This is a genomic window from uncultured Slackia sp., assembly GCF_934630525.1.
Taxonomy (GTDB): domain Bacteria; phylum Actinomycetota; class Coriobacteriia; order Coriobacteriales; family Eggerthellaceae; genus Slackia.
In genome coordinates this window covers 57672-115342 of sequence record NZ_CAKTVX010000003.1, presented here as the reverse complement: position 1 = coordinate 115342, position 57671 = coordinate 57672, and the positions used below count along the sequence as shown (strand labels likewise).

48 protein-coding genes (1 of these 48 only partly in view) are annotated in these 57671 nt (G+C 59.9%); 38 read left to right on the top strand and 10 right to left on the bottom strand.

Annotation, left to right across the window (positions count from 1 at the left end; genetic code table 11):
• The 8 genes from ccsA to Q0D41_RS03795 all read left to right on the top strand — a co-directional run.
• Positions 1 to 539: the 3' portion of a cytochrome c biogenesis protein gene (gene ccsA, locus Q0D41_RS03830; protein ID WP_294375446.1), read on the top strand. The gene continues 226 nt to the left of window position 1, outside the view; 539 of the gene's 765 nt are visible here — the last part of the coding sequence; its start codon lies off the left edge, out of view; its stop codon occupies positions 537 to 539.
• On the top strand, positions 540 to 731 hold the full coding sequence (locus tag Q0D41_RS03825; protein ID WP_281668170.1) for a heme exporter protein CcmD: 192 nt from the start codon (positions 540 to 542) through the stop codon (positions 729 to 731). It begins immediately after the preceding gene.
• A gap of 534 nt (positions 732 to 1265) precedes the next feature.
• Positions 1266 to 2084: a UTP--glucose-1-phosphate uridylyltransferase gene (locus Q0D41_RS03820; protein WP_294375442.1), complete on the top strand. Its 819-nt coding sequence runs from the start codon at positions 1266 to 1268 to the stop codon at positions 2082 to 2084.
• Between the two features lie 182 nt (positions 2085 to 2266).
• On the top strand, positions 2267 to 3190 hold the full coding sequence (gene rhuM, locus Q0D41_RS03815; protein ID WP_294375440.1) for a virulence protein RhuM/Fic/DOC family protein: 924 nt from the start codon (positions 2267 to 2269) through the stop codon (positions 3188 to 3190).
• Between the two features lie 172 nt (positions 3191 to 3362).
• Entirely contained in the window at positions 3363 to 3707 is a 345-nt protein-coding gene (locus Q0D41_RS03810) for an HIRAN domain-containing protein (protein WP_294375437.1), read from the top strand.
• 149 nt (positions 3708 to 3856) lie between these two features.
• The gene (gene alr / locus Q0D41_RS03805; RefSeq protein WP_294375434.1) at positions 3857 to 5155 is read left to right on the top strand and encodes an alanine racemase; all 1299 of its coding nucleotides are present in this window, start codon (positions 3857 to 3859) and stop codon (positions 5153 to 5155) included.
• A gap of 16 nt (positions 5156 to 5171) precedes the next feature.
• Positions 5172 to 5777 (top strand): uracil-DNA glycosylase, encoded by a 606-nt coding sequence (locus tag Q0D41_RS03800; RefSeq protein WP_294375431.1) that lies wholly within the window; start codon positions 5172 to 5174, stop codon positions 5775 to 5777.
• Positions 5778 to 5974: 197 nt separating this feature from the next.
• Positions 5975 to 7282, top strand: coding sequence for a folylpolyglutamate synthase/dihydrofolate synthase family protein (locus Q0D41_RS03795; RefSeq protein WP_294375428.1), 1308 nt, complete (start codon positions 5975 to 5977; stop codon positions 7280 to 7282).
• Positions 7283 to 7463: 181 nt separating this feature from the next.
• Here the strand turns inward: Q0D41_RS03795 and Q0D41_RS03790 are convergent, their stop codons facing one another.
• The 4 genes from Q0D41_RS03790 to Q0D41_RS03775 all read right to left on the bottom strand — a co-directional run bounded on the left by Q0D41_RS03790 (position 7464) and on the right by Q0D41_RS03775 (position 12296).
• Positions 7464 to 9002, bottom strand: coding sequence for a hypothetical protein (locus tag Q0D41_RS03790; RefSeq protein WP_294375426.1), 1539 nt, complete (start codon positions 9000 to 9002; stop codon positions 7464 to 7466).
• A gap of 159 nt (positions 9003 to 9161) precedes the next feature.
• Positions 9162 to 9845, bottom strand: coding sequence for a molecular chaperone (locus tag Q0D41_RS03785; RefSeq protein ID WP_294375424.1), 684 nt, complete (start codon positions 9843 to 9845; stop codon positions 9162 to 9164).
• Between the two features lie 2 nt (positions 9846 to 9847).
• Positions 9848 to 10681, bottom strand: coding sequence for a hypothetical protein (locus Q0D41_RS03780; RefSeq protein ID WP_294375421.1), 834 nt, complete (start codon positions 10679 to 10681; stop codon positions 9848 to 9850).
• Positions 10682 to 10844: 163 nt separating this feature from the next.
• A complete protein-coding gene (locus Q0D41_RS03775) occupies positions 10845 to 12296 on the bottom strand; it encodes a helix-turn-helix transcriptional regulator (RefSeq protein ID WP_294375419.1) in 1452 nt (483 codons plus the stop codon).
• A 299-nt stretch (positions 12297 to 12595) separates the two neighbouring features.
• On the opposite strand from Q0D41_RS03775, the gene Q0D41_RS03770 reads away from it, so the two are divergent.
• The 5 genes from Q0D41_RS03770 to Q0D41_RS03750 all read left to right on the top strand — a co-directional run bounded on the left by Q0D41_RS03770 (position 12596) and on the right by Q0D41_RS03750 (position 18904).
• Entirely contained in the window at positions 12596 to 15538 is a 2943-nt protein-coding gene (locus tag Q0D41_RS03770; protein ID WP_294375416.1) for a molybdopterin dinucleotide binding domain-containing protein, read from the top strand.
• On the top strand, positions 15535 to 16158 hold the full coding sequence (locus tag Q0D41_RS03765; RefSeq protein ID WP_294375413.1) for a 4Fe-4S dicluster domain-containing protein: 624 nt from the start codon (positions 15535 to 15537) through the stop codon (positions 16156 to 16158). Before Q0D41_RS03770 ends, Q0D41_RS03765 begins: the two co-directional genes overlap by 4 nt.
• Positions 16159 to 16161: 3 nt before the next feature.
• Positions 16162 to 17031, top strand: coding sequence for a DmsC/YnfH family molybdoenzyme membrane anchor subunit (locus Q0D41_RS03760; RefSeq protein ID WP_294375410.1), 870 nt, complete (start codon positions 16162 to 16164; stop codon positions 17029 to 17031).
• Positions 17032 to 17241: 210 nt separating this feature from the next.
• The gene (locus Q0D41_RS03755; protein WP_294375404.1) at positions 17242 to 17955 is read left to right on the top strand and encodes a 4Fe-4S dicluster domain-containing protein; all 714 of its coding nucleotides are present in this window, start codon (positions 17242 to 17244) and stop codon (positions 17953 to 17955) included.
• A 4-nt stretch (positions 17956 to 17959) separates the two neighbouring features.
• Positions 17960 to 18904 carry a 4Fe-4S binding protein gene (locus Q0D41_RS03750; RefSeq protein ID WP_294375401.1) on the top strand — a complete coding sequence of 315 codons (945 nt, stop codon included), beginning with the start codon at positions 17960 to 17962 and terminating at the stop codon, positions 18902 to 18904.
• A gap of 380 nt (positions 18905 to 19284) precedes the next feature.
• Here Q0D41_RS03750 and Q0D41_RS03745 read toward each other — a convergent pair whose 3' ends face one another.
• Entirely contained in the window at positions 19285 to 21432 is a 2148-nt protein-coding gene (locus tag Q0D41_RS03745; protein ID WP_294375399.1) for a Tex family protein, read from the bottom strand.
• Positions 21433 to 21957: 525 nt separating this feature from the next.
• On the opposite strand from Q0D41_RS03745, the gene Q0D41_RS03740 reads away from it, so the two are divergent.
• From Q0D41_RS03740 to accD, 9 genes are all read left to right on the top strand, one after another.
• A complete protein-coding gene (locus Q0D41_RS03740) occupies positions 21958 to 22821 on the top strand; it encodes a DegV family protein (protein ID WP_294375395.1) in 864 nt (287 codons plus the stop codon).
• Between the two features lie 11 nt (positions 22822 to 22832).
• Entirely contained in the window at positions 22833 to 23288 is a 456-nt protein-coding gene (locus tag Q0D41_RS03735) for a MarR family winged helix-turn-helix transcriptional regulator (protein WP_294375392.1), read from the top strand.
• Between the two features lie 109 nt (positions 23289 to 23397).
• Positions 23398 to 23619 (top strand): acyl carrier protein, encoded by a 222-nt coding sequence (locus Q0D41_RS03730; RefSeq protein ID WP_123219903.1) that lies wholly within the window; start codon positions 23398 to 23400, stop codon positions 23617 to 23619.
• A gap of 187 nt (positions 23620 to 23806) precedes the next feature.
• A complete protein-coding gene (locus Q0D41_RS03725; protein ID WP_294375385.1) occupies positions 23807 to 24805 on the top strand; it encodes a nitronate monooxygenase in 999 nt (332 codons plus the stop codon).
• 3 nt (positions 24806 to 24808) lie between these two features.
• Positions 24809 to 25753 carry an ACP S-malonyltransferase gene (locus Q0D41_RS03720; protein ID WP_294375382.1) on the top strand — a complete coding sequence of 315 codons (945 nt, stop codon included), beginning with the start codon at positions 24809 to 24811 and terminating at the stop codon, positions 25751 to 25753.
• 12 nt (positions 25754 to 25765) lie between these two features.
• On the top strand, positions 25766 to 26542 hold the full coding sequence (fabG, locus tag Q0D41_RS03715; RefSeq protein WP_294375378.1) for a 3-oxoacyl-[acyl-carrier-protein] reductase: 777 nt from the start codon (positions 25766 to 25768) through the stop codon (positions 26540 to 26542).
• On the top strand, positions 26539 to 27822 hold the full coding sequence (fabF, locus tag Q0D41_RS03710) for a beta-ketoacyl-ACP synthase II (RefSeq protein ID WP_294375376.1): 1284 nt from the start codon (positions 26539 to 26541) through the stop codon (positions 27820 to 27822). Before fabG ends, fabF begins: the two co-directional genes overlap by 4 nt.
• A gap of 79 nt (positions 27823 to 27901) precedes the next feature.
• Positions 27902 to 28339, top strand: coding sequence for a 3-hydroxyacyl-ACP dehydratase FabZ (gene fabZ, locus Q0D41_RS03705; protein WP_294375372.1), 438 nt, complete (start codon positions 27902 to 27904; stop codon positions 28337 to 28339).
• Between the two features lie 89 nt (positions 28340 to 28428).
• The gene (gene accD / locus Q0D41_RS03700) at positions 28429 to 30834 is read left to right on the top strand and encodes an acetyl-CoA carboxylase, carboxyltransferase subunit beta (RefSeq protein WP_294375370.1); all 2406 of its coding nucleotides are present in this window, start codon (positions 28429 to 28431) and stop codon (positions 30832 to 30834) included.
• 257 nt (positions 30835 to 31091) lie between these two features.
• Here the strand turns inward: accD and Q0D41_RS03695 are convergent, their stop codons facing one another.
• Positions 31092 to 31574, bottom strand: a complete 483-nt coding sequence (locus Q0D41_RS03695) for an HsmA family protein (protein WP_294375367.1) — start codon at positions 31572 to 31574, stop codon at positions 31092 to 31094.
• A gap of 333 nt (positions 31575 to 31907) precedes the next feature.
• On the opposite strand from Q0D41_RS03695, the gene Q0D41_RS10045 reads away from it, so the two are divergent.
• Positions 31908 to 32159 carry a helix-turn-helix domain-containing protein gene (locus tag Q0D41_RS10045; protein WP_367113806.1) on the top strand — a complete coding sequence of 84 codons (252 nt, stop codon included), beginning with the start codon at positions 31908 to 31910 and terminating at the stop codon, positions 32157 to 32159.
• Between the two features lies 1 nt (position 32160).
• A complete protein-coding gene (locus Q0D41_RS03690; RefSeq protein WP_294375364.1) occupies positions 32161 to 33450 on the top strand; it encodes a HipA domain-containing protein in 1290 nt (429 codons plus the stop codon).
• Between the two features lie 63 nt (positions 33451 to 33513).
• Here Q0D41_RS03690 and Q0D41_RS03685 read toward each other — a convergent pair whose 3' ends face one another.
• On the bottom strand, positions 33514 to 34080 hold the full coding sequence (locus Q0D41_RS03685) for a TetR/AcrR family transcriptional regulator (protein ID WP_294375361.1): 567 nt from the start codon (positions 34078 to 34080) through the stop codon (positions 33514 to 33516).
• A 947-nt stretch (positions 34081 to 35027) separates the two neighbouring features.
• Here Q0D41_RS03685 and Q0D41_RS03680 point away from each other — a divergent pair.
• Both Q0D41_RS03680 and Q0D41_RS03675 read left to right on the top strand, forming a co-directional pair.
• The gene (locus Q0D41_RS03680) at positions 35028 to 35606 is read left to right on the top strand and encodes a GNAT family N-acetyltransferase (RefSeq protein ID WP_294375358.1); all 579 of its coding nucleotides are present in this window, start codon (positions 35028 to 35030) and stop codon (positions 35604 to 35606) included.
• 352 nt (positions 35607 to 35958) lie between these two features.
• Positions 35959 to 38913: a BspA family leucine-rich repeat surface protein gene (locus Q0D41_RS03675; RefSeq protein ID WP_294375355.1), complete on the top strand. Its 2955-nt coding sequence runs from the start codon at positions 35959 to 35961 to the stop codon at positions 38911 to 38913.
• Positions 38914 to 39081: 168 nt separating this feature from the next.
• Here the strand turns inward: Q0D41_RS03675 and Q0D41_RS03670 are convergent, their stop codons facing one another.
• Entirely contained in the window at positions 39082 to 39885 is an 804-nt protein-coding gene (locus Q0D41_RS03670) for a hypothetical protein (RefSeq protein WP_294375351.1), read from the bottom strand.
• A gap of 457 nt (positions 39886 to 40342) precedes the next feature.
• Here Q0D41_RS03670 and Q0D41_RS03665 point away from each other — a divergent pair, with 457 nt between their 5' ends.
• From Q0D41_RS03665 to Q0D41_RS03650, 4 genes are all read left to right on the top strand, one after another.
• Positions 40343 to 41302: a phosphate ABC transporter substrate-binding protein gene (locus Q0D41_RS03665; RefSeq protein ID WP_294375349.1), complete on the top strand. Its 960-nt coding sequence runs from the start codon at positions 40343 to 40345 to the stop codon at positions 41300 to 41302.
• Positions 41303 to 41349: 47 nt separating this feature from the next.
• Positions 41350 to 43083 (top strand): ABC transporter permease subunit, encoded by a 1734-nt coding sequence (locus Q0D41_RS03660; RefSeq protein ID WP_294375348.1) that lies wholly within the window; start codon positions 41350 to 41352, stop codon positions 43081 to 43083.
• Positions 43068 to 43847 carry a phosphate ABC transporter ATP-binding protein gene (locus Q0D41_RS03655; RefSeq protein ID WP_294375345.1) on the top strand — a complete coding sequence of 260 codons (780 nt, stop codon included), beginning with the start codon at positions 43068 to 43070 and terminating at the stop codon, positions 43845 to 43847. Before Q0D41_RS03660 ends, Q0D41_RS03655 begins: the two co-directional genes overlap by 16 nt.
• A gap of 132 nt (positions 43848 to 43979) precedes the next feature.
• Complete coding sequence (locus Q0D41_RS03650) at positions 43980 to 44558, top strand: GNAT family N-acetyltransferase (RefSeq protein WP_294375343.1); 579 nt, start codon at positions 43980 to 43982, stop codon at positions 44556 to 44558.
• 22 nt (positions 44559 to 44580) lie between these two features.
• Here Q0D41_RS03650 and Q0D41_RS03645 read toward each other — a convergent pair whose 3' ends face one another.
• Complete coding sequence (locus tag Q0D41_RS03645) at positions 44581 to 45447, bottom strand: LuxR C-terminal-related transcriptional regulator (RefSeq protein WP_294375341.1); 867 nt, start codon at positions 45445 to 45447, stop codon at positions 44581 to 44583.
• Between the two features lie 432 nt (positions 45448 to 45879).
• On the opposite strand from Q0D41_RS03645, the gene ptcA reads away from it, so the two are divergent.
• The 7 genes from ptcA (at position 45880) to Q0D41_RS03610 (ending at position 53624) form a co-directional block, all read left to right on the top strand.
• Positions 45880 to 46917: a putrescine carbamoyltransferase gene (gene ptcA, locus Q0D41_RS03640; protein WP_294375338.1), complete on the top strand. Its 1038-nt coding sequence runs from the start codon at positions 45880 to 45882 to the stop codon at positions 46915 to 46917.
• 67 nt (positions 46918 to 46984) lie between these two features.
• Positions 46985 to 48418: a Na+/H+ antiporter NhaC family protein gene (locus tag Q0D41_RS03635; RefSeq protein ID WP_294375334.1), complete on the top strand. Its 1434-nt coding sequence runs from the start codon at positions 46985 to 46987 to the stop codon at positions 48416 to 48418.
• A gap of 210 nt (positions 48419 to 48628) precedes the next feature.
• Entirely contained in the window at positions 48629 to 49588 is a 960-nt protein-coding gene (gene arcC / locus Q0D41_RS03630; RefSeq protein WP_294375329.1) for a carbamate kinase, read from the top strand.
• A 100-nt stretch (positions 49589 to 49688) separates the two neighbouring features.
• Positions 49689 to 50945 carry a nitrate/nitrite transporter gene (locus Q0D41_RS03625; RefSeq protein WP_294375328.1) on the top strand — a complete coding sequence of 419 codons (1257 nt, stop codon included), beginning with the start codon at positions 49689 to 49691 and terminating at the stop codon, positions 50943 to 50945.
• A gap of 511 nt (positions 50946 to 51456) precedes the next feature.
• Positions 51457 to 52230 carry an ADP-ribosylglycohydrolase family protein gene (locus Q0D41_RS03620; protein ID WP_294375327.1) on the top strand — a complete coding sequence of 258 codons (774 nt, stop codon included), beginning with the start codon at positions 51457 to 51459 and terminating at the stop codon, positions 52228 to 52230.
• A 171-nt stretch (positions 52231 to 52401) separates the two neighbouring features.
• Complete coding sequence (locus Q0D41_RS03615) at positions 52402 to 52626, top strand: hypothetical protein (protein ID WP_294375325.1); 225 nt, start codon at positions 52402 to 52404, stop codon at positions 52624 to 52626.
• 578 nt (positions 52627 to 53204) lie between these two features.
• Positions 53205 to 53624: a helix-turn-helix transcriptional regulator gene (locus Q0D41_RS03610; RefSeq protein ID WP_294375323.1), complete on the top strand. Its 420-nt coding sequence runs from the start codon at positions 53205 to 53207 to the stop codon at positions 53622 to 53624.
• Between the two features lie 470 nt (positions 53625 to 54094).
• Here Q0D41_RS03610 and Q0D41_RS03605 read toward each other — a convergent pair whose 3' ends face one another.
• Positions 54095 to 54394 carry a hypothetical protein gene (locus Q0D41_RS03605; protein ID WP_294375321.1) on the bottom strand — a complete coding sequence of 100 codons (300 nt, stop codon included), beginning with the start codon at positions 54392 to 54394 and terminating at the stop codon, positions 54095 to 54097.
• A 268-nt stretch (positions 54395 to 54662) separates the two neighbouring features.
• Here Q0D41_RS03605 and Q0D41_RS03600 point away from each other — a divergent pair, with 268 nt between their 5' ends.
• The gene (locus Q0D41_RS03600) at positions 54663 to 57653 is read left to right on the top strand and encodes an insulinase family protein (RefSeq protein ID WP_294375317.1); all 2991 of its coding nucleotides are present in this window, start codon (positions 54663 to 54665) and stop codon (positions 57651 to 57653) included.
• Positions 57654 to 57671 lie beyond the last annotated feature (18 nt).

Genomic DNA, 57671 nt, shown 5'->3' with positions numbered 1-57671 from the left:
CGGTGGCCATTTCGAGCTTCGCCGCTGTGATGTTCTCCGCGTTCTACGGCGTTCGCTTCCTTATGACCAAGCGCGCTTGCTATGACGTGCGCGCGAGCATCTGCATGGAAATCGCGCTCGTTTTCGTGCTGTGTGTTATGGCCAGCGGTGAGCTGTGGGAGCGCTTCGAGTGGGGCGTGTGGTGGACGTGGGAGCCGCGCCTTACCACGTACTTCATTCTGATGCTCATGGTTTTCGCGTTCTTTATTCTGCGCAACGCCGTTGAAGACCCCGAGCGCCGCGCGACTTATTCGGCCGTGCTGGGCATTCTGATTTGCGTGGACGTGCCCATCTGCTTCATGATCACGCGCATCATTCCCTCGGGCGTGCACCCAGTCATCTTCCGCACCGATTCGGGCCTGTCGCCCGACATGCTGCTGCCGTTCTTGCTGTCGCTGTTCGGCATGATGCTCATCGCGTTCGGCCTGTACCGCCTGCGCCTGCGCACCCAAATCATGCAAGACAAAGTCGCCCGCCTTTCCGACGCATTGGAGGACTAAATGAATCCCGTTCTTTCTGAAATCTATTCCACCGTGCTTGGCGGTGCGCCGTACGTGATCGCTGCCTATGCGCTCATCTTCGCGATCCTCATGGTGTATGTGATCATGACCACCATGAAGCTGAAGAACACCGAAAAGAAGCTCGACGCGCTCGAGGAGCATGTCGAAGAGCTGCTGGCTGCGAAGAAATAGCGCGCTGGTCTGGGTTTTTGTGCATATGCGATTGGAGCGGTGGGTGCTACGGGCGCCCGCCGCTTTTTCTTTTCCGCGATGGGGCGCGCTTGGCGATAAGGGCTCCCGGTGTCCATTCGCGGCGTTGCTCGTTCGCGCTGGCGTTTGCTCGCGGTAATCATGTGCTGCGGTGGTTATGCCAGCTTGTCGAACATACTCGACAAAATGATGGGAGATTTGTCGACTATACTCGACAAACTGGAATCTTTTGCGATTTGCTCAGCGGAGGGACGTTGGCTTCGGGATTCGTGTGCGGGTTTTCCGAAGGCCATTTCTGCCTCGTCTGCGACTATCGTCGGTATTTGCGCGGCCGGCGCTTCTTTAAGCTCGTACGCCCAGGATTCGCCTCAGGATTCGCCCTCGCTTCCGCGTTGCGCTTGCGTGCAGCCTTTTTGGGCTTTTCCCGCTTGGCGTTCAAGTGTCGTACAATACACCCACGCAATCGAACGCGCCGCCGTTGCGCGGCGCGTCGTTTTCCCAGATAGGAGATGTACGTTGAAGGCTTTGATTCCCGCTGCGGGCATGGGCACGCGCTTCCTTCCCGCCACCAAGGCTCAGCCGAAAGAAATGCTGCTCGTGGTCGACCGCCCCGTTATTCAGTACGTGGTCGAAGAAGGCCTGGCGTCGGGCGCCGACGAGGTCGTTATCGTGAACAGCCGCGACAAGAAGTCCATCGAGAAGCACTTCTCGCCCGATCCGGAGCTCGTGGCAACGCTGCGCGCCCGCGGCAAAGACGCTTACGCCGACGAGGTCGAGCGTGTTGGTAACCTCAACGTTTCCTATGTTTACCAGGACGAGCCGCTGGGCCTGGGCCACGCGATTCATTGCGCAGCCGAGAAAACTGCCGATGAGCCATTCTTCGTGCTGTTGGGCGACGTCATCGTGCCCGACAACAACATTTGCCCGCGCATGCTCGAGGTTTCTCGCGCGCACGGCGGCGCAAGCGTGATCGCCGTGCTGCCCGTTCCCGACGAGCAGGTGCACCGCTTCGGCATCATTGACGGCGCGCCCGTCGAAGGCGAAGACGGCGTGTGGAAGGTGAACAGCCTGGTCGAGAAGCCGGCGCTTGAAGACGCTCCGTCGAACCTCTCGGTGTTCGGCCGCTATCTGCTTTCGGCTCGCGTCATGGAGCTTCTGGCCGACGCCAAGCCCACTGTGGGCGGCGAAATCCAGCTCACCGACGCGCTTGACGCGGTGCTTGACGAAGAGGAAATGTACGCTGTCGTCATTTCTGACGAAGACGGCTTCGACACCGGCACGGTCGAGACCTGGCTCGACACCAACAACAAGCTGTACGCCCGCAAGAACGGCTAAGCTGAAAAAAATATGCGAGCGAACGGGGCGCCATACGGTGCCCCGTTTTTTTTAGCTCCCTATCTTGTAGAGCAAAGGGCATCGATGGATAGTTGCGGTTTCGCAAGCTCATGGCAGAGGCTTTGCCTATATGCTATAATACGAACAGATGTTTGGTTATAGCGATGCGGGTTGGAGGCGAGATGGAAAACGAGATTGTGCTGTTCGAATCGGAAGACGATCAGGCAAAGCTCAATGTCGAATTCGACGGCGAAACGGTATGGCTGACAAAAGAACAGATGGCGGCGCTTTTCGGGAGAGACAGGTCGGTGATTTCCCGCCATATCTCTAATATTTTTAGGGAAGGGGAAATCCTCGAAGAAGGCAATGTGCATTATTTGCACATTGCAAATTCGGACAAGCCGGTCGCGTTCTACAACCTCGATGTCATCATTTCGGTCGGTTATCGCGTGAAATCAAAGCGCGGCGTCGAATTTCGCCGATGGGCGACAGGCGTGCTGCGACAATATGTGCTTGATGGCTATGCCGCAAACAAGCGCCGCCTTGCGCAGTTGGGGCAAATCGTCCAGGTCATGGACCGCATCCCGAACTCGCTCGAAGCGAGAGACATACTCTCGGTCATCAAAGCGTACACAGGCGCGCTCGACCTGCTCGACGACTACGACCATCAGCGAATCGCGAAGCCGAAGGGCCGCGCGGCGACGTACGTGCTCGATTACGACGAATGCCGAAGCCTTATCGCGTCAATGAGGTTCTCGCGCGACAGCGATCTGTTCGGCGTCGAGAAGGACGACTCCTTCCGCTCGAGCATCGCGGCGATCTACCAGGGCTTCGGCGGGCAGGAGATGTACCCGACCCTCGAGGAAAAGGCCGCGAACCTGCTGTATTTCGTCGTTAAGAACCACTCGTTCCACGACGGCAACAAGCGCATCGCCGCGGCGCTCTTCCTGTATTTCCTGAACATGAACGACGCGTTGTGGGCCGACGGCACCAAGCGTATTTCCGACAGCGTTTTGGTCGCGCTCACCATCATGGTCGCCGAGTCGAAGCCCGACGAGAAAGAGGCCATGGTGGCATTGGCTATGAGCTTCCTCTCATTGGGGTAGTGCGTAGCGCATGGCGGCAAGAGCAAGATGGAGCGAGGGGTGATCCGATTGGGCGTGGCCCTCGTGTTGTATGCGGCGTGCAATTTGGCCAGTTCTGTCCATTCTGTTGTACACGCGTGTGAACGAAACTGGCTAATATCGCTCCTATCAGGTGAATCGATAGGAGGAAGCCATGTATGAGCCGTCCAAAATCATGCAGTCGTTCTTTATCGCAGGGTTTCAATATCACGATGGCGCGCTGGCGCTCAAGAAGCTCAAGCCTGGCAAGAAACTCGAGCTCGTAGCCGAGCCCGACAACCCGCACGATCCCGATGCCGTGGCGATTTGCCGCAAGGGCGTGCATCTTGGTTATGTCCCCGGCGATAGCAACGCCGCTATCGCGCAGCTGCTGCGTTTCGGCCATGCCAACGTGCTTGAATGCCGCATTATGCAGGTCGACAAAAAGGCCGATCCATGGAAACAGGTGCGTGTGGGAATCTACGTCACTGACAATCGTAAACAGAAAAAGGCGGAATAGCCGTGTGCTCCGCGTTTGGGTAGGGCGCCCCGTTCGAGCGGGGGCGTTTCTCTTTGTGCATGGGCTGGTTTTCGAAAACGTTTACCCAGCACGCGCTTTCGCGCGGTATCCTACAAGTACTAATGGGATATGAAAGAGGAGCAGCCTCTATGAACGGATTCAATGCATTCGGCGCGCAGGTGGGCGGAAGCCGACCCGCCAAGCAGCAGGACGTTTCGAGCTTGCTGCGCGATGTGGCGCCCCTGGGTTCCCGCGCAGCTGCGAATGCGAGCGATTTTTCGCCTGAGCGCTTGGCCGAAATCGTCGAAAACGAGCGCCGTTGGTCATGGGTCGAGGTCGACCTGGGCGCTATTCGCAACAACATCGCCGTGGCCAAGCGTCGCCTGAAGCCTGGGTGCCGCTTGCTGGCCGTTGTGAAGGCCGACGCCTACGGGCATGGTTCGGTCGAGGTTGCGAAAACCGCGCTTTCTGCCGGTGCCGCCTACCTTGCGGTGGCAACGGTGCAGGAAGGCGTGAAGCTGCGCGAGGCGGGCATTACCGCGCCTGTGCTCATGCTTTCCGAACCTCCCGAGGCGGCTATTCCGCTGCTTTTGAACTACAACATCATGCCGAGCGTGTATACGGCCGAATTCGCCGTCGCCTATGGTGAGGCGGCCGACGCTCACGGACTGCGCGCGCCGTTCCATTTGGCGCTCAACACCGGCATGAACCGCATTGGTGTGCGCTTCGACGAAGCGGTCGAGTTCGTGCGCCAAATCAGCTTCCACCGAGCGCTTGAGCACGTGGGCACGTTCACCCACTTCGCCACGGCCGACTGCCCCGAAACGCTCGATTTCAACATGCAATTCCGCCGCTTCACCGAGGCTATTGCCGACATGCGCGTGGCGGGCATTAACCCGGGCATCGTGCACTGCGCGAATTCCGCAGCGCTTTTGCGCTACCCCGATACGCATCTCGATATGGCTCGTTTCGGCATCTCGCTGTACGGTTTCCACCCGTGCCCCGAAACGGTGGGTTATTTCGATTTGCGTCCGGCCATGAGCGTGCACGCGCGCATCACGAACGTGAGCCAGCCTCCCATGAGCGAAGGCGTGAGCTATGGTTTGCATTACCGTTCCACCGGCAGCGTGAAAATTTGCACGCTGCCCATTGGCTACGCCGACGGCTACAATCGTGCGCTTTCGAGCCGCGCACAGGTCATTTACAACGGCCAGCTTTGCAACCAGGTGGGCAATATCTGCATGGATCAGTGTATGTTCGAGGTCGATATGCGCAGCCGCGGCACACGTCCGCGCCTTGACCCGCAAATCGGCGATGAGGTGCTGCTTGTGGGCGCCCAGGGCGGCGCACGCATCACGATTGACGATATGGCGGAGCAAATCGGCACTATTCCGCATGAGCTGTGCTGCGCGTTCGGCCTGCGCATGCCGAAGGTTTACACGCGCTAAAGAAGGCGAGGGCGCCATGGCCATAGTGAACAGCCATTTTGCAACGGTGCAGGCGAAGGAGGGCGAAGATTCCGCCCAACTTCTGGCCGATATCGAAGGCGTAATTGGCCAGTGCCGCCGCTGCGCTTTGTGCGAGGGCCGCACGAATGTGGTTCCGGGGTTTGGCAACCCTGCCGCCCGCGTGATGCTCATTGGCGAAGCGCCCGGCAAAAACGAAGATTTGCAGGGGCGCCCGTTCGTGGGCGCAGCGGGGCATTACCTTACCGATTTGCTGGCGCTTGCGGGCCTTTCGCGTGACGAGGTATTCATTGCGAACGTGCTGAAATGCCGACCGCCGTCGAATCGCGACCCACATCACGATGAAATTGCCACGTGCACGCCGTATTTGCGCGATCAGGTGCGTGCCATTGGGCCGGAATTCCTTGTAACCATGGGCAACTTCTCTACGAAGTTCATCCTGAAAACCGAGCGCGGCATTACGCGCTTGCACGGGCAGGTGACCATGGCGGGGCGCTTCAAGGTGTTCCCCGTGTACCACCCCGCGGCGGCGCTGTACGATCCCACGAAGCAGGTGGCTATCGAGGCCGATTTCCGCCGCTTGGGCGAGCTGCTGAAAGGGTAGGGCGCGCGTGGCGCTCGGGCTGCGTCGTGCGCGCGGCAGGCCACGGTTCGCTACCGCTCGCCTTTGGCTCGCCATGCGCTCACCTGATGGTGTTTTCATTTTAAAATAAGTGCCGAAATGAACACCGACGACCTGTTGCGCACGCAGCCCAGCTCGAGTGCGACGCAGCGAAAGCGATTTTAAAAAGGAACTAACGCATGACTGAAGAATTCGACCCGAAAGTGTACCTGCAGCAAGGCGCGTGGCGCGACGTTCGCCTGGGGCTGCATCGTACAGAAGAGCTGCTCGAGCGCCTGGGCCGCCCGCAAGATCGCCTGCGCATCGTGCATGTGGCAGGCACGAACGGCAAGGGGTCGACGTGCGCGTTCACCGCGGGCATTCTGCAGGCGGCGGGCTACAAGGTTGGCCTGTTCACCTCGCCGTATGTGCTGCGTTTCAACGAACGCATTCAGGTGAACCGCGAAGATATTTCCGACGAAGATCTGCTCGCTGTGGCGCTTGAGGTGCGCGAAGCGGCCGAGCAGATGGACGAGCAGCCCACGGCGTTCGAGCTCATCACGGCGGCGGCGCTGCTGCATTTTGCGCAGGTCGGCTGCACGGCCGTGGTGCTTGAGGTGGGTTTGGGCGGTAGGCTCGACTCCACGAATGTCGTCACGCCCGAGGTGTGCGCCATTGCTTCGATCGCGCTTGACCACACGCATGTGCTCGGCGACACCATCGCCAAAATCGCGCACGAGAAAGCCGGCATCATCAAAGCCGGTATTCCCGTGGTGAGCTACAGGCAGAAGCCCGAAGCCGAGGCCGTTATCATGCAGCGTGCTCGCGAGGTGGGCGCACCGGTGAGCGTGCCGCGCTTCGGTCGCATTCATGCGCATGCGGAAGGCCTGCACCAGGTGTTTTCTTATGATGGTTTCACCGATGTGCGCTTGAAACTCGCGGGCACCTATCAGCCGAACAACGCCGTGATGGCTATCGAAATTGCGCGCGTGCTGCGTGGACGTGGGTTCGAGATTTCCGACGAGGCCATTAAGGCGGGTCTCGAGGCCACGGTGTGGCAGGGCCGCTTCGAGGTGGTGCGCGAAAACCCCACGGTGATTGTCGATGGTGGCCATAACGAACAGGGAGCCAATGTGTTGGCGGCGAGCCTGCGCGAGTATTTCCCGCAGGGCGGCGTGACGTTTGTGATGAACGTGCTGCGCGACAAGAACTACCAGGCCATGATCGATGCCACGTTGCCGCTGGCGGCGCGCTACTTCTGCGCCGAGCCGCCCGAAAACGAGCGCGCGCTGCATGCCGACGAGCTGGCCGATGCCATTCGCGATCGCGAGCTCGAGTTCGAGGGCGTGCACGACTACTGCGTGCAGCGTTTGCAGGTGCAGGCTTGCCCGTCAATCGCCAATGCGGTTGAAAGCGCCGTCGAAGCCGCCGGCCCCGACGGCGTGGTGTGCTGCTTCGGCTCGCTCTACGCCATCGCCGACGTGATGTCCGCGCTGAAGGGCTGTTAGCCTGCCTACCTGCTTGCCGCCTGCTCAATACCCAATCAATGCTGCGAGCGTTGATTGGGTATTTGAAACCGGATTGTGTGATTGCGACGGAGCTTTTGACCTGCTCAATGCTCCTAGCATTGAGCAGGTGGCGGCAACCAAGCATTTAGCGAGCCTTGAACAGGTTCTCTGCGTCGACGGCTTATTTTCCGAGTACGGCGCTGGGCTGCACTTTAGCCACGCGCACGCCTTCCATAATGGAGATGCGGTCGACGCTGAGCTTGAATTTCTCGGCGAGCGAGGCGTCGATGAGCTCGAACCCGGTTACATATGCCGCACCCTCGCAGCGCGAACACGCGAAGGCAAGCACGTTGGCCTCGCGAGCGATAATGCGGTCGCGCTTGTCGGGCATGGTTTTGGTTGGATCGAGGGCGCTCGGCCTTGGCGTGAACCCATTCACCATGCCGCTTGCGATAAGGAGTTGCGTATCGGCGTCGGCGACATCTTCCAAGCACCCCACGCGCACGCCTTTGCTGCTCCACGGGCGCATCGAGATTGCGCGACGCAGGCACGCGATCAAGTCCCTTGCCGAATCCCCATCGGCCGGCTCAAGCATGGCGGCAAGCGCTTCTTCCGTCTGCTCGGCGGCGTCGGCGTTGGGGCAAACGTGAGAGCACAGGGCGTCGATGAGTGCCTTTCCGCGAAGCTTTTCAAGCACTGGCAGTTCGCTGCTCGCCATTTCGAAGCGGTTCATGACGTCGAAAAACGCCCGGTTGCTGCAATCGAGTTCCTGCTTGCCATGCTCGCGTAGCTCATTGAGGCTTTCGATGAAGCCGAGCGAACGCTCGCGTCCAAAGCGCCAGAGCGCGTCAAAGAATTCGTTGTGCGCCATATGAACGCCGAAACCGCACCAGCAGCGCCATGCGGTTGCGTCGCCCGGGTCGGCGACAAGGGCAAGCAGCGTTGCGGCCTGCGCAGCGCTGCTCGCCTCGAATGAGGTGATATCGCCGTGCAAAGGCGCGTCTCCCGTGCGAAATGCCGCAGGAATGCCCTGTTCGCGAAGCGCCCGCGCCACGCCAGTAGCCCATGCGCCATTGGGCACGGCGATAAGGGCGCAGCGGGCGTCGACGCCGTTGGCGAGAGCTTCGGCAACAGTACGGCTGATAAAGGCGAATTCTTCTTGAGGCGTTTCGAAGAAACGCTTCTCGGGCGTTTTCTCTGTGGCGCTCTTTATTTCGAGCTTATCTACGATTGCCTCAACGGGCGCGCAGGGGTAGTCTTCGGCCGCGGGTACGTTCGGTTCGTCGATTGCGGTGCCGCTCACGTTGCCCCTCGCGGCGAGTGCGCACATCTCTTGGGTCGCGCGGCTCATGAGATGCGCATCGACGAGCGTGATTTCGTCTATGTCGAGTGCATCTGCGAGTTGCGGGTTGGCTTCGAGCAGCGCACACGCGACGCCGGGTGCCTCCCATTCGATCATGGCGCCTTGGAATTCGAGCGTTTCTTTTAAATAGCGATGCAGCTGGCACTCTTCGCCCGTAATAAGCCAGCCTTCGTCCATGTCGGCGCGGTCGGCCCAGCTTTTATAGAAGAATTTGAGCATCTCGTGCATGCGCTTGGGCGCAATGCCAAGAAATGCCAGGTCATTCATCAGAAATTCAAGTTCATAGCTTTGAAGCAGGCGTGGGCGGCGGTTGGTAAGGCCCATGTCGTGCGCTTTGCCGATGATTTCCAAGGCCAAATTGAGCCCTTCATCTGGCTGTATGGTTCGTGAATTCATTCGTGCTCCTCGGTAGTCACGGCGCCTCGAACTGCCCTGCAAAGGAAGGACGGCCCCCGTACATATAGAAAAGCTATGCATGCCGTCCTCCCTTTGCAGGGCAGGCCGTGTGGCGCGCTGTTAGTCGTCGTTTTCTTCGAACAATTCGGCGAAAAACTCGTCATCGATGCCTAGGAAACCCTCGGTGACATAGGCCAGGCCCAGATAAAAATCGGTTTTCGCGAATCGAGCCAAATCGGCGGTCATCATGGGCACCCAGGCAAGCAAGTGGTCGGTAAGGAAATTGCGCTGAACCGTAAGCTCGGTCTCGGCCTCTTCGGCGTCGCCTGCGCGGAATGCGTCGGCGGAACGCGCGGCCATGGTCGCCATGAACTCGAGCTCTACCGCTACGTGGTCTTCGCCCTCTTTCCATGATTCGCGCTTGTCCAAGTTTTGGCTTCGGTAAATCGCAAGCACCATGTCGCGCGCTCCCATCATCATGAGGCGTTCGCGGCTCGTGTACACGCTTTCGTAGGGGTAGGCGCATGAATACGAATCGTTGCCGTGGCCAATGAATGAGCGCACGTAGTCGATTGCCAAATCGGTCAAGGTGTTCGGCCAGGTGTTCGACATGAACTTCGCCATGCGCATGTAGCCTTCGTCGAGCTTCGCGTTGCCGCTTCCGTAAGGGAAGCTCATATGCTCGAGCTCGTTGAGCAGGTCTTCGTCAATTTCGCTTTGGTACAAACGCGAGAGGAATTGGTAGGTGTTGGCGCGGCTTTCGCATGCGTCGGCAAGCTGCGCGTAGATTTCGCTTTCCGTCATGGTTAGTTCTCCTCGTGCTCGTTGATGTTGGCAAGCGCCGTGCGGCCCATTTCAGTAATAGCCCACGTTTTGCCGTTCCATTCGATTGCGTCGTTGGCTTCAAGGCGTTCTGAGAAATGCATGGCGAAATAGCGCGGGTTTTGCACGAGCGGGTCGTGGTCGATTGCTTCGCCGAGCGCTGCGGTGGTTGCTCCGTTAGCCTCGCTGCACAGGGAAAGCACGCGCGCATAAATGGGAAGGTATTGCGGCTCTTCTTCGAGCATCCCATGTAGGCGCGAGGCTGGGTCGTCGGCCGCGGCAACCTGAACGCCTTCGGCGGTGGCGGTCCAATAAACCGCAGGCGGCTCGACGGGCACGAGGCTCTTCGTTCCGTCGGCGTTTTCGACCACGGTGGGTTCGAAAGAACCGGTGGGGTAGGGTTCGCCCGATTCGGTGACGCGCACAAGGGCGCCAGCGTGCTCGAGCACCGCGCACAGGTTCGCGCTGTTGAAAACGGTTTTGCAATTCTCTTGAATCGATTCGACCACGCCTTCGACCTCGTCGAAGCGCGTGATTTTGCCATTGCAGGCCTCGATAATCGCGAGCAGCTCTTTGCGGCGCGGCGCCATTTGCTTGAGTACTTCGGCGATGCGTTCGGCGGGCTTAAGAGCTTCGAACGCCGCCTCGGCCGCCTGTTCCTGGGCGAGGTGGCTCGCCGTTTGTGCCGCGATATCTTCAGGCCCGATGGGCTCGGTATCTTCGGTGGGCTGCACGGGGTCGTCGGGCATTTCGTCGTGCGCAACATCGCGCGCGCCCAAATCGAAGCCGAGGCCAAACCTGGATTGCGATTGTGCCATTTGGAAAATCTCCTCACATAGCGAAGGCAATAAAAAAGGCGCGCCCGCAGAGTGCAGGCAACGCCCAAATCAAGCTATGTGCACGACCGAAAGCGGTCGTTTTGTATCCCCGAAGCGCTACTCTAGCGGCCTTGCGGGTGCGCGTCAAGCGCCAATTTACGATTTACTCGTCGTTTTTGCCGTATACGACGTCGAGCATTTCTTGGCGCGTGTGCACGCCAAGCTTGCTGTAGATGTTGCGTACGTGCGTGTTCACGGTGCCCTCCGCGATATACAGCTCTTCTTTCACGCGTGCGGTTGAGCGCCCCTCGGCGAGCAGGAAAAACACGTCGCGCTCGCGCGGTGAGAGCTTGCAGGCGACGGCAATGCGCTCGCAAGCATCACGAATCTGGATATTGTCGCTTTGCCGTTTCTGCTTTCCCTCATCGTCGTCGTGCGTTGTGTTGAAGCGATGCAGCACAACGAAAATGAAAATCATGAGCGCCACCACGGCCTCGCATAGCGCGAACACGACGACCCCCATTATTTCGGACACCGCGTCGCCGAGCACGAATGCCGCAATGAGCCCGCCCGCGATGTCGGACAGGCCGAAAGCGACGCGCGCGATGAGAAACGTGCGAATGGGCGGCATGTTAAACGAGATCGCCAGGGCCACAGTGCCCGCGACGAGTACCAACTCTTGGCTCACGAGTCCCACGTTGTAAAATGTGTCGCTTGCGGTTTGGGTTCCTATGCACATGACGGGCACGAGGAACGTGAGAATGGCAAGAATGGGCACAGCGAACAGGGCTATCAAGCCCTCGGGCCGTGTTTCCTTTATGAAAGCCCCCAAGGCAATGAACACGATGATGTTCGTGATGAAATAGAACAGCGACTCGGTATCTTCGAAGAAGAGGATCGAGCCGGTGGGTATGGCGCTCAGTATGCCCTCGAGAAGGCCGATGGTCGCGATGAAAACAACAAAAACGGCCAGGCCGCTTGCAGGTTTTATTCGCGAATGCTCGCTTGTGCCTGGTTTGAGCGCCACGCTTAAATTCCCCTTGCCCAGGCTTGCCACCGAGTAGTCGAGCGCGATGACGTTAGATAGGGCGAGCGTGATAACGGCGACGTAGTACAGCTCCATGGGAACAAAGCAGATATCGACGCAGGTCACTGTGACCACGCACAAGATGAAGGGGAGGTTTGCGCATGTTTGACCGGGAGTCATGCGCGCGAACACGACGGCCCAGAGACTCGCTATGACGCATGATCCCATGCCTGTGATAACGCCGGCGCCAATAAGGGCGGGCATGCTTTTCGTGATTTGCGCTGCGCAATACAGCGCTGTGCCGATGAGGGTGGTAAGGCCCGCGACCATAACTCCGCTTCGGCAGTAGAACACATCGAGCAGTTGCTTGGGCGCGGCGATGAACGCGAGCGAGACGCACACAAGCGAGCAGAACGAAACGAAATAAAACAGCGAAATAGGCGTGTCATACATGCTCATTTCGCTCAGCGCAGGTGCATGGTACATGAGCAGAAAGAGCCATGCGATATGAAAAGTTATTCCCATGAGTTCGGGGCGTAATTGCCCCAGCGCGACGAACGGATTTTGCCGCGCGATGCTTGCTGCCATAGCTTCCCCTTAATTATTCACGGCTGAGTATGATTGCCCGTAATCCCCTGGGCTCGTCTCAACCGATCGATGATGCAATTATACAAAACCCCGCGTCAATATGCTCATAAGAAACGTATTAGGAGACTTTTTACGAAGCATATTACTCATAAATCATAGGATTCTCGAGTTATCCAGCTTGAGATTCTGGAGCACTATGAGCGCTGCCCCAAGCTATGTATCCCCGTACAAAACCTTGAGGAAATGCCCGCAGGGGGAAAGCGGGCGACAATGTATGAAAAGGGGGAAAGATGACAGCCATGAACCTGACGAGGCGCAGCTTCACCAAGCTCGCCGCTATCGGCGCTGCCGCATGCGGATTTTTCGCATCGGGTGCGACGAAGGCGCTCGCCGAAACTCACGACGCTGCGTCGAAATCGGAGGGGATCACGAAGGTCCGCTCCTGCTGTCGCGCATGCGGTAAAAACGAGTGCGGCGTCTACGTCGTCGTCAAGGACGGCCGTGCGATTCGCGTCGAGGGCGACGCCGATACGGCCTTCCACAGCATGGGCAATTCCTGTGCGAAAAGCCAGGCATCGCTTCAGGCGGCTTACCATCCCGATCGCAACTACTACCCGATGAAGCGCACCAACCCGAAGGGTGCGAGCGATCCGGGTTGGGTTCGCATCAGCTGGGATGAGGCCTATGACACCATCGCCGAAAAATTCCAGGAACTCAAAGAGAAGTACGGCCCTGAATCAATGTTCTTCATGGGCGGCACGTCGCGCATTTGGACGCAGCACGCCTATGCCGCATGGCTGCAGCTCGTGGGTTCGCCGAACGCGGTTACCGCATGGCAGATCTGCAAAGGCCCGCGCCACATGGCTACCGAGATGGTCGATGAGTTCGCCTGGTCGTGGATGGCCACGACCGACCGTCCGCGCGTGTTCGTCGCATGGGGCACCGCGACCGAGATTTCGAACTACGACGAATCGGCCCGCGCTACGGTCGACATCGCGAAGAACGCAGACTGCTACATCACCGTCGACCCGCGCCTGACCAACCTGGGCCACGAAGCGAACATCCACCAGTACCTCACGCCCGGCACCGACGGCGCTTTGGGCTTGGCCTGGACGAACGTCATTATCGAGAACAAGCTGTACAAGCCGCTCTATGTGAAGCGCTGGACCGATGCTCCGTTCTTGGTCGTCGACGGCATGGAGCCTTCCGAGGGCCCCGCGACCGACCACAAGGTAACGTGGGCTCCCTGCAAACCCATGATGACGCGCCTTTTGAAGGAAAGCGACATCAAAGAAGACGGCAGCAAATACCGCTTTATGGTGTGGGATACGCTCGCTGGTACCGATGACGCCCATCCGCTGCATAAAAACGACGAATCGGGCCACCTGACCTTCTTCGATTCTGAAACCGGCTTGTGGGAAGACGAGCCCGATGTCGAGTGGGATCAGTTCTACGAAAGCCCCCAACCGAACTTGCCCAAGGGCGTCGTTCCCGGCCGCATCGCCAAGGAGAGCCCGTTCAACCCCGACATCGATCCCGCACTCGAGGGCGAGTACACCGTCACGCTGAAAGACGGCAAGACTTATTCGATGAAGCCGGTGTGGGAGCACTACAAGGCAACCGCTGCCGAGTGGACCCCCGAGAAGGCCGAAAAGGTCACGGGTGTGAAGGCGGAAGACATTCGCAAAGCGGCGCTTACCTGGGCGACGCCCATTGACCCGTCGACGGGCTATGGCAACGGCGGCCTTCAATACGGCCTTGCCCCCGAGCATGCCTGCAACGCCATTCAAAACAACCGCATCTTCGACGCTTTGGTCGGCATCACGGGCAACCTCGATACCCCTGCCGGCAACCGCGGCCCGTCGTTGGGCAGCTTCGCCGGCGTCGACGATGCTCAGCCGACGATTTCTTCGGGCCATGGCGAGGGCATCGATTGGTCGCTGTTCACCGACAAGATTTGCGGCGTCGAGAAGATTCCCACCCTTGGATGGTGGCAGCAGTGGGCCGACGCAAACTCGGTCGTCCACGCGATGCTCACCGGCGATCCGTACCCGATTCGCGGCGGCTTGTGCGAGGCTTCTGGATTCATGAACCAGTCGAACTCCACCGATTATTGGAATGCGCTGTGCAGCCTCGATTTCTTCGTGGTTCAGGATTTGTGGAAGACGCCGACCGCTGGCGCTGCCGACATTCTTCTGCCAGTGTATCACTGGATGGAAGTCAACTGCCCGCGTCTGTCGCAGGGCTCCACGGGTGCCCAGGGCGCGACGTGCCGCGCCATCGAGCCGCCTGCCGAGTGCCATTTCGACGTCGACATCGTGCTCGATGTGTACAAGCGCATGGGCGTGCCTTGGTATGACGACCCCACCGCGTTCGGCTTTGAACCCGATCACTATTGGCCTTCGGTCGAGGACCTGTATGCCGTGACGCTTGGCCGCGACTGGGAAGGCTATAGCAAGGAATTCCAGGAGCGTGGCTGGTGGGACTGCCGCGCCATCAACCCCGAAGTGTGGGGCACCTATCGCCGCTACGAGACGGGCCGCGTCTGCGCCATTTACGGCCCCACGCCTGCAGGCAACCCCATGAAGGGCTTCGACACCCCGACGCACAAGCAAGAGCTGTGGTCGACCGTCATGGAGACCTACGAGCCGTCCGGCAAGTACAACCTGCCGAACTGGCAGCCCACTCCATCCACCGAGCTCGGCGGCTACGACAAGCTCGACGAGTATCCGCTGCTCATGACCACGGGCCGTCGTATTCCTGTGTATTTCCACAGCGAACATCGCCAGCTGCCGTGGTGCCGCGAACTGTGGCCGGCTCCGCGCTGCGAGATTAATCCGGTCGACGCCGAGAAGCTTGGCATCGAGCAAGGCGATTGGGTATGGATCGAAAGCGAGCACGGCAAGGTGCGTCAGACTGCCGATTTGTACTACGGCATCGCCCCCGGCGTTATCAACTGCGAGCACCAGTGGTGGTTCCCCGAGCTCGATCAGGCCGATAAGGGCTTCGGCCTGAGCACCATCAACGCTTTGGTGAACCCCGATGAATATGACCCGATTTGCGGCGCGAGCCATCTGCGCGCCTACAACGTGAAGGTCTACAAGGCGACGCCGGAAAACAGCCCGTTCGGCAACCCCGTGCCTTGCGGCGAAGACGGCACTGAAATCATCCACGATTCCAGCGACCCGCGCTTGAAGCTGTGGGAGCCCACCTATGATCAGAATGTGAGGGATGCGAAATGACGCAGTACGCGATTGTGACCGACTGCAATCGTTGCATCGGCTGCCTGGGCTGTTCGGTCGCCTGCAAGGCGATCAACGGCGTTCCCACGGGCAACTTTTGGAATAAGACCTTGCGCGTGGGTCCCAACCCCACCGAGGGCGGCAGCGGAAACTTCCCCGATGTCGAGATGTATTTCATGACCGTCAGCTGCCAGCATTGCGAAAACCCCGAGTGCGTCAAGGTATGCCCCACGGGCGCTTCCTACAAAGATTCTGACGGCACGGTGCAAATCGACAAAGAGAAATGCATCGGCTGCCAGTTCTGCGCGATGGCGTGCCCGTATGGCGTGCGTTACCTCAACGAGGAACAGCACGTCGTCGAGAAGTGCACGCTGTGCCAGCAGCGCTTGAAGGAAGGCGAACTGCCCCAGTGCGTCAGCCAGTGCGGCGGCATCGCCCGTTTCTTCGGCGATTTGGACGAAGGCATCGAAACCTTCAAGGGCGCGTGCGACAAAACGCTGGGCGACTATCTGGAAGATTTCGACGAATCTGACGTGCACACGCTTAAAGACGTTGGAAACAAGCCGAGCGGCCGCTATATCCTGCGCCGCATGAAGTGGCGCGCTGGAGAGGGGGAATAAGCCATGGAGATTCAAATTCCTTTGGTTCTGTTCACGACGCTTCTCGCGTGGTCGGCGGGCATTTTCGCCTCGCAAGGCATTTTCGCCATTAAAAAGCAGGGCGCGAAATGCCAGATGGAGTGCCTGATCGCAGCGCTTGTCACTCTGGCTGTGGGCGGCATTGCCGTTGTGTTCCACTTGGCGCAGCCGCTGCACATTTTCAACGGTTTTGGCAATCCCACGTCGGGCATCACCCAAGAGCTTGTTGCCATCGTGCTTTTGGGCATTTGGATGGTCGTCTACTTCGTGATGATTCGCCAGTCCGACGACGGCAACGTGCCCGCGTGGTGCGGCGCCATCGCGATTGTGCTGGCTTTGGTGCTCGATTGCGTCATGTCGCACAGCTACATGATGGAATCGCGCCCGGCATGGAACAACATCATGCAAATCGTGTCCATCGTGGGCGCGAGCTGCATGGCCGGTCCTGCCACGGTGGCGCTCATCGCCGCAATTAAGGGCGACGAGTGCTCCATCGCCAAGCCGCTGGTGGCTGCGGGCGCTGTGATTGGCGCCGCGGTGAATGTCGTGTATCTGTTCGTCATGAACTCCGTTGCCAGCCAGTTCGTCGATCTGGGCAACTATTTCGACCCCACGCATCCCAACCATGCGATGCAGAGCGTGAGCAATGTCTCGATTTTCGCTGCGGGCTCGATTGCGCCCACGATCGTGACCATTGTCGCCTTGATCGCCGTTGTTGCAGCTGCGCTCATCGGTGCGAAAAAGGGCGAATGGAAGGTGTGGGGCGTCGTTGTGGTTGTTGCCGCGCTCGTCGCCGCCTTCGCGTTGCGCGTAACGTTCTACACCATGGGCCATGCGGCTCTGATGTTCTACTAATCGACCCATTCCTGCAGATGCGGTTGGCGCTCCGGCTCCGTTTGAGCGAATCGGGCGGCTCCGGGCGCCCCGCGGAAACTTCCGGCTTGCGGCCCTTTCCTTCCAACCACCTCCCCGGTTGACTCCCAACGCAAGCCGGAAGCTGCAACCCCTCGTTCGCAAAAAGGGCGAGGGGTTTTGGAATACATGGCCTTTCGAAAGGAGGACATTGTGAGCGATAAAGAACAGGAGGCGTCGCCCGAGGCCGCGCAGGGCGCTGTGCCCGACGCCGCGCACGACTCCGAGTCAAGCGAGCCTTTGTATGCAGGCATGACGCGTCGCACGCTTTTATGCGGGGCGGGCGGCCTGGCCGCTATGCTGGCGCTTGGGTGCGTGAAGTTCATGCCAGCCCAGGCGGTGGTTCGCCCTCCGGGCGCGCAAGACGAAGATGCCTTTTTGGCGGCATGCACGCGTTGCGGCCGCTGCGTGGAGGCGTGTCCGCGACATGCGATAAAGCTGTCGCATTTGGAAAACGGCGTGTTGACGGCGCGAACTCCCGAAATGTCGTTTTACTCGAACTATTGTGATTTTTGCGCTGAAGAAAACGGCGGCGTGCCGAAATGCGCGGCGGGCTGTCCGACGCAAGCCATTTCGATGCCGGTCGACGATGCGCCCGAAACGCATGCGATTGGTCGAGCTGTTTTGATCGAGGATTGGTGTCTGGCATATTGCGATACGGGCTGCCAAGCCTGCTACAACGCCTGTCCGTATGAAGCCATGGCGCTTGATGAGTACGGGCGTCCGTACGTGCTGGCCGACCGATGCAACGGTTGCGGGGCGTGCGAGGCGGCGTGCGTGTCTCTGACGAACGGGTCGCGCTCGCTGAATTCCGAGGCCACGAGCCGCGCCATCACGGTTCGGCCGATTGACAAAGAGGGGAGGTAGCGCCATGAAATCGAAGAATTTGCGTGTGATCATTCCTGTTGCGGTAGGTGCCGTGGCCGCCGTGGCGTTTGCGGCGCATATTGAGCTTGGCGCGCCTTCTGGCTTCGGGTGGGGCGACATCGCGCTTTTATGCCCATTGGGTGCGCTGGCGACGATGATCGCCTCGAAGACGCTTGTGCCCCGGGCGCTTGTCGCGCTTGCGGTTGCGGTGATACTCATCTTGGTGTTCGGCCGCGCATTCTGCGGTTGGATTTGCCCCGTGCCCGTGACGCGTAAAACCCCTGCTCTGTTCAGGGGTAAGAAAAAGGGACAGAAGGGCCATGCGCAAGGCGCGGACGAGCCGGCTGCGCGAAGCGACGCTGAGCTTGAGGCGAGCGTCGCCGAAAGCGTGGCGCGCAATTTGGGCGGCGGTTGCGGCTCGAAGGGCGGCTGCGCGTCGTGCGCCGACGTGAAGGCGAAAATCGATTCGCGGCATTTCGTGCTGGCGGGCGGCCTGCTCTCCGCGGCCATTTTCGGCTTTCCGGTGTTTTGCCTCGTGTGTCCCATCGGCCTGTCATTCGCCACGTTGTTTTTGGTGGTGGCGCTGTTCGGTTCGGGCGATTTGACGTGGGCGCTTATCGCGGTGCCCGGGCTTCTCGTGCTGGAGCTCGTGCTGTTTCGCAAGTGGTGCTCGAAAATCTGCCCGCTTTCGGCGCTCATGAGCCTTGTCGGCCTCGTGAACAGCAAAACGCTGCGTCCGACGGTCGATGAAAGCAAGTGCCTTGAGAAAAACGGTGTGAAGTGCGGCAAATGCCACGAGGTGTGCGAGGTGTCCATCAACCCGCGCCATCCCGAGCTGGGTGCTGGCTTCAATGAGTGCATTAAATGCCGCGCGTGCGTGGATGCATGCCCCGGCAAGGCGATTGAGATGCCGCTCTTGCCGAAAGGCAGTAAGAGCGACGGGAAATAAAGCCGTGTCATTTGGCGAGCGGGTTCCGGCGATCCTCGCTGCATGCGAATGAGGGCACGTCGTTGAGCACCTAGGTGCGACGCGCTGCCTGGCGTTGGCCTGTGCGGCGCGCCCAGCGTGCCCGAGCTCGCATGTGACGCTTGGAGTATGGACACGAATCGTGGGGGGCTTCCTTAAAAGGAGGCCCCTTTTGTTTCGCTCGGTTTTTCCGCGGCGGCGTGCATGGTCGGGCTTTGTTGTAAACGCTCCCAAACCTATTCAACGTTCGTAGCGTTTGGCAGGTTTGGGAGCGTGGGCGCGCGAGCGAATCGCGCGCCAGCCCCTTCAGCGGATGTGCTAAACGCTACGAGCATTTAACACATCCGCTGGCCTCTTATGGTTTATTTCCCTTGCACCATGGTGAGGGAAATCTTCTTGCGGTCGCGGTCGACCTTTTCTACCCATACGTTCACGGTGTCGCCCACGCGTACCACGTCGCTCGGGTGCTTCACGAAGCGATTGGCGAGTTTCGAAATGTGCACGAGGCCGTCTTGGTGCACGCCGATGTCGACGAACGCGCCGAAATCGACCACATTGCGCACGGTGCCCTTCAACTCCATGCCTGGTTCAAGGTCGTCGATCGAAAGGGCTGAGCGGCTGAACACGACCTCAGGAGCATCGTCGCGTGGGTCGCGACCAGGCTTTTTCAGCTCGTCGATAATATCGATGAGCGTCAGAACGCCGCAGTCGAGCTGTCCGGCCAATTCAGCCACGCTGCCTGCGCGCTTCTCGATGTCGGGAATGCCGCCGCGTTCGAGTTCGCTCGCCGACACGCCAGCCCGCTTGAGCACCTCGGTTGCCACCGGATAGCTCTCGGGGTGCACGCTCGTGGCGTCGAGCGGGTTTTTGCCGCCCGCGATGCGCAGGAAGCCCGCGGCATTCAGGTAGGCCTTCGGCCCCAGCTTGGGAACTTTCTTCAGTTCGCGGCGATTGGTGAAGGCGCCGTTTTCTTCGCGATAGGCCACGATATTTTTGGCCACCGTCGACGTGATGCCCGAAACGTAGCTCAAAAGGCTCGCGCTGGCGGTGTTCACGTCCACGCCCACGCGGTTTACGACGTCTTCGACCACATATCCCAGCGTGCGCGCAAGTTCGGCCTGGTCAAGGTCGTGCTGGTACTGGCCCACGCCAATCGATTGCGGCGGAATTTTCACGAGCTCGGCCAGCGGGTCTTGCAGGCGGCGGCCAAGGCTCATCGCGCCGCGCACGGTCACGTCGAGGTCGGGGTATTCCTGGCTTGCCAATTCCGATGCCGAATACACCGAGGCGCCGGCTTCGTTCACGATGGTGTAGCGCAAATCGGGCGCCTGCTCGGCGATGAATTCCGACACCACCTCCTCGGTTTCGCGGCTTGCGGTGCCGTTGCCGATCACGATGGTGTTCACACGATCTTTCTTCACGAGGCGCGCCAGCTCGCGTTTGGTGCCCGCCACGTCGCCGCGCGGCTTGGTGGGGTAGACCACGCCGTGGTCGAGCAGCTTGCCGGTTTCGTCCATCACGGCAATTTTGCAGCCGGTTCGATATCCCGGGTCGAGCGCCAGCACGCGCGCGCCGCGCACGGGGCGCGCCGACAGAAGGCCTTCGAGGTTTTTGGCGAACACGTTGATGGCCTCGGTTTGCGCGCGCACGGTGAGCTTCGCGCGGGCCTCGCGTTCGAGTGACGGCGCCATGAGACGCTTGTAGCCATCGGCGATGGCGGAATCGAACACGGGCGCGAACACGCCGTGGCGGCGTGGCCAGCGGGCGCCCAGGCGTGCGGTGGCTTCGTTGGCGTCGACGTTCACGCGCACGCGCAGCTTGCCCTCGCGCTCGCCGCGGTCAATCGCGAGCACGCGGTGGTTGGGAATCTTGCGCAGGGGCTCGTCGTAGTTGTAGTACGGCTCGTAGGGAGTTGCCTCGTCGGCATTGGTGGCCTCAACCACGATGTCGGCGGTGTTGTGAGTGAAAGCGCGCAGGTCGGCGACGCATTCCGGGTCTTCCGCGACGGTTTCGGCTACGATGTCGCACGCGCCCGCGAGCGCTGCCTCGGGCGTGTCGAAACCGGTTCCTTCCGATATATATGCTGCGGCCGCGTCGAGGGCCGAGCCTTTCGCGGACGCCTGCATAATGATCATGTTCGCGAGCGGCTCGAGCCCCGCTTCGCGCGCTTTCTGCGCACGGGTCAGGCGCTTTTTGCGGAAAGGCTTGTAGAGGTCTTCAACGCGCTGCAGCTGCTCGGCTTCGCGGATTTGGGCCTCGAGCTCGGGCGTGAGCTTGCCTTGGGCGCCAATGAGCGCGATGACGTCTTCTTTTCGCTGCTCAAGGTTGCGTAAATACGACAGCCGCTCGTCGAGCGTGCGCAGCGCGACGTCGTCCATGCCGCCGGTGACTTCTTTGCGGTAGCGCGCGATGAAGGGAATGGTGTTTCCCTCGTCGATGAGCTTGACGGTCGCTTCGACGTTGTGGGCCTTCAAATTGAGCTCGCGCGCGAGCTGTTCAATCAGATTCATAGAGCTCCTCTTAATTGTGGAGCGCTTATTGTACGCGCACCGTTTCGGCGCCTGCGCGTTTGTTGCCCGAATCTGTTAAATGCTCGGAACCCGTTAAATGCTCGTAGCGTTTAGCAGGTTTCTGTGGGCACCAAGCCGCCGGGTGAGGGGAGGAGGCAGTTCTTGGATTACCTGATTCTTGAGGCCCATCCTGCCGGACCTGTTAAATGCTACGAGCATTTAACAGGGCTCATTTCGAAACAGGGATTTCCTTGCGTTTCTGAAGCATTCACGGGCGTTTCAAAACTCGCCAAAATAGTTTGACTAACTAAGTAATATCGATATACTTCGGTCTCGAGCTTTTCTGCGGGCGCCGCGTTTAATGCCCGACGCGCGCAGAAGCGCTGCCTCGAAAACCCCGTTTGTGGGGCAGTGCGCGACAAGGGAATGCGGCGTAGGCTGGCATGCATATCGCGTGCGAACAGCCGCGTTCATGCGGGACCGTTCGCCGCTTCCCTCGATGTCGCCAGACTGAAGGAGCAGTTTGTGAAAATCGCCATTGTCACCGATTCGACGTGCGACTGGGCGTTCGATGAGTTCGCCCGCCGCAACGTTGAGATGGTGCCGTTGAAAATTTGTTTTAGCAACGAATCATTTGCCGACCAAATCGAAATTTCGACCGACGAGTTCTATGACCGCATGATTGCCGCGGTCGACCTCCCCAGCACCTCGCAGCCTTCGCCGCACGACTTTGCGAAGTTGTTCGAGCGCTTGGCCGACGAGGGCTACGAAGGCGCCGTGTGTCTGCACATCGCCCTTCCGCTTTCGGGAACGCCCCAGGTCGCAGGCATTGCCGGGGCCGATGCCCCGCTCGACGTGCGCGTGGTTGACACGCGATGCGCCACCGCTCCGCTCGGCCTTATGGTCGACGCCGCCTGCGAGCTGCGCGATTCCGGCGCAAGCCTCGACGAGATGTGCGAGAAGCTCGTCGCTTTCCGCGACGCGACTCGCACCGTGCTCGTTCCCGAATCGCTCGACAACCTGGTGCGTGGCGGGCGCTTCCCCGAAGAAGCCGCCAAGCAGGCCAGCGTGTTGAACATGCGCATGATGCTTACGTTCAACGAGGAAGACGGCAAGGTCGGCGTGATCGGCAAGTCGAAGGGCTCGAAGGGCGCCATCAAAGATACCGCCGCGTTCATCGAAAACTATGCCGCCGAACACGGCCGCACCCGCCTTCGCTTGGTGCATTGCCGCAACCCAAAAGCGGTAGAAACTTTGATAGACACGCTAACTAAATCTAAGGTAGACTTCGAGGTAATATCGATCGACCCGTGCGGCGCGACCATCGCAACGCACCTGGGCATAGGCGCATTCGGCGTGGCCATGGCGCCCGCCGCGCGCTGCGAATAGAAAGGTTCGGAATGGAAGCGAGCTCGGCGAGGGAGCAAAGGCAGGAAGTCAACGAGCTTCTTGTCGAAACGTTCAACAGTATCTTGCGCGTGGAGGAAGATGCGTTGAAGAATCGCCTGACCCGCGGCCTCACGATTTCCGAAATCCACACCATTCACGCCATCGGCCTGAACGGCGCGAGCCCCATGAATGTGGTCGCCTCGCGCCTCGATGTGACGCTCGCAACTCTCACGGCAGCTATTGGCAAGCTTGTGACCAAGGGTTTTGTGCAGCGCACGCGTTGCGAGGCTGATCGTCGACAGGTGCTTGTGTCGCTCACCAAGGAAGGCAGGAAGGCCTACCGCGCCCACGAGCTGTTCCATCGCCAAATGGTCGATGCCGCGCTCGACGGGCTCACGCCCGAAGAAGAGGTCGCGTTCGCGCGAGGCCTCTCGAAGGTGAAGGCGTTCTTCGAGCAGCACTCGTAAGGCGCCGGCCCGCGCGAAACGATTCACGAAAAGAAAGAGTTGGGCGTGTGCCCCTCTCTTTTTTAGGCAAATATAGTTAGACAACCTAACAATTAGAAAGGCTAAAGAAATGACCACTCTCGAAACCATCCAAGAGATCCTGAACGAGAACCTTGACATCGATCCCGCCACCGTTGCCGCCGATTCCACGTTCGAGTCGCTCGGCATCGATTCGCTCGACATGGTTGAGCTCGTGTGCGAGATCGAAAACCGTTTCGACATCGAGCTTGGCGAAGCCGAGGGCCTCGACACGGTTGGCAAGCTCGTCGACTATATCGACGGCTTGAAATAAGGCGCGCATTCCGAGCGAATTGTCGGCCGGGGCTTTGTCGTAGCGGAGCCGCGCGATGTGTTTTGCGCGAGCTCCGCACGAGCCGAGCAGCTCAGTGGGCTGTTCGTGCGAGCTCAGGGCTGTTTGAGCTTAACGAAACGTATCACGTGGTTCCGCCACGGCGGGATGCGACGAAAGAGGGACCTTCATGAACACCCGCGTAACAGAACTTCTGGGCATTCGCGTGCCCATCATCCAGGGCGCCATGGCCCGCATCGCCGACGGCAAACTCGCCGGCGCGGTGTCTGCGGCGGGCGGCTTGGGCATCATCGCCTGCGGCGGCGCGCCGCTCGAATGGATTGAAGAGCAGGTGCGCATCGCTCGCGAAATCGCCGGCGACGCCCCCATCGGCGCGAACGTCATGCTCATGGACCCGCAGGCGCCCCAGGTGGCCGAGCTGCTCACCGAGCTGCACGTCGACGTGGTTACCACAGGTGCGGGCAGCCCCGCGAACTTCATGGCGGCGTGGAAAGAGGCCGGCATCAAGGTGGTGCCGGTGGTGGCGTCTTCGGCGCTCGCCGCGCGCATGGAACGCATGGGCGCTGACGCGGTGGTGGCTGAGGGCTGCGAGGCTGGCGGCCACATCGGCGAGCTCACGACCATGGCGCTCATCCCCAGCGTGTGCGACGCCGTGCGCATCCCTGTGATCGCTGCGGGTGGCATCGCCGACGGCCGCGGCATGGCGGCCGCGTTCGCGCTGGGCGCCGAGGGTGTGCAGGTGGGCACCCGATTCCTTACGGTTGAGGAATGCGGCATCGCCGACGCGTATAAGGCACGCGTGCTGAAGGCCAAGGATTCCGACACGGTGGTGACGGGCCGCGGAAGCGGGCACCCCGTGCGCGGCTTGAAGAACAAGTGGGCGCGCGCGATGCGCAAGCTCGAATGCGACGCCGCCGCCAACTCCGACGAGCTCGAGGGCATGTACGCTGGCTCGCTTCGCCGCGCGGTGGAAGGTGACGTCGATGGCGGCTCCATGATGGCCGGCCAGTCGGCGGCACTTGTGCATGAGCGCAAAACCGCAGCTCAGGCAATCGCCGATCTTTTGGCCGACGCGGAAGTTCGCGGTGGTATGAACCTGCAGCAGCTCGCCTGCGCAAACGCCCATCGTGCGGGCCGCGCGGCGTGCGCCGCGGAAGGGAAGGAATAGCCCATGGGTGTCGCATTTCTTTTGAGCGGCCAGGGCGCGCAGAAACCTGGCATGGGCGCGGCCCTGATTGAACAGGGATCGCCCGAGGTGGCGGAAACCTTCGCCATCGCAAGCGAGGCCTTCGGGTTCGATGTGGCCGACGTGTGCCTGAACGCTTCCGCGGAAACGCTGCGCGACACCGCGTTCGCCCAGCCTGCCATGTGCACGCTTTCCGTCGCCGTTGCCAAAACGCTTGAAGCCCGCGGGGTTCGCCCCGCATACGTGGCGGGCTTCTCGCTCGGGCAAATCGCGGCCCTCGCGGTAAGCGGCATGGTAAGCGAGCGCGACGCGTTCCGCATCGCCGCCTTCCGCGCGAAGGCCATGGCCGAAGCCGCGGCGGCGCGCCCGGGTTCGATGTGCGCGCTGCTCGGCGGCGAGCCTGAAGAGGCGAGCGAAGTGTGCTCGAGCGCTGCGCAAGGTGACGTGCTCGTGTGCGCGAACTACAACTCGCCTGGTCAGATTGTTATTTCGGGCGACGTAGCCGCTGTTGATCGAGCGGCTTCCGCCTGGAAGGAGCGTCCGCGCCATAAGGCGTCGATGCTCGCGACTTCGGGCGCGTTCCACAGCCCGCTCATGCAGCCGGCGGCTGAGGCGCTTGCGGAATTCCTCGAAGAGATTGAGTTTTGCGAGGCTCGCACGCCGCTCGTGTGCAATGTGGATGCCCGATCGCTTTCTGCGGCCGACGCTCGCGCGCACCTGGCGAGCCAGGTCACATCGCCCGTTTTGTTCGAGCAAAGCGTGCGCTGGCTTTCTGCGCAGGGCGTCGACGCGTTCGTGGAATGCGGCTTCGGCGGCGTGCTCACCAAGCTCGTCAAGCGCATCGACCCTGCCGCAGCGCGATTCGCGCCCGTATCTCCCGAAGAAATTGCCCAGGTCGCAAGCGAGTTTGCATGCGATGGCGCCGAATAAGAAGGAGCTTCCATGACTGAGACGAACACGGTATCGCCGGCCGCCCCGCGCGGATGCGCGGTGGTTACGGGCGGCGCCCGCGGCATCGGAAAGGCGGTGTGCGAAGCGCTTGCGGCGCGCGGCTACAACGTGGCCGTGAACCACTCGCACGCCGGCAGTGCCGAAGCGGCCGCCGAGGTGGCGGCAAGCCTTCGCGAGCGCTTCGGCGTGGAGGCGGCGGCCATTCAAGCTGATGTTTCGAGCTTCGATGCGGCGGCGGGCCTCATGCAGGCGGCGCGCGAGCAGCTCGGTGACGTGAGCGTGCTCGTGAACAATGCGGGCATCACGCGCGACGCGCTGTTCCTGCGCATGAAGGAAGACGATTTCGACCGCGTGGTCGCCGTGAACCTGAAGGGCGCGTTCAACTGCTGCAAAGCGGCAGTGCCGGCCATGTGCAAGGCGCGTCGCGGCCGCATCGTGAACATGTCGAGCATTTCGGGCTTGCACGGCAACGTGGGCCAGGTGAACTATGCCGCGTCGAAGGCGGGCATCGTGGGCCTTACCAAGTCGCTCGCGCGCGAGGTCGCGCCGCGCGGCGTAACCGTGAACGCGGTGGCGCCCGGCTTCATCGTGACCGACATGACCGACGCCGTTCCCGAGAAGGTGAAGGAATCGGTGCTCGGCAACATTCCCGAGCGCAGGTTCGGCCAGGCGAGCGAAGTGGCGAGCCTCGTGGCGTTCCTCGCGAGCGACGATGCCGCGTATATTACCGGCCAGGCAATTGAGATTGACGGAGGTTTGGCGCTGTGACGTGCGAAAAGAGTGAATTCCTGAAGACGGACGGCTCGCGCCGCGTCGTAATTACCGGCATGGGCGCCGTCTCCCCTGCGGGCACGGGCGTCGACGCGCTGTGGAGCGCGGTGTATTCCGGAAAGCAATGCATCGCGCCTATCACGCGCTTCGATGCATCCGAGTTTGCTGGGTCGCTTGCTGCCGAGGTGCCGAACTTCGACGCGGCGGCGTGCGGCATGTCGAAGAAAGAGGCGCGCCGTTTCGCGCTGTTCGTGCAGTACGCCATCGCCGCTTCGGAAGAGGCGTGGGCACAGGCGGGCATCGACATGGAGGCCGAAGACGCCACGCGCGCGGCATGCGTGTGGGGAAGCGGCATTGGCGGTTTGGAGGAATTCCAGCGCGGGTGCGACACGCTTGCGCAGAAGGGTCCCAAGCGCGTGAATCCCCTGTTCATCCCTACGATGATCGAGAATATGGCGGCGGGCAACCTGTCCATTCGCTTCGGGCTGAAGGCCGATTGCCTCTCGATTGTGACGGCGTGTGCGACGGGCACGCATTGCGTGGGCGAGGCGTATCGCCTGATTCGCCATGGCTACGCCGATGTGGCGCTTGCGGGTGGCAGCGAGGAATCCATCTCGCCCATCTGTCTGGCGGGCTTCGGCAATTTGGGCGCGACCTCGAAATCGACCGACCCGGCAGCGGCGTCGATGCCGTTCGACGTGAACCGCGGCGGCTTCGTTCCGGGTGAAGGTGCGGGCGCATTGGTGCTCGAATCGCTCGAGCACGCTGTGAACCGCGGCGCGACCATTCTGGCGGAAGTGGCCGGTTTCGGCTCGACGGGCGACGCGTATCACATGACGGCGCCCGAGCCGTCGGGCGAAGGCGCGGTGCGCGCGATGCGCCAGGCGCTTGCTGAAGGCGGTTTCACGCCCGATGACCTGGGTCATTTGAATGCGCACGGAACCTCGACGCATGCCAATGACGCCATGGAGTCGGCTGCGCTGAAAGCCCTGGTGGGCGAGGAACGCGCGGCGGACGTGCCCGTGACTTCAGTGAAGGGCTCCATTGGTCACACGCTTGGCGCGGCAGGCGCCCTTGAGGCCATCGTGTGCGCGCTTTCGGTGGCGAACGATTGCGTGCCGCCCACGGCGGGCACGCGCGAGATCGACCCCGAGTGTGGCGTGAACGTGCCGCTTGCTCCCATCGAGGGCTACAAGCAGAAGGTGGCGCTGTCGAACTCGTTGGGCTTCGGCGGCCACAATGGTTCGTTGGCTATTGCCCCGTATAGGGGGCAATAGCGGCCGACGCTGCACCGGTCTCTCGCTGACATTTACTTATCTTATGTCTCTGGTTTTGTAGATAGAAGGAACATCTCCCATGGCAATAACGTATCCGTGCGGGCGCGACGAGATTATGACGGTTCTGCCGCATCGCGACCCGTTTTTGTGGCTGACGCGCGTGGTGGAATGCGTTCCTGGCGAACACATTGTCGCCGAACTCGATGTCGACCCTGCTTTGCCGCTGTTCGAAGGGCATTTTCCTGAGCATCCCGTTTTGCCGGGCGTCATCATTATGGAGGCGCTTGCCCAAGCGGCAAGCTTCTGTGTGCTCGAGGCGCGTGGCGCGGAAGGCGCAATCGGCTTCCTTACGGGGGTCGATAAAGCGAAGTTTCGCCATCAGGTTCAGCCGGGCGACACCCTGCGCTTGGAGGCCGACATCGTGAAGTCGTCTTCCCGCATGGTGGTGGCAGAGGTTACGGCGACGGTCGACGGCAAGGTGGCCGCTTCCGCCACTCAGAAGTACGTGCTGGCATAGGCGCGAGTGTGGTCGGAACCTGCTAAACGCTACGAGCATTTAGCAGGTTGAGCATGTAACAGGTTCGTTCTAAGAGAAAGCGTGCAGTTATGCTGCGTTCGAAGAAAACGGCATATGTGACCATTGGCGATGCGACCGCTGCGCCCGCGGCTCCTGCCGCAGAGGGCGTCGACGCGTTCGCGTGCGAGCAGGAATCGGCGGCTGTTTACGCGGCCACTGAACCGCTGAAAAGCCTGGTCGAAGTACGTTCGGCTGGTGCTGCGCGCGTGCTCGTGGTCGATGCGGGCGCGACGGGCGAATCCATCGTTGCGGGATGCTTGGCCGCGGGCCTTGTGCCGTGCGTTGCCTACACCGAAGACATGGCGCGCGCTGCGCACGTGAAGCTCGCCCCGAAAACCGTGTGCGTGGGCAAAAGCCGCGAAACCGGCGCTCTCGACGACAGCTATCGCGTGCTTTCCGCGGCCGAATCGGCCGATGCGCAGGCGATTTTGCTCGTCGATTCGCGCCTCGCGGTTGATGAGCGCTTCCTTTCTATGGCGGCCGACGAACATCGCAGCGTCTACAGCGTGCCTGTAGCATCGATCAACGCGGCGTTCGGCGGCATCACGCGCGTGTGGCGCACCTGCCTGGCTCCCAGCGACGCGGCGTTGCACGTAAGCGACGACTCGTGGGTCACGTGCCCGAAGTGCCACCGCATTTCCGACGCGCAGCGCGTGCTCGCCAATCATAAAATGTGCCCCGAGTGCGGCCATCATTTCCGCATGACGTCAGCCGAGCGCTTGGCAAGCGTGCTTGACGCGGAAAGCTTCGAGTGCTGGTTTGAAACCGAAGGCACCGACGTGCCCGAAACCGACCCGCTCGATTTCCCCGGTTACCTGGACAAAATCGGCGGCATGCGAAAGAAGACGGGACTTCGCGAAGGCGTGCGCTGCGGCGTGGGTCGCATCGCGGGCATGCGCGTGGCCATAGGCGTGATGGATTCGACGTTCTTCATGGGCTCGATGGGCTCGGTGGTGGGCGAGCGCATCACGCGTCTGGCCGAGCATGCCACCGAAGGGGGCCTGCCGCTGGTGCTGTTCACCTGCTCGGGCGGCGCGCGCATGCAGGAAGGCCTGGTCTCGCTCATGCAAATGGCGAAAATCTCGGCCGCGATTGAGCGCCACGGCGAGGCGGGCCTGCCGTATTTCTCGGTAATTACCGACCCCACGACGGGCGGCGTGACCGCGAGTTTCGCGATGCAGGGTGACGTGATTATTTCCGAGCCCCGCGCGCTCATCGGCTTCGCCGGCCGCCGCGTGATCCAAGACACCATTCGCCAGGAGCTTCCCAAGGAATTCCAAACGGCGGAATTCGCGCTTGAGCATGGCCTTATCGACGCCATCGTTGAACGTCCGCGCATTCGTGAGACGCTCGCGAACCTGCTTGCGCTGCATGCCAAGCCTGAAGCGGGCGCGCCTCGTGGGTTCGCCGCGGTTCTCGCCGCGTTGGCCGCGAATCCCACGAAATGCGAGCTTGAAGCGGCGGGCGCGCAGCTTGCTGCTGACGAGCGCGATATTCTTTCTGGCGTGCGCGCCGTTGCCGCCAAGGCTGCCGTGGCGGTGCCGAAGCGCGTCGCGGACGGCGTGCGCTCGGTGGCGACCCGTCGTGCTTATCGTGCGGAAATCGAGCAGTACACCTCCAAGCTTGGTGCCGCGAAGCAGGCCGAGGCGGCGGAAAACCCCGCGTGGGCCAGCGTGCAAACCGCGCGCGACGTGCATCGACCCACCGCGGGCCGCTATTTGGAAGCGACGTGCGAGGGCTTCTTCGAGTGCCACGGCGATCGCGGTTTTGCCGACGACGCCGCCATTGTGGCGGGCATCGGCTGGGTCGCGGGCGAGCCGACGACGCTTATCGCGCAGGAAAAGGGCCGCGACCTGCAAGATCGCATCAAGCGCAACTTCGGCTGCCCGCAGCCCGAGGGCTACCGCAAGAGTTTGCGCCTTATGCGTCAGGCCGAGCGCTTCGGGCGTGCGGTGGTGTGCTTCGTGGACACGCAGGGCGCGTTTTGCGGCAAAGAGGCCGAGGAGCGCGGCCAGGGCAACGCGATCGCCGACAACCTGTATGCCATGGCGGGGCTGCGCGTGCCCACGGTGAGCGTGCTCGTGGGCGAAGGCGGCAGCGGCGGCGCGCTTGCGCTCGCGCTGGCCGACCGCGTGGCCATGCAGGAGCATGCCGTGTATTCGGTGCTCTCGCCCGAGGGCTTCGCGTCCATTCTGTGGAAGGATCGCTCGCGCGCGGCCGAGGCGGCTGCGGTCATGCGCATGAACGCCTACGAGATTTACGACATGGGCATTGTCGACGCGGTGCTCGAGGAGGGCGAGGGCTCGTCTTCTGCCAACCCCGATTTCGCGATCGCCAACGTGGTGGCGTATGTGGAAGAAAGCCTCGACGAGCTTTCCGCCCTGCCTATCGACGAGCTGCTCGAGCAGCGCTACGAGCGCTTCCGCAAGTTCTAAAAACGAAAAGAAAAAACAAGGCAAGCTCAGGTCTCTTTCTTTGAAGCGACCTGAGCTTTTGTATTGCTGCTGTTTGGCGCCGCTGTGGCTGCCGTTGGCGGCTGGCCGTTACGGGTTTGTCTCGCCGATTTGTCGCTGACGCCTGACGTCGTGGCAACTGCCGTCGTTTCGACGCTGACTTGCTGCTTAGCGTCGTGGCGGCGGTTATCGCCTCGCCGCAGCCAGCCAGTTCGCAGCCGACCTGGCGCCGTTGCGCCTTACAAAGAAGTGGCCTGCTTCTTCTTGGGCAGAACCAGCACGGCGAGTACGACGACGATGGCGGAAGCGATCGCCAGTGCGGTGCCGTCGGCAACGTGCAGCGCGGGGATGCCGACGAGCACGCCGCTGCAGTAGGGGACGAGCCAAATGAGCCACACACAAATGCTCAGGCGATGGAAGTTGTGGCGCTGCTTGCTATCGCCGCGCAGCAAAACGTACGTCGCCCAGGTTGCGTGGAAGAGCATAAGCGCAATGGCGAGGCCGCCGGTGACGGGGTGCAGAAGCGAGATGGAACCGCCGCTGCTTTGGGCCATGGAGCTCATGATGGCGGTGCCGGTGGAGTCGCACGCAAGACCAATCCAGAAGAAGGTCAGATGCGAACGCTTCAGCGTGCCGGAATTGCGTTCGCCGAAAACGCCAATCGTGTAGGCGACAAGGACGAGGGAAATGATCGTGGTGGCAGCGATAAGGATAGGTGACATGTTGTCCTCCAAAGATAAAAGGGTGGTTGGATTCGAACAGCCGCGGCGCTCGTTCGTTTTGACGTGTTTTATCTTGGAGGTGATTGGCGTGAACATCAAAGACGTCTTGTTCACTTTTTCTTCTGACGGAAGGTGGAGCGTCGATGCCGCACGGCCAGTATTTGCGGAACTGGTTGAAAAGCCCGGTGCATACTCACGTTTGCTTCGCGCAAGTGCTCTGAAGTAATCCCAAATGGGAAAAATATTGAAAAGTGCCTTTCGATTTTCCCATTTGGGAAAATTCGATGCATTTTTCTGTTAATATTCCCAAATGGGATTATTGAAGGAGTAACTATGAAGCTGGAACTTCCACCTAGGCCTCGGCGTTCCGATGGAAAAATTTCGAATGCGAGCGATTTGGGCGCTATTTTGCGTAAAAGGCGCAAATCGCTCGGTCTTACTCAGGGCCAGCTTGCGGCAGCGTGTCATTGCTCGCCGCGTTTCGTGAGCGAGCTGGAACGCGGTATTGCTGGCGGAAACATCAAACAAGTAATCGAAGTGTGTCGCGAGGTGGGGATAGACCTATTCGCACGGGCGAGGGGGTAGCATGGAGATTGGCGTATTTCGCGATTGGCGAGGTGGAAAGCAACGTATTGCCACGCTCTCTCGTGAAGGCGGTGTTGGTTCCGAGCGATTCCAATATTGCCAAGCTTTCGTTGAGCATGGCGGATTGGGCGTCTCGGAAATGCTGCCTCTTTCGAGCGAGCCATATGATTCGCAGGCGGTTGCTCCATTTTTTCAGGGACTATTACCCGAAGGTGAGGTCGTTGCTCGCATTGCTCAGACGGGGCAAATTCCGCGCAACGATTGGTTCGCTCTTATTGGGATGCTTGGATGCGAGAGCATTGGCGCGCTCACTTTTGCGACAGGGCAGTTATCAAACGAGTACGCCGTTGGCTATTATGAGCCCGTGAAATACGAGGAGACACGTGCTTTGCGCGAAAGGCCATCGGCGGCTGCAGCATATATTGCGAGTTCAACGCGGCTTTCCCTTTCGGGTGCTCAGTCAAAGGTTGCTTGGACGTTGCCTGAAGGGCTCTTGCCTGAACAAGCGAGTTTCGATGACTGGCTTGTTCCTCATGATGGTGCGGCGTCGACCCATATTATTAAGATTTCCCGCAATGGGGAGGAAGAGCTCGCCGCCAATGAACTCGCCTGCTCCCTTCTGGCGGGATCTTGCGGAATAGATACGGTTTCAATTTTCGAGATACCGCAGATACCAGGGGCTATTGCTGTTGAGCGTTACGATCGGGTATGGACCGATTCCAAAGATGGACGTGTGGTTTCGCGGGCGCATCAAGAGGACTTTTGCCAAGCTTTGGGTCTGGCGCCGTTTTACAAATACCAGCCGGAAGGGGTTGAGGCCGATTATATTGAAATGGCGGGCGACCTTTTGAACGAAGCGGCGGTTTTTCCTGCCCGTGATCGCGTTGAATTCGCGAAGCGTCTTGTGTTCAATTACGTGATAGGCAATTCTGACGCACATCTAAAGAACAGCTCTCTTCTTTACAATGAGGACTGGACGTCGCGCTCTTTGGCTCCTTTGTACGATGTCACGTGCGTTCCTTTGAGTACTTATTCGACAAGAATGCCGTTCGATATTGGCTCCCATCGTGAGCTCAACGAGATAGATGAACACGACATTTTCAAAATATGCTTGAGCGCGGATGCTCCAATGGATGCTTTTGATGTGGTGGCGGCAGAAGTGGTGCAAGGCTTCGAATCTCCGAGGTTGTTGCCATGCAGCGAAGCCGCCGAAACCATGGTGTCAAGAATTTTGGAAAACTCAAAACCGCGTTTGATGGTGTTGAAACGATATCTTGAATCTGCGGAATAGGGGTTTGCTGTCCAGCGTCATGAAGCAGCGGCGGCGGGCTCAGATTCGCCCGCCGCTGCGTGTCTATTCCTTTTTATAGAGCGTCGACCTCAAAAGGCCGAACAGCACTTTGCAGTCGCCGTTTTGGTGGCGCAGACTGTCGAGCACGTTGTCGAGCGTGAACTCGCACACGCTTCGCGGAGTGAAGCCGTCGGGCAAATCGGCGACGATGTTCGGGTCGCGCTTGTAGATTTCGACAAGGCCGCCCATCACGTGCTCAATCTGCTGCGACTCGCGCAGGCGCGCTGCGGCCCTCTCGGCGGAAGGCAGGGCCTCGGCGCCGCGCAGCCAGTATTCGCGGAAGTGGTTGAACACCTGATGCATGCTCACGTTCATCTTCTCGCAGTAGTCGACGAACGCGGTATGCGTATCGAGGTGGCAGAATTCCTTGTAGAACGCGCGAGCGAAGTACAGCTCGATTGTCGCGATGGTGAGCTCGTCTTTCGCGGCGAAGAATCGGTACACAGTTCCCACGCTCACGCCGCTTTTCGTGGCGAGCCCGCGAATGGAAAGCGCCGAAATGCCGCCTTCTTCGGCGATCTCGTAAGCGTTTTCCAGAAGCTCTTCTTTGGAAATGATGCTCTGTGCCATGACGTCCAACCTTCCTGAAGTGCGTATTCGGTGCTCCGAAACGCAGCAAGTCAGTGCTTGTATTCCTAGTATAGCGACGGCTGCGGGTGCGGATGATACGCTTTGGTTTCGGTTTAGGCTTGATTCGGCTCGCTTGACCGGAGGATTGAATTTGCGCTTTGCCGGGGCCTGCGTTTTGTGAGCTGCCGTAAAGGTGCCGAATGCATGCGGACAAAAAAGAACTCCGTGCATCTAGGGGGTAGGGCGATGCACGGAGTATGTTTGTGCGGCTGAGCCACGTGCGTCTTTCAAGCCTTTCGGCTCCCGAAGAGAAAGACGTAAGGAAGAACCGCCGGCCGAGCTATGGGGGAGGGCGCTTGGCTGGGTCCAATTATTCTCAACGAGGAATAATTACGAGCTTTATTATACTCATCCAAGGATGATATTCCAGTGTTTTTCGGCAACAATTTCCAAACGCTCGAAATTGTCCCCCTGCGTTGCGATGTGGGGGGATATACTTTGCTGGCGCACTAATCGAACCGCGAGTCGGACGCATCTTGAAACCTCGCGAATGCGCAGGCCAAAAGCCGATTTATGAAGCAGCTGAACACGTTTTGCCACAGCTTGTTCAGCAAAGGGACTCATGAACAACGCAGCAGGGTAAACCCGCACGTTTGGGCCGCAGGCTTGTGCGGGGTTGCTGCTTTGCGCGGGGCGACCGATCCTTGTTCTTCATGTTCGGCGGGGCATGGATGGCTGTTCTGCATGGCTGGTTCCGCATGGCGGAATCGGTCTTACGCGGAATAGCGGGCTGTCTGGCGGGGCCAGCCTGGCCTGGCCGGCCTGCTGCTTGTCTGGCCTGCTATGCGTTTCCATCATCAATATGCGTCCGACTCGTTTTCGCGTTCGCCTCGCGCATGCACGAGTTTTCGTGCACGATTTCATCCACTTTCATCGAAAGGAACGCGATGTCTGACCCCGTTTTCACCTTCCGCTTGGCTACGCCCGACGACGCCGAGGTTTTGCAAGCCATCTATGCGCCGTACGTCGATACCACTGTGACGTTCGAGTACGTCGCTCCCACGGTGGAGGAGTTCCGCCAGCGCATCGTCGATCGCGTGAGCGTGTACCCGTACATTGTGTGCGAGGAAGACGGCGTGCCTGTTGGCTACGCCTACGCGAGCCGCCTGTACGAGCGCGCGGCGTACGCTTGGGCCGTTGAGCTGTCGGTGTACTTTGCGCCGAACCACCGCGGCCGCGGCATGGGTCGCAAGATTTACGACAAGATGCTCTCGCTGCTGAAGCTGCAGGGCGTTCGTACGGTGCACGGCAAGGTCACCTTCCCGAACCCCGCGAGCGACAAGCTACACAACGCCATGGGCTTCAAGCTTATGGCCACGCTCGAGAACGTCGGCTTCAAGAACGGCGAATGGCGCTCCATCAACCATTGGGAAAAGCAGATTGGCGACTTCTCCTGCGCGCCGGAGCCCATTACCCCCATCACCGAGCTCGACCCGGCAAAGGTGCAAGAGATTCTGAACGCGTAAGCGGTTTGCCGCGCGTGCGTGATTTGGCCGCGAGCGTGATTCGCCCGCGCTCGGGTCGCATAGAGTTGTAACAAGGAACTGGCCTCGCATTATGCGGGGCCAGTTTTGTGTTTCCTGGGTGCGAGCATTTGGCACATTGGGGCATTGGGCGCGTGTCGTGACCGCAGGCTACATCGCCGCTCTTAAGGTGCGCATCGCTGCCCCAGGTCCTGAAACCTGCTAAACGCTACGAGCATTTAACAGGTTTGAAGAGCGAGAAGCTTACCAAACTTTCCTTGCATTTTGAGAGTCTATCAGGGACTATGGATGCATCTGTTTGCGCATGTTCCGAAAGGGAAAGGGGAGTGCACTCATGCAAAGAAAAAGGGTGGTGAAGGGAAACGCTGCGTTGCGTTGCGCGCTGTCGCTGACGTTGGCGGTCGGAATGGCGCCAACGCTGGCGTACGCCGATAGCCTTGACGCGCAAGATGCAGCGCCGCAACCGTCCGTCAACTCCGCGGACAACGGCACTAATTCCGAAGCCGTGGCTTTAGCGTCGTTTTGCTCTTTCGGCGAAGGCTGCGAGTGGATGCTCGATGCCTCTGGCGCCTTGACGGTTCGTGCAACCGATGGCGTATCGGGCACGCTGCCTGCTGGAACGTGGCCCTGGGCCGATGCAATCGACCAAATCACGTCGGTGGTATTCGAGCCGGGCGTGAAAGCCGGTTCCTCGCTGAGCGACCTTTTCAACGGCGCGGTAAATCTGACAAGCGCAGACCTCTCCAGGCTCAATTCCTCGGGCGCGACCACTATGGACTGCATGTTCAAGGGCTGCTCGTCGCTGGTTGATGTGAACTTGACGGGGTTCGATTCTTCGAACGTTACTTCGATGGCTGAGCTGTTTTCGGGATGTTCCTCTTTGGAGAAGGTCGATTTGTCCTCGATCGACAACTTGAGCGTTACTGATCTTTCGGGCTTGAGCGGCATGTTCAAGGACTGTACCAAGCTCAGCTCCATAACGCTTGGCCAGCGATTCTCCCACGGTGGAGGAGAGGAAAATAGCACCTGCATCATATTTCCTAAGTTGCCCGCCGACCAGGGATTCACGAACCGATGGCGGAGTTCGTCGAATAATCGCCTTTATATTCGCAAGTCGAACCCGCAAAGCGGTTACGATAAAATTCCCGATAGGACCGCAGCAACGTATACCGCGGAAAAGCTTGACGATGGCTGGCGCCTGTTCCGCGCCGATTACGACAGGGATGCATCATACGATCAGGTAGTAAGCAACTGCATGTGGAAGGTCGATAACGGCACGTTGCGCATCAAGCCGTACAAGGAATCGGATGATCCCGATGATGGCTTCTACCTTAGAAGTTGGCCTAGGCCTTGGGCGGCCTACAACGATCAAATCACGGCCATTTCGATTGAGGAAGAATGCAACTTCAAAGGTTCGATTAACAACGCCTTCGGCGGTATGCCCGCGCTGAAAACCGCAGATTTGAGTGGACTGTCGCTCCGGCAGATTCAAGATATGGGCTTTCTGTTCTCCGGATGCCCCCAGCTTGAATCCGTTACGTTCAATAGCAATTGCAAATCCAGCGTTAGAACCTATGAATCCATGTTTCGCGACTGCACGTCGTTGAAGTCCGTCGACATGTCCGGCGTCGACTGCGGTGGTTGGGCGGTCGAAAGTCTGAAATACATGTTCGGTGGCTGCACCTCCCTTGAGAAGGTTGACGTTTCTGGCATGGCCACGGGTCAGTTTACGAGAATGGAAGGCATGTTCAATGGGTGCACCGCGTTGCGTTCAATCGCCGTTGGCAGCACGTTCACTTTCCAAGGGGAAGACCACAGCAGCAAGATACTGCCCGATTTAGGGGCCGGCTACACGGGGAAATGGGTGAGCTCGGTTGATGGCAACGCATATGCCCAGAATGAGATTCCTGGATTCGTCGCTGCAACCTATACGCCGCAGCGGGGAACGACGGATATTTCTGGCGCTCGCATAATGGGCTGGAAGTCGTTGTATACCGACGACGAGACCATACCGACAAGCGTAGATGTGATAGTTGGCAATGCGCTATTGGTTCAAGACAGTGATTACACGCTTGAAAGAGTGCACGATTTCAACGCCTGCCCCGGTGAGCCTACGCTCGGTAAGTGGGAATATGTCATCCGCGGCAAGGGCAATTACGCGGGCGAGATTCGTCGAACGCTCTATGTGAAACATGTCGTAGATGCGCCGACGGTTGCTCAGGGGCTTGTTTATAACGGCAGAGAGCAGAGCTGCCTCGACCCTTCGAGCCTCCCTTCGATGGTGAAGCTTAGCAATGCGACAGCGACAAAACCGGGCTACTATACGGTAACTGTGTATTTCGATGGCGAAGACGCCGATTTCTATATGTGGGATAAGGCTGGATCGGCAGAGCTTCAATTGCCCTGGAAGATTGCGAAGGCCGATGCCGAAACGACCCTAACCGTCGCGGGATACGCACAGCAATACGCGTGGACTGGTTTCTGGATTGAGCCGAAGGTACAGGTGCGTGTACCTTGGCAGGACAATCCGCTTGTCGAAGGCCAGGATTATGAGGTGTACTACGACAACAATAGAGATGTCGGAACGGCGACGATTAGTGTCTGGCCCAATGGGGATTTCTTTGACGGGGCGAAAACCGTTGAATTTGAGATTGTTGAAGGCGTGGTGCCGGAGCCCGAACCCGTCGTGAGCGGCACGTGGAAAGGCAGCGCGGGTAAGTGGTGGTATCAGTACAGCGACGGCTCTTATTTGAAGTCTTGTTGGAAGGATATCGACGGTGCTCGTTACTACTTTGACGATAACGGCTATGCCAAGGCTGGCTGGGCGATTATCGATGGCTCCTGGTATTGGTTTGACCTCTCGAGCAGCGCGATGAAGACCGGGTGGCAGAGCATCGGTGGCACGTGGTATTGGTTTGCCGATTCTGGCGTTATGGCTTCGGGCTGGCAGCAAGTCGGTGGTTCGTGGTACCTGTTCTCGGGCTCCGGCGCCATGCAGACCGGATGGCAGTTTGTGGGCGGCGCGTGGTACTATCTCGGCGGCTCCGGCGCCATGCAGACCGGATGGCAGAGCATCGGAGGAGCTTGGTATTGGTTCTCGGGCTCTGGCGCGATGGCAACTGGTTGGCAGCAGATTGATGGCGTGTATTACTACTTCAACGGCTCTGGCGTTATGCAGCGCGATTGCTGGGTCGGCGACTACTACCTTACCGGCTCGGGCGCGATGGCGACCGACCAATGGATCGGCTCCTACCACGTAGGCGCCGATGGCAGGTGGGACAACCGCTAAGCCTTCGTGTTACTTGAACCTGTAAATGCTCGTAGCGTTTACAGGTTTTAGAGCGATTGGGTCATATAGAGACGCAACAAGGAACTGGCCCCGCATCATGCGGGGCCAGTTTTACGTTTCCTGAATGTGCTAAACGCTACGAGCATTTAGCAGGTTTCGGCGCTCGATTTACTGCACCAGGTTTTCGACGGCCCAGCGCACGGCGGCGCCTCGGCGGGCTTCTTGGCGAAGCAGGCACGCGTGGCCCGTTTCCAAAAACTCACGCTTCAGCTCTATTTCGCTGCCGGGCTTCAGGCGGGAAAGGGCCGCGAATTCGTCGTCTTCGGTCGCCTCGAGCTCCTTGCTCATGAACACAAGGTCAAGCGCGATGTCTTCTTCAAGCGCCTCGCGCGCCTCGGCCTCGAGGCGTTCTTCAACCTCGGCCGGCTTCACGCCATGTTCGATGCGATACTCGCGATAGGTTTGGCCCTTGCTCGCAAGCTCGCCGCGGAATTCCTCGCGGCGCTCCTTTGTCGCCTCGTCGAGCAAAGCCTGAGGCATGGTGCCGTGCAGGCGCTGGCGAAGTGCGCGGCGCACGGCGTCTTCGGCAGTTTCGCCTTCGCCCGCTGCGATGGGCGATTCCAGATCGAGCTCCATGTCGGGCACGGGGAAGGCGCGCGTCGTGAATGTGATGGCCTGCTCCTCATCCCACTCGTCGGGCACCACGAATTGCGGCGTGAGCAGAAACGTCACGCCCAGCGTATCGAAGGCCTGGTGCGCGGCGTTCGCCATAACGATGCCGGCCACGGCCTGCGCCTTCTCGCGGCGGGTGAACATGGCGTCGACCTTTTCGCGCACGTGCGCATCGTCGGTCTTCAGCAGGCGCGCCATGCGAATCCATGCGCCACGTGCGAGCACTGCGGTTTCTTCGGCGGAAAGCGACACCACGCACTCGATGGGCGAGCGGTTTTCGTCTATCACTTTGATATCCATGAGGGCTCCTTCGGGGCGCGGAGGTGCGCAAGCGGCACTCTCGGTATTTCGACGAAATGCATCCTATCACCGGGCCGCGCACCGCTTGTACGGGTGCCGTGAACTGCAACCATTCGGTTGACATGCATAAAGGCATCGCCAGTTTTTGATGAACGAGGCGAACCCGCCCAATCTGCGCTGCGAATTCGGCCGTTCGCCAAAAATAGCATTTGACTTATTTTTTGCGCGGGATACTATGGTCGCAGCGAGCGCCGAAATGGAATTCTGCACCGTTTCGCATAGCTCCGCTTTCTGTATTGCGGCATGCGCCGCGCCATTCTGCATTTGACATAGGTGAACTGTACCCTCGTGCGTGCGTGGGTCTGTTTTGGCGTGCTTTGTGGTGCGTTTGCGCTTGAATGCGGGCGTGCCGGCATCGCTGCTGTGTCGATGCAGCGAGAGGAAGGGCTCAAACCATATGAAGAAAACCACCATTATTAAGCGCTTCGGACGCGTTGTCTGCGTTGTGGCGCTGGCGGGCGCGCTGGCGTGCGGCCTGCTCGCGGGCTGCTCGTCGAATTCGTCGTCGAGCGACACCGATGTTCCCGCAACGGGCGAGTTCAAGTCGACCGTCATGTTCTGCGGCTCCACGTCGCTGTATCCCATTATCTCGAGCCTCGCTTCGTCGTTCACCGACGAATACGTGACCTGGGATAAGGTCAATTCCGAGCTTCCCGAGAGCAATATTTCCATCTACGTCGCCCCCGGCGGTTCGGGTGTTGGCGTGAGCGCTCTTGAGGAAGGCACCTGCGATTTCGGCATGGTGGCTCGCACGCTGAAAGATTCCGAGAAGGAAGCCCTCGGCGACTATCGCGAGTATGAGGTCGCCAAAGATGCCCTCACGGTGTCTGTGAACGCCGAAAACCCCATCGTGGGCGTGGTCGATGATATGTCCACCGATACCATTCGCCAGATCTTCGCCGGCGAAATCACCACGTGGGACCAGGTCGACGCTTCGCTGCCGGCCGAACCCATTCAGGTTTACATCCGCGACCTTTCCGGTGGCGCTTACGAGGTGTTCCAGAAGAATGTCATGGGCGATTCCAAGGTGACCGATTCGGCCACCCAGTCCGCCTCCATGACCGAGCTTGCCACCAACATCGCTAACAACAAGTGGGCCATTGGCTACGCTGGCTTCGGCGCCTACAACAAGGCGAACGCCAACGGCACCAAGCTTGTCGCCATGAAAGTCGACGGCGTTGAGGCCACCGAGGCGAACATCGTTTCGGGCGACTACAAGATTCAGCGCCCCGTGATGTTCGTTGGCGTGGGCGAGCCCACCGTGGCGCAGCAGGCGTTCATCGACTACATCTTCTCTGACGCCGGCATCAAGGCCATCACTTCCAACGGCTACATTCCCTCGTTCAGCACGAAGTAATGTCGCTGCAGCTACATACCGGTTTGCCGAAGGTCCGCTCGCTTCATATGCGGGCGGACCGCTTTGCACACGCGTTTTCGGGCGCGCTCGCGGCGTTGGCCGTGGCGGCGCTCGTTGCCGTTATCGCGACGGTCGCGGTGCAGGCCGCGCCCGTTGTTTCAGAAGTGGGACTGCGCGAGTTCTTGCTGGGCCAGGAATGGATGCCCATCGATTTCGGCTTCGGCGCGTCGTACGGTATCGCGAACTTCATCGCTGCGACCATGGTGGTCTCTGCGCTGGCGCTCGCGATGGCGTTCGTGGTGTCGCTCGGCTCGGCGCTGTTTCTGTCGTGCGCGGCCAATGCCGCCGTGCGCGGGGCGCTCCGCTCGGCGATCGACCTGCTCGCGGGCATTCCGTCGGTCGTGTTCGGCTTCGTGGGCCTCGAGGTGGTGTCGAAGGCGTTCATTTCCGCGGGTGTGCCTTCGGGCAACTGCGTTCTGGCGGCTTCCATCGTGCTTGCGATTATGGTGCTGCCATTCATGGTGTCGTCGATGACCGAATCGATGCTCGCGTCGAAGGCGCGCTACCTGGGCGCGTCGCGCGCGCTCGGCGTACCGAAATGGTGCGGCGTGTACGGTGTGGTGCTGCCGGCGTCGTTCGGGAATTTGTGGCCGTGCGTCATGACGGCGTTCGCGCGCGCGATGGGCGAGACCATGGCCGTGATGATGGTCGTGGGCAACGCGAATTTGTTCCCGCAGCTGCTGGGCAAAAGCGAGACCATCGCGTCGCTCATTGCGCTCGAAATGGGCACGGCGGAAGCGGGCAGCACGCACATGCATGCGCTGTTCGCCGCGGGATTCGTGCTGCTTGCGCTCGTGCTTGCGATCGACCTCGCGGCTGCGGGCGTGCAGAAGGCGCTTTCGCAGCATGTGTCGCGCCGTCGCGTAGGCATGTGGGCGCTCGGCCGCGCGGGTGCCGTGTGCGTGCGCGCGTGGGCGTGGGCGAGCATGGGGCTCGTGTGTGCCGTGATCGCGTTTCTGTTCGGCTATGTGTTCGTGCTGGGCGCGGGCTGCATTTCCTGGGAATTCATCACGCAAAGCCCGAGCGGCGCCGTGCTCGGCAGTGAGGGCGGCATTTTCCCCGCCATTGTGGGCAGCGCGTGGTTTACGGGCGTGGCGTTGGTGCTGGCGGTGCCGCTTTCGGTGGGCACGGCGGCCTATCGCGTGTTCTTCTGCAAAAACGGCCGCGTAAGCGCCCTGGTCGGGCGTGTGATTTCGGTTATCGCCGGCGCGCCGTCCATCGTGCTGGGGCTGTTCGCCTACGCGGTGCTCGTGCGCGACGCGGGCCTGGGGCGCTGCGTGCTTGCGGGCGGCGTGGCGCTGGCGATTATGATCGTGCCATTCATCGAGGTGCGCGTCGAGAAAGCGTTTCGCGAAGTGCCCCGAGCCCTGCTTGCGCAGGCGGCTTCGCTCGGCTGCTCGAAAAGCTACGTGTTGCGCACGCTTGTGGCGCCGTACTGCCGCGGCGAGGTGCTCGGCGCCATTGTGCTGGGCGCGCTGTATGCGCTGGGCGCGGCGGCCCCGCTCATTTTCACGGGCGGCGTGGCGTTTGCACCGCTTCCGACCGACGTGTTCTCGCCGGCCATGGCGCTGCCGCTGCATTTGTACCTCATGCTCGCCCAGGGCACGACTATTCCGCAGGTGTACGCCACGGCGTTTGTGCTCATGGCGCTCGTGCTCGTGTGCAACCTGGCCGTTTCGCTCTATGCGTATATAAGGAAAAAGCGATGGATGAAATCTTAGGAGCCGCAGCGCAGCTCGAACCCGCGCTGCGCGTTGCGGAAATGAATGCGTTTTACGGCGAGCGCCAGGTGCTGCGCGATGTGGCGTTCGAGGCGCAGCTGGGCAGCGTCACGGCGGTTATCGGGCCGTCGGGGTGCGGAAAGTCGACGCTGCTCGCGTGCTTGAACCGCACGATCGAAGACGTGCCCGGGGCGCGATGGCGTGGCGATGTGCTTTTACGCGGCGAGCAAACGGCACATTTGAGCGCCGACGAGCTGCGCGCCCGCGTGGGGCTCGTGATGCAGCAGCCCACGCCGTTTCCGTTTTCGATTGAGCGGAATATTGCCTATGGCCTGCGGTTTCGTGGAGTGAGGAACCGTCGGCGCCTGCGCGAGGCCGCCGAGACGTATTTGGATATGGTGGGTCTGCTTGGCGAAATCGATGGCGACGTGCGCCGCAGCGCGCTCGAGCTTTCGGGCGGCCAGCAGCAGCGTTTGTGTATCGCGCGCGCGTTGGCGCTCGAGCCCGACGTGCTGCTGCTCGATGAGCCGTGCTCGGCTCTTGACGTGGCGAGCTCGGCCACGGTTGAGGCGGCGATTGGCGAGTTGAAGAAGTGCTGCGCGGTGGTTGTGGTGACGCACAACTTGGCGCAGGCGCGCCGCATCGCCGATAGCGTGGTATGCATGGATGCGGGACGCGTGGTGTGGCAGGGCGGCTGCGCGGAGCTTTTCGAGGAAAAGCGCGAGTCGGTGCTCGCGCCGCTGTACGGCAGCGAGCTTCTTTAGGGCGGCGTGCCTTTCCGCACGTAATGCGTTGTTTTCCCAGATGCGGGCTTTTGCCCCTTGTTAACGTGGCTGTAACGCAGTACAGTTTCAGGAATGCATAAATATGCTGAAACTTGCATAGAAAGCCGTAAAATGAACGAACTCGTGCATACATTCCGCCTTGCTACGCCCGACGATGCCGAGGCTTTGCTGAAAATCTACGAGCCGTATATCGCCACCACGGTCACCAACGAGACGCAGGTGCCCGCGCTCGGCGAATTCCGCCAGCGCATCGTCGACCGCGACGGCGCGTATCCCTACATTGTGTGCGAGGAAGATGGGCGCCCGGTGGGCTATGCCTATGGCAGCCGTCTGTTCAGTCGCGCGGCGTATGCGTGGTCGGCGGAGCTTTCGGTGTATTTCTCGACCGACCATCGCGGGCGCGGGCTCGGTCGCGCGGTTTACGGCAAGCTGTTCGACCTGCTCGCGCTGCAGGGCGTGCGCACGGTCGTGGGCAAGGTCGTGTGCCCGAACGAGAAAAGCGACCATTTGCACGAGAAAATGGGCTTCGAGCTGGTGGGCACGCTGCGCGCGGCAAGCTGGAAGCTGGGAGCGTGGCACGACGTGCACCTGTGGGAGAAGCATATCGGCGACGTTGAAGCTGAGCCTGCGCCGCTGCTGCGCCTGTCCGAGGTCGACCCTGAAAAGGTGCGTGCGATCCTCGAGGCGTAGGAGCAGGGCATTGTGTCTGAGCCTAACTTCTCCAGAATTGTTGAAGGAGTTCTTGGCGGGTTTTCGTGCCCGTTTTCTTGAAGATATTATGCGTGTGACTCTTCACCGTGCCGAGTGCAAGGTGCATTTCGCTGGCGATGTTTTGGTTGTCTTTGCCGTCGATTATCGCGCGCAGGATATCTTGTTCGCGCGTGGTGAGGGCGTGTCTATCGCAGTACAAGGCAAAATTAGCGGTCACGTAACGCTCTTGGTCGCTTGCTTTCGGAATAGGGGGAGCGTCGTGCCGTAGGCGGAAGAGCTCCATGGTGTGGCGAACGGTCATTGTTGCTAGCAAGATGACAAGAATATTTTCCGAGAAATTCCGTTCAGAGATAAAAATTGGAAGCAGCGTTTCCATCATTTCCTGAGAAGGGTGCCATAGCAAAATTACCAGGGAGTTTTCGATAATGATGCAGCAAATAAGCACTGCCGACGCCAAGATCACGGGTTTTTGGCGCTTCACGAGCGCTCGTGTGGCGTGGGAAGTGTTTTTCGATTTGGCGAGCCATGTTAAATAGGCCAAGCACCAGATGAGGAACGCTTCGCGCATTGAATAGAACAGCCATTGCTTAATGGGGCCATCGGGAAGTATACATGCGATGAGGAAGTCAAGCGCAATGAAGACTGCTCCTGGAAGCACTTGGAGCAAGAGCCCCGTCTTGCCCATGTACATGCAAATTGCGAGCCAGAGCGATTCCAGAATTCCGCAGGCCAAGATGGCTTTAATGTAAGGGCTTTGAATCTCGTAGAGCGCGTTGAGGGTTATGGCGCTGCCATGATTGAGATATTCGGCTTGAAAGATGAACGACAGATCGAAGAAGTAAAGGAAAAACGCGATGGCCACATACATGAACATGCGGTTGCGCGTTATGACATAGGAGCCGGCAGCCGCCGTTGAAGCGACCGCGCATGTAAACATAATGATAATGGTGTAGGTAGAAAACGCCGCTTCCAAATCTGACCCCTTCTCGATTTGATTGCCCCACGCTTTTCTTCGAGCAATCATATACAAATATGCGGTCTTTTGAATACCGAAAGCGCTCTATGCGCAGTTGAGAAAGGTTTAATTGAGTTTAGTCAGGTGTTCATGCCTGTCGAGTGTTTTTTTACAATCGACCCCATGAAGTGGCTAAACGGGGATTTAGCTTTTTGAACCCATTTCGGCAGCGGCTGAACTCGCTTGGGGCTTCTAAACTCTGGGCGTCGCGATGCATAGTGCGAACTGTCAGGGCACTTGAGGAAGGGCCTCAAGGCTACAAGCGTTTCTCACAAGGAGGAAACCATGGCAGTGAAGGACTACATCGACACTAACGACTTCACCAAAGAAGAGCTTCTTGACATGATTGAGCTCGCACGCTCCATGAAGGCCATGAAGAAGGCTGGGCGTTATCCGTTGATTCTGAAGAACAAGACGCTTGGCATGATTTTCCAGCAGGTGTCCACGCGTACCCGCATCTCCTTCGAGACGGCCATGACCGACCTTGGCGGCCACGCTCAGTTCTACGGACCCGGCACCATCCAGCTTGGCGGCCATGAGTCCATCGAAGACTCCGGCCGCGTCATGGGCAGCCTCGTCGACATTCTCATGGCTCGCGTTGACCGCCACAAGGATGTCGCAAATTTGGCCAAATATGCCGCATGTCCCGTTATCAACGGCATGTCCGAATACAATCACCCCACGCAGGAGCTCGGCGATCTGCTTACCATGATCGAGAATCTGCCCGAGGGCAAGAACATCGAAGACTGCAAGGTCGCCTTCATCGGCGACGCGACCCAGGTGTGCGTGTCCCTGATGTTCATCGCCTCCAAGATGGGCATGGATTTCGTGCAGTTCGGCCCCAAGGGCCATCAGGTTACCGACGGCGGCCTTCAGGTCGATACCGATATCGACCTGGTCGCCATCGCCGAAGAGAACTGCAAGATTTCCGGCGGCACCGTGACCATCTCCGACGACATCGAGTGCATCAAGGGCGCCGATTTCATTTACACCGACGTTTGGTATGGCCTGTATGACGACGAAGAGGAAGGTGCCTCCTACATGGACGTCTTCTATCCGAAGTACCAGGTCACCATGGACATGATGAACTATGCGAGCCCCACCTCGAAGTTCATGCATTGCCTGCCCGCTTCTCGCGGCGAGGAAGTCGTCGATGAGGTCATGGACGGCGATCGCAGCTTGTGCTGGGACGAGGCTGAGAACCGCGAGCATTCCATTCGTGCTATCTTGGCGTATCTCTGCCCGAAGACTGAAGAGGACGCCGCTGCCGCCGATGCCGCAGAGGCCCGCATGAACGCGGTCCTCGCCAAGATTGGCAAGTAATCTTCGTTATTGTTGAGCGGAAGGGGCCGCCCAATGCGGTCCCTTCCTGTTTGAAAGGTATTCTGCCGTGGCTGAAAAGACGAGAACGAAAAAAGAGGTGAAGTTCCGCCACGGAATGCTCGCCTTCGGCTTGCTTGCTGTAGTTATGTTCGGCTGTGTTGTGGGATTGGGAACCGACCCCCAGATTCCTATGCTTATCGGCTGCGTCATCGCCGGCCTTATCGCATTGTATTTGGGCTTCGATTGGGAAGAAATTCTCGATGCCATGCAGAAGGGCATCAACGACTCCATGGAAGCGTGCCTGATTCTCATATGCATCGGCATCATGGTCGCCGTCTGGATTCTTTCGGGCACCGTTCCCACGATGATCTACTACGGCCTCGAGGTGGTCACGCCCCAGCTGTTCTTACCGGTGTGCTTTCTGGCGACGCTCATCATCGGCATAATCGTGGGCTCATGGGGCGCCGCGGGCACTATCGGTCTGGCGTTTATCGGCATCGCTGCCGCGCTCGATGTCCCCTTGGGCATGGCTGCCGGCGCCATCATCGCGGCGGCGTACGTGAGCGAGATTGTGTCGCCCCTGGTCGATGGCCCGAATTTGGCTGCAGCCATCGCCGATGTTGACGTATTTGCGCTATGCAAGCGGTTCCTTCCGCTCGTTATCATCGTATGTCTGGCATGCACGGGCATCTATGCCGTCATCGGCCTGGGTCTGGACGTGTCCGGCGACGTCGAATCGTCTACGTCGGCGATTTTGGCCGGCCTGCAAGATGCTTACAACATCGGCCCCGTGACGCTCATTCCGCTGGCGGTGATGGTCGCATGCGTGGCTTTTCAAGTTCCCGCCATCCCCTCATTCCTCGTGGGCATCGTGCTCGGCGCTATTGAGGCCGTTTTCTACCAGGGCATCGATCCCTCGGTGCTTATCGATTCCATGGTGGCAGGCGCCGAGTCGGATACGGGCGCCCAGCTTATCGACACCTTGCTGTCTGCTGGCGGCATCAACGAGATGCTCGAGACCATCTCCATCATTTTGTTGGTCATGGCGTATGCGGGCATCATGCAGCATTGCGGACTCATGGCCTCGATGGTCGAGCCGATCATCGACAGGCTGAAGAGCCTCGCGTCGCTGGTCGGGGCCACCGTATTCTCGGGCGCGCTGTTCAACGTGCTGCTTCCCGACCAGTATCCGGCGATCACCATGTCCACGCTGGTCTATCGCGACGAATTCAACCGCCGCGGCGTCGACCGCGCCGCATGGGGTAACATCGTGAACTCGTCGGCCGGCATTACTTCGGTGCTCGTGCCGTGGAACACGTGCTCCATTTACATGGTCACCATTTTGGGCGTTGCCTGCGTCGATTACATGGGATACGCGTTCTTCTGCTACCTGTACCCGATCGTGGTGTTTATCGTGGCCGCGCTCTTCGGAAAGAAGCTAGGCTGGGCTCCCAAGGAGGAACCCGAGCCCGCGCCGATCGAGGCGAAGGCGGAAGCGTAAGCCCTGGTCGGTTTGGCGAGGCTTCTAAACTCTTAACACCATCGCAAGTTTGAGCACGCTCTTCTTGCTTGGTCTTCCCAAAAGGGGTCGCATTCCCCGCGGCCCCTGCCAATTTTGAACAATTCAGAACCCGAGTTGCGCCCGGAAGAAGGGGGCTTGGGTTCGTGCGTGAAAATCGACTGGAGAGTCGTATCGAAGGAGGTATTCGATATGCCTTATATCAATGGACAAGGTCCGAGCGTCGTAGTGGCCCTGGGTGGAAATGCTTTGGGAAACACGCCCGCCGAGCAGCTTGAATTGGTGAAAAACACCGCGCGCCATATCGTCGACATGGTGAATGACGGCGTGAACGTCGTGGTGACCCACGGCAATGGCCCCCAGGTGGGCATGATCAACAATGCGTTCGATGTGGCCAGCAAAGACCCGTCGGCCAAGGTCCCGGCAATGCCGTTTCCCGAATGCGGCGCCATGAGCCAGGGCTACATCGGCTATCACCTTACTCAGGCCATTTTGGGTGAACTGAAGCATCGCGGCATCATGCGCTCGGCCGTCAACGTCATAACCCAGACCGTCGTCGACCCCGGCGACCCCGCGTTCCAAAACCCCACCAAGCCCGTAGGCGCATTCATGACCGAGGACGAGGCGAAGGAATTCGCCCGAGCCACTGGCTGCACGGTGAAGGAAGACGCTGGCCGCGGCTGGCGACGCGTGGTGGCGAGCCCCGTTCCGCAGCGTATCGTCGAGTTCGACGCGGTGAAAGACCTCATGGATGCAGGATACATCGTGGTTTCCACGGGCGGCGGCGGGGTGCCGGTATTTGAGGCCAATGATGCCTACGAGGGCGTGGCGGCGGTCATCGACAAAGACCGCTCTGCTTCCATGCTGGCGGCTGGTTTCAAGGCCGATATGCTGGTGATTCTTACTGCGGTCGAGAAGGTGTGCGTGAACTTCGGCAAGCCTGATCAGGAGGCGCTTGATCACATGACGCCTGCCGAGGCGCATGAATATATCGAGCAGGGCCAGTTCGCGCCCGGGTCCATGCTGCCCAAGGTCGAGGCGTGCCTCGATTACGTTGCGAAATATCCGCAAGGACGAGCGCTCATCACGTCGCTGGAGTGTGCGGCTGCGGGTCTGCGCGGTGAGACGGGCACGGTTATTTCAAACGAATAATTTCTTGTGAGAAAGGCGCTTGTTCGGGTGCCTTTCTCCGTATTAGGGGAAAGCGGGCGGCCGTGGGGCGGTCGTCTGCGACATAAGGCAGGTGATTCCTATGAATCAATCCAAGCAATCTACGATGCAGAAATACTACCCGTGGCTTGTTGTTCTGGGCTGTGCGATGTGGGTTTCGGGCTCTATCGGCTTTCTGACTATCGTTGCCGGCAATTTCTATGTTCCAATCTGCGAAGACTTGGGATTCGCAGAATCTGACCTTGGCTTTTACATGACGCTTGTATGCATTGGGCAGGCTATTAGCTTCCCGATTGCAGGGCGTCTTATACCGAAGATGAACATTCCTGTGCACATGACCATCATCTGCGCGATTGAGGCTGTCGCGGCGGTGGCGATGTCTTTGTACGGCGATTTGTATATGTGGTATATCTCGGGCGCGATTATCGGATTTTGCATGGGATTCAATACGTCTATTGGCGTTGCAATCGTGCTTGAGAATTGGTTTGCGAAAAAAACGGGCTTTGCCATCGGCATGGCATGGGGCATTGGTTCTCTCGTCAATGCCATTATGAGTCCTGTTATTTCCAACATCATCGCGACGTCGGGTTGGCGAACGGGCTATGTGGTTCTCGGCGTTGCGAGTTTTGTCCTCATGTGCGGCTCTTCTCTTTTCATCGTGCGCTTGAAGCCCGAAATCAAGGGCCTGCTCCCGTATGGCTACGACAAGGTTCAAGAGGGCGTGCATGTTGAAGATCCCACAGATGGCGTGGCGTTTCGCGATGCTGTGAAATCGCCGGCATTTATCTTGCTTCTTGTTGCCATGACTCTGATCACGATGACCACGGTTACCAACCAGCTGTTCACGAGCTTCTCTGAGTCTGTTGGCTTCGGTGCCGCAACGGGAGGCTTTATGGTGTCGGTTGCGATGATTTGCGATATCGCGTGGAATCCCCTTATCGGTATTACGTGCGATAAATTCGGCGCAGACAAGGGCGTCATTTTGTGGTGCGTCGTCACGATTCTTTCTTTCGTTTGCTTGGCTGTGGGCGCGAGTGTTCCTGCTCTGGCGTTTGTCGGTGCGGGTCTCAACGACACGATGTATGCCTGCTACGGAACGGGTATCGCGATGCTGACTGCATTTTTGTTCGGCAACAAGGATTACGCGAAGATTTATTCGCTGGTGCCGGCGATTGGTTACGCTCTTGGCTGCATGGGCGTGCCTATTCTTACGAGCATCTACCAAGCAACGGGTGGCTACAACTCTGTATGGCTGTTCTGCGCTGCATGCGATGTTGCTATTGCTGTATGCGTCGTGCTTGCCACTCGCAACTCCAAGAAACTTCCGCGAACCGAGTAGCGTCACGGGCTCAGCTGACGATGGCCTGTTTGCTTCCAATTACACTGAGTTTTCGGGTCGCCTGATGCGTTCTTTCGGAAATCGGAAGCGCTTCGTTGTCGCCTGTTTTTCTGGATGCTCCGAGGATTCATTCCTTGACGTCCGCTGACTTGGCCGAATTGATGCTTGGCGATACGGGATCGACAAGGCTCGCTCCAGGTTAAACGAATGGCTCGCAACCATGAGGCTGCGAGCCATTTCTATTGGGGGGTCTGGCCTGGCGTTTTATGCTAAGGCGAGGCGAGGTCCGAGGAAATGAAGTGCTGACTGTTCTTTTTTCGAGGTGTCGAGGGCGCCTAATCACGGCGTTTTTTTGACGCACGGCTCTTCAAGCGACGCAATGCGGCCTAATCGTCGCGATTCCTGCCACAATTCGAAGTGTGCGACAATTCCAAATGCGGGACTGGCAAGGCGAGCGCGTTTTGCGGCGGAAAGGCCCGCTTCGGCGCCCGAATGCAAGGAGGCATGCATTATGAAGCTGAATCGAACGCTGCGCGATTGCGTGTATGGCATGGCGGTGGGCGACGCTTTGGGCGTGCCTTTCGAGTTCAAGCCGCGTGGAGGTTTTGAGTGCACCGATATGGTGGGCGGCGGCAGCCACAACCAACTCGCTGGTACATGGAGCGACGACACGAGCATGGCTCTCGCGCTGTGCGACAGCTATCGCGAATTGGGGCGTGTCGATTGCGATGACATTCTGCAGCGGTTCCGCGCGTGGATCAACGATGGGGCGTACACGGCGGACGGCGTGGCCTTCGACTACGGCAACGCCACGCGAAAGGCGCTGGCGACGGGCCGTGGCGGCACGGGCGAGTGGGACAAGGGCAACGGGTCGCTCATGCGCTGCTTGCCCATGGTCTTTATGGATTGCACGAGTGCCGAGGTGCGCGCGGTGAGCGCCATCACGCACGCGACCGATGCCTGCATGGACGCGTGCGAGAAGATGATTCGCTACGCCGCGCGCTTGATGCGCGAGGGCGCGCCCGCGGGGGAGTCGGCCGGCGAGCCCGGCGGAAGCAGCGGCTATGTGTGGGACACCTATAACGCCGCGATTTGGTGCTTGGAGCATACGGAAAGCTATAAGGAATGCGTGCTCGCTGCGGTGAATTTGGGCGACGATACCGACACCACTGCTTGCGTCGCGGGCGGTTTGGCGGGCATCCTGTATGGTCGCGAGGCGATCCCATCTGAGTGGCTTGCGACCCTGCGCGGCAAAGATGTGATTGAGGCGTGCCTGTTCGAATAGCGGCGCGCGCGGCGTGGTGGGATCCCTTTTGCCGGGTGTGCACTCGCTCGCCGTCTTGTTGCGTTGTTGATGGCTTTTGGGTCTAATTGACAACGGCTTCGCGATACGGTGCATTGCTTTTAAGTGAAATAGACAATCGTTCTGGATGATTTCTCGAAGAAGGAGGGCCTTGTGCTGGATTTCTTGTTTTTGCTGCTCTTCCTTTATCTCGCTTTCATTGCGGTTGTTGGCTCCATAGCGCTTTATGGGAAAGCGATTGAAAAGATTTCCGAGAAGAACCAGGCGCGCGCCGCAAAGATCCACGGTTTCGTGATGAAGGCGCTCAAATTCGCGCTTGTCGTTGTTGTTTTCTTGGGCATTGCCACGGGGTGGCTTTTGGCCATCGTGCTTATCTAAATGGCGTGGCGGTTTGGCGGCGTTGAAAATGTATCCAATTTGGGCGCCAGGTGGCTCTAATCGATCTGTGCCAAGAAAAGCCTGGGTTCGTCGCCCGGGCAAATTCCTTGGCGTTTTTCATTTCCTGTGGAGTATGCGGGTTCGCCAGCATCAGGCAGAACGTGCAGGCCTCGAGGCTCGTTGGAGCTCGGGCGAATCTCGTGCCCTTGTCCCTGTCTCCGCTGGCGTTCGCGATGACCGTCTCGTTCAGGTGCTCCCCGCACACGCGCGAATGATCCCTGAAAGCAGGTACTATCGCGTGTATTATTGTGGTGCCCTCCGCGCATGCGGGGAGATCTCGAATGCGATGCATGCCGCTATGTGACGAAGATGGCGGAACAGGAAGACGATGCCTGCTCGCGCGAGAGGTTCTGCCGAATCGTCGAGCACCGTTGGGTAGAGCTGGACTAGATATAAGGCAGTGGCGGGGCTTCGGTCCTGCTCTAAAGTGGGAAAACTAGGAGAGGACAAACCATGAGAGAAACAGCAGCATACAAGGGCAAAGACGGCGGCATGGTAGAGTTCGCGGAGGCCAAGTAATGCGCGCCGCGCAGTTCCGCGCGATGCGCGAGACGCTTGGCCTGAGCCAGGAGGACGTTGGTGACGCTATGGGCGTCGACTGCAGGAGCGTCGAGAGCTGGGAGACTGGCGAAAACCCGATTTCCGACGACGTGGAGGAGTGGCTCTCGTGCGAGAAAGCCGTCGCGGACTACGCTGTGAATTCCGCCATCGGCAACATCCTCGCGCTTCCCGATCCCCCCGCCACGGTGTCGCTCGCCTACTATCGTACCCAAGAGGAGTACGACCAATTCGGGCGCGGCGACGGCCCCTTCCACATCGGCAACGCCAACGCGCGCCGGGTGGCCGATGCGCTCGAAGCTAAGGGAATCGACTGCGAGTTCTACTACCCGGGCGAATCGGAGGCCGTGGAGACGTGCTCCCCACACGCGTGGGGATGATCCCGAATTTTCCAGTCAATACTGCGCTCCCATGCCTCTTCCTGCGTTGCGGGAGAATCTTCGGTCTTCGTCCTCTATGGCAGCAAGAACTTCGTCGGGAATGTTCGAAAGACAGTTGGGCCCATCATCGACACCGAACGAGCCATGGCCTGGAGTTTTACCATTTGCTATTGTGCCCCTATCCTTGCACGATTCCAGTGCAGCCTTATGTATTCTTGCTCCTGTTCTAACGCGCCCGTCCGCGCGGGGATGGTTTTCGGGGGCTAGGCGGCTGTTGGTCCGAAAAAGACGATAAGCTCCAGGTTAGCTGCCCAACGCACCTAGGGCATTCCAGGCTTATTGTATGCGCTTGTCGCTCTTTGCCGCCGATCGGTTAGCGCATCCCCCTTGGCGGGCCGATCAATGCCTTTGGGGGTCGGCCAATGCTTTTTGGCGGGTTCTTCCTGGTGCGCCTTTTCGGTTCCGCCGCGTTAGCGTTCTTCCCAGGGCGTGATGACGACTTTGAGACAGCCGTCTTCATGCGCCTCGAACGCGAGGTACGCCTCGAGAATGTCGTTGAGCGCGTATCGTTTCGAAATAAGGCAGCTCGTGTCGATGAGCCCTTGCTCGATGAGGGAAAGCGGCTCTTCGAGCCCCGCTGCATCCACGCCGCCCGTTTTGAAGATGAGATCCTTGCCGTACATGCTCGGCAGCGGCAGCGTTTGGTTGTTCTCGTACATGGCGGAAACCACCACCACGGCGATGGGCTTGTGCGTCGCTTCTCTCCGCATTTTCCTGTGCCGCTTTCTTGCCGATTCGTTTTCGATTTCCTTTCAAAACGCCGGGTAACTTTCCTGCGCGTTGCCTTGTGCTAAACTCGCGATCGTTGCTATAACGCGCGTGCGCGCGAGACGGACGCCTGAGCTGGGTTTTCCGCCAAGTGGCCCTCGCTTGCGAACCTGTTAAATGCTACGAGTATTTAACGGGTTTCGGTCGGTCTTGCGGCGCATGTCGCGATGCGTTGCGCGCGTGCGCAACGCTTGCTTGAAAGGATGCTTCATGGCCGAACAGTCCCAGGGCGCCCGTGCCCTGTTTTTTGATGAATCGCTGGTGGAAGAGGCCGCCGCGGTAAATGGCTTCGCGGTGGAATCGGTTGAGCCGTTGCCCGAAATCGACGGCGACGCCATCGTGATGCGCCACGGAAAAAGCGGCGCCCGCCTGCTGTTTCTGCGCAATGCTGACGAGAACAAGGCGTTCTCCATCTCGTTCAAAACCCCGCCGGTCGACGACACGGGCGTGTTCCACATTCTGGAACATTCCGTGCTGTGCGGTTCCGATAAATTCCCGGTGAAAGAGCCGTTCGTCAATCTGCTGAAAACCTCGATGCAGACGTTCCTCAACGCGCTCACGTTCCCCGATAAAACCATGTACCCCGTGGCCAGCACCAACGACCAGGACCTCGAAAACCTGGCCGACGTGTACATGGACGCAGTGCTGCACCCGGCGATCTATCGCAAGCGCGCGGTGTTCGAGCAGGAGGGCTGGCACTACGAGCTCGACGACGCGAACGCCGAGGCGGGCACGCCCGAACGCCTGCGCTACAACGGCGTGGTGTTCAACGAGATGAAGGGCGCGCTGTCCGACCCCGAAAGCGTGCTGTACCGCGGCATGAACACCGAGTTGTTCCCCGGCACGTGCTACGCCTTCGAATCGGGCGGCCATCCGCGCGCCATTCCGCAGCTCACGTACGAGGGCTACCTCGACACCCACGCGCGCCACTATCGCTTGGACAATTCCTATATCGTGCTCTACGGCGATGTCGACGCCGAGCGCATGCTGGGCTTCCTCGACCGCCGCTACCTTTCGGCCGCCGATTGCGCGCCGCGCACGCTCGCTGAGCCCAATCCGATGGGCGAGTGCAAGCCTAACGTGTCGCTCGACGCGGTGGTCCCCATGGCGACTGCGCCCGAGAACGCGTGCGTGGGCCTGGGCTACGCGATTGGCGACGCGCGCGATTTCGAGCGCGTGCTTGCGGCCGACGTGCTCATGGACGCCCTGATGGGCGGCAACGAATCACCCATCAAGCGCGCGGTGCTCGACGCTGGCATCGGCGGCGACGCCACGGCGTTTCTCATGGATTCGCAGGCGATGCCCGTGGCGCTATTCGAGCTGAAGGGCGCCAAGCCCGACGCGAAGCGGCGCTTCATGGAAATCGTCGAGGCCGAAGCGGCCCGTCTGGCGACCGACGGAATTCCGCGCGATTTGTTGGAGGCGTCGCTCGCCCAACTGTCGTTTGAGCTGCGCGAACGCGACCGCGGCATGGCCGACGGCGTAGTGCTCGCGATGAACGCGCTTTCCGGCTGGCTCTATGACGACGCGCTCGCGACCACGTACCTTCGCTACGAAGACGCGCTCGCCCACATGCGCGAGGGGCTTGACGGCCGCTATTTCGAAGACGTGCTGGAGTCGCTTATCGTGAAGTCGAACCACAAGGCGCTGCTCGAAGTGAAGCCCGTCGATGCCGAGGACGACAGCGAGGAAGAGCGCGAACTCGCGGAAAAGCTCGCGGGCCTCGATGAGGCGGCCAAGCAGGCGATTCGCGATGACGTGGCCGAGCTGCGCGCCATGCAAGAAGCGCCCGATGCGCTCGAGGCGCTGGCTACGCTGCCGCGCTTGGGCACCTCCGACATTGGCGCGGCCAAGCCCGACCCGGCCGCCGTGCTCGATGCGGCGTGCCCGCTGCCGTGCTTGCGCCACGAGCTGCCGAGCCGCCACATTAACTACCTGTACCTGTATTTCGACGCCAACAGTGTCGCGTTTGACGACGTGCCCTACGTCACGGTGCTGTGCATGCTGCTCAACAAGCTCGACACGGCAAAGCATTCCGCCGCTGAGCTGGATGTATTCATGCGCCAGCACTTGGGCTCGATGCGATTCTTCCCCGATACGTACGTTTCGGCGAGCGACCCTGACAAGGTATCGCTGCGCGTGACGCTTTCGGCGAGCGCTCTTGCGGAAGAGGCGGCACAGCTTTCGGCAATTCCGCGCGAGGTGTGGGAGACCACGAAATTCGACGCGAAGCAGAAGATCCTCGATGTGCTCGTGCAGCGCCGCATCGGCATGGAGCAGACGTTTGCGAACGAGGGCCACACGAGCGCGACGAACCGCCTGTCGGCTTCGTATTTCCGCGCGGGCGTGTTGCGCCAGAAGCTTGCGGGCGTCGACTTCTATCTGTTCCTGAAAGACCTCATCGACAACTACGACGAGCGCTTCGATGCGTTGGCGGCGAAGCTCGAGGAGGTGCGCGCGACCGTGTTCGGCGGGCCGGTGCTCGCGAGCTTTACGGGCTCAGCCGAGGAGTGCGACGCCTTCTGGACGGCTGCGGGCACTATGGGCCTTGCGGGCGACGAGCGCGCCGCTGCGGGCGAGATGTTCGGGAGCGATTGCGGCTGCGAGCTGGCGATTCTCGAGCCTGCGCCGCGCAACGAGGCGTTCATCGTGCCGTGCGATGTGAGCTATTCGGCCAAGGGCGCGCCCACGCTTGACGTGGTTGAGCATTCGGGGCTGTGGTCGGTTATTGCGAACGCGCTGTCGTTTGACTACTTGTGGAACGAGGTGCGCGTGAAGGGCGGCGCTTATGGCGTCGGCTTCCGTCGTGGGGAAGAGGGCTTCGCGCGCTTCTATTCGTATCGCGACCCGGGCGTCGATGGCACGCTCGCGCGCTTCGACGCGGCCGCCGATTGGCTTGCTGCGTTCGAACCCGATGAAGCCGAGATGGAGGGCTACATCGTGGCTACGGTCGCCGCGCACGATGCGCCGGCCAAGCCGCGCGCCATTGCGCGCCGCGAAGACGGAGCCTTCCTGTGCGGCCGCGCAGCCGATTGGCGAGAAAAGTTGCGTGACGAAAAGCTTGCCGCGACGCCCGCAGCCATTCGCGCTTGTGCGCCAGTGCTGCGCAAGGTCGCCGATCAGGGAACCGTGTGCGTGTTCGGCAATGAAGACATCATCCGCGCCGCCAAGCAGCCGCTCGAAATCGCGAAGCTGTTCTAAGTCGAGTTGAGCCAAAAC

Bases quoted from the DNA above. Each gene is read 5' to 3' on its own strand.
- Q0D41_RS03625 (WP_294375328.1), top strand. From the start codon at position 49,689: ATGAATCAATCCAAGCAATCTACGATGCAGAAATACTACCCGTGGCTT.
- Q0D41_RS03775 (WP_294375419.1), bottom strand. From the start codon at position 12,296: ATGGCAGCAAGCATCGCGCGGCAAAATCCGTTCGTCGCGCTGGGGCAA.
- Q0D41_RS03685 (WP_294375361.1), bottom strand. From the start codon at position 34,080: ATGGCACAGAGCATCATTTCCAAAGAAGAGCTTCTGGAAAACGCTTAC.
- Q0D41_RS03660 (WP_294375348.1), top strand. From the start codon at position 41,350: ATGCGGGCGGACCGCTTTGCACACGCGTTTTCGGGCGCGCTCGCGGCG.
- Q0D41_RS03675 (WP_294375355.1), top strand. From the start codon at position 35,959: ATGCAAAGAAAAAGGGTGGTGAAGGGAAACGCTGCGTTGCGTTGCGCG.
- Q0D41_RS03725 (WP_294375385.1), top strand. From the start codon at position 23,807: ATGAACACCCGCGTAACAGAACTTCTGGGCATTCGCGTGCCCATCATC.
- Q0D41_RS03730 (WP_123219903.1), top strand. From the start codon at position 23,398: ATGACCACTCTCGAAACCATCCAAGAGATCCTGAACGAGAACCTTGAC.
- Q0D41_RS03645 (WP_294375341.1), bottom strand. From the start codon at position 45,447: ATGTATGTGGCCATCGCGTTTTTCCTTTACTTCTTCGATCTGTCGTTC.
- accD (WP_294375370.1), top strand. From the start codon at position 28,429: ATGCTGCGTTCGAAGAAAACGGCATATGTGACCATTGGCGATGCGACC.
- Q0D41_RS03825 (WP_281668170.1), top strand. From the start codon at position 540: ATGAATCCCGTTCTTTCTGAAATCTATTCCACCGTGCTTGGCGGTGCG.
- rhuM (WP_294375440.1), top strand. From the start codon at position 2,267: ATGGAAAACGAGATTGTGCTGTTCGAATCGGAAGACGATCAGGCAAAG.
- Q0D41_RS03610 (WP_294375323.1), top strand. From the start codon at position 53,205: ATGCGCGCCGCGCAGTTCCGCGCGATGCGCGAGACGCTTGGCCTGAGC.
- Q0D41_RS03620 (WP_294375327.1), top strand. From the start codon at position 51,457: ATGAAGCTGAATCGAACGCTGCGCGATTGCGTGTATGGCATGGCGGTG.
- Q0D41_RS03760 (WP_294375410.1), top strand. From the start codon at position 16,162: ATGGAGATTCAAATTCCTTTGGTTCTGTTCACGACGCTTCTCGCGTGG.
- Q0D41_RS03750 (WP_294375401.1), top strand. From the start codon at position 17,960: ATGAAATCGAAGAATTTGCGTGTGATCATTCCTGTTGCGGTAGGTGCC.
- Q0D41_RS03720 (WP_294375382.1), top strand. From the start codon at position 24,809: ATGGGTGTCGCATTTCTTTTGAGCGGCCAGGGCGCGCAGAAACCTGGC.
- Q0D41_RS03680 (WP_294375358.1), top strand. From the start codon at position 35,028: ATGTCTGACCCCGTTTTCACCTTCCGCTTGGCTACGCCCGACGACGCC.
- fabG (WP_294375378.1), top strand. From the start codon at position 25,766: ATGACTGAGACGAACACGGTATCGCCGGCCGCCCCGCGCGGATGCGCG.
- Q0D41_RS03655 (WP_294375345.1), top strand. From the start codon at position 43,068: ATGGATGAAATCTTAGGAGCCGCAGCGCAGCTCGAACCCGCGCTGCGC.
- Q0D41_RS03745 (WP_294375399.1), bottom strand. From the start codon at position 21,432: ATGAATCTGATTGAACAGCTCGCGCGCGAGCTCAATTTGAAGGCCCAC.
- Q0D41_RS03605 (WP_294375321.1), bottom strand. From the start codon at position 54,394: ATGCGGAGAGAAGCGACGCACAAGCCCATCGCCGTGGTGGTGGTTTCC.
- Q0D41_RS03810 (WP_294375437.1), top strand. From the start codon at position 3,363: ATGTATGAGCCGTCCAAAATCATGCAGTCGTTCTTTATCGCAGGGTTT.
- Q0D41_RS03600 (WP_294375317.1), top strand. From the start codon at position 54,663: ATGGCCGAACAGTCCCAGGGCGCCCGTGCCCTGTTTTTTGATGAATCG.
- Q0D41_RS03800 (WP_294375431.1), top strand. From the start codon at position 5,172: ATGGCCATAGTGAACAGCCATTTTGCAACGGTGCAGGCGAAGGAGGGC.
- Q0D41_RS03735 (WP_294375392.1), top strand. From the start codon at position 22,833: ATGGAAGCGAGCTCGGCGAGGGAGCAAAGGCAGGAAGTCAACGAGCTT.
- Q0D41_RS03770 (WP_294375416.1), top strand. From the start codon at position 12,596: ATGAACCTGACGAGGCGCAGCTTCACCAAGCTCGCCGCTATCGGCGCT.
- fabZ (WP_294375372.1), top strand. From the start codon at position 27,902: ATGGCAATAACGTATCCGTGCGGGCGCGACGAGATTATGACGGTTCTG.
- Q0D41_RS03650 (WP_294375343.1), top strand. From the start codon at position 43,980: ATGAACGAACTCGTGCATACATTCCGCCTTGCTACGCCCGACGATGCC.
- Q0D41_RS03795 (WP_294375428.1), top strand. From the start codon at position 5,975: ATGACTGAAGAATTCGACCCGAAAGTGTACCTGCAGCAAGGCGCGTGG.
- Q0D41_RS03785 (WP_294375424.1), bottom strand. From the start codon at position 9,845: ATGACGGAAAGCGAAATCTACGCGCAGCTTGCCGACGCATGCGAAAGC.
- Q0D41_RS03670 (WP_294375351.1), bottom strand. From the start codon at position 39,885: ATGGATATCAAAGTGATAGACGAAAACCGCTCGCCCATCGAGTGCGTG.
- alr (WP_294375434.1), top strand. From the start codon at position 3,857: ATGAACGGATTCAATGCATTCGGCGCGCAGGTGGGCGGAAGCCGACCC.
- Q0D41_RS03690 (WP_294375364.1), top strand. From the start codon at position 32,161: ATGGAGATTGGCGTATTTCGCGATTGGCGAGGTGGAAAGCAACGTATT.
- ptcA (WP_294375338.1), top strand. From the start codon at position 45,880: ATGGCAGTGAAGGACTACATCGACACTAACGACTTCACCAAAGAAGAG.
- Q0D41_RS03695 (WP_294375367.1), bottom strand. From the start codon at position 31,574: ATGTCACCTATCCTTATCGCTGCCACCACGATCATTTCCCTCGTCCTT.
- Q0D41_RS03765 (WP_294375413.1), top strand. From the start codon at position 15,535: ATGACGCAGTACGCGATTGTGACCGACTGCAATCGTTGCATCGGCTGC.
- Q0D41_RS03665 (WP_294375349.1), top strand. From the start codon at position 40,343: ATGAAGAAAACCACCATTATTAAGCGCTTCGGACGCGTTGTCTGCGTT.
- Q0D41_RS03780 (WP_294375421.1), bottom strand. From the start codon at position 10,681: ATGGCACAATCGCAATCCAGGTTTGGCCTCGGCTTCGATTTGGGCGCG.
- arcC (WP_294375329.1), top strand. From the start codon at position 48,629: ATGCCTTATATCAATGGACAAGGTCCGAGCGTCGTAGTGGCCCTGGGT.
- Q0D41_RS10045 (WP_367113806.1), top strand. From the start codon at position 31,908: ATGAAGCTGGAACTTCCACCTAGGCCTCGGCGTTCCGATGGAAAAATT.